This window comes from Streptomyces sp. IMTB 2501, from assembly GCF_001953885.1.
Lineage (GTDB): Bacteria > Actinomycetota > Actinomycetes > Streptomycetales > Streptomycetaceae > Streptomyces.
In genome coordinates, this window is the sequence record NZ_MQUS01000022.1 from 113,796 (window position 1) to 162,810 (window position 49,015).

Here is a 49,015-nt window from a genome sequence, read left to right on the forward strand (position 1 = left end):
GTACTTGGTCGAGCTCAGGTAACAGATCCCGCCGGACCGCCGCGCCGACTCCTGGTCGTACCGTGTGAGGGGTAGCTCTTGCGGGCAGACGCACGGACGTCGTGACGGGTTGGGTGCTGGACCCCGAACGGTGATCAAACCGACCGGGGGCATCGAGGCTTTCTCGGTGAAGATCATTTTGTGCCGTTGAGAACGAGTGTGACGCGGGCTGTGTCGTCGATTCTGCTGGGACAGAGGGTGGCGTGCTTGAGGGTTTTCCGGCGTTCCTTCAGTTCCGCGCGGTCCGCTCGCCGCGTGTCCTTGCGTGTCTGATCTGCGCATTCGTGGCGCGGTTCGTTGGTCCGGGGCGGTCTCGGTGCGGACTTTGGTGCCTTGTTCCTGGACCGGCAGAACCCCTCGGCAAGGTTCGTCGTCCCAGGTTGGGAAGGAACTTTCGGGTTTCCGCCTCGACAACTGCCGCCCAACCGAAACGGCGAGGTCAGAGGTTGGGGTTGATCGGCGTGCTGCTGTCGGAGTGGTGCCAGTCGAACCGCTGGTAGATGCTGGCGCTTGCGCCGGGTGTGGAGCCCATGAGGTGGTATGAGCCGCGAGGTCCCGGCATGCCTGTGGCGAGAAGGCATGCGTTGGCGGAGTTGCAGAGGCTGTGGTCCCAGCCGAGTGTCCAGCGCTGGTTCGGGTCGTTACCGTTGCAGTCGTAGGCGCGGGCGTCGGGTCCGTCGCTGGGCCCATTGGCGACGTGGGCCCACAGGCATCGGCCGTCGTTCGTGCTGTGGATGAGGCCGTCCTGGCCCCAGAACCAGAACTGGTTCCACGTGCCCATGCACGGTTTGATGACGACCGGCCGGCCGTTGCCGTTGATTTGCCGGTACTCGTCCATGCAGAAGTAGGTTCCGTTGTCGGACGGCGGCTTGTAGAGGGCGGCGAGGAACCCGTAGGCGTAGGGCTGCGGGTTGGCCGGGTCCGCGTGTGCGGCGGTGGGCACGGCGAAGCCCAGGCCAAGTGCGAGGGCCAGGGGTACGAGGATCCTTCTGATGCGCTTCACCAGTTCAACTTCCTTTGCAGGATGCATCGTTGAGTCGAGCGAGCGGCTCGAACGGTAGCCGAACAAAGTGGAGGATCACCAGGAACTCTTCACAAATCTCTCGCAGTTCCGGCCAATTGAAGCCAGTTCAGAACGGCAGGAATTCCCGGATCCGGAGGGAGTGACGGTTGAGCTCGTCACCTCTGCGGACCAGGCGGATACCGGTGGCGATCCGTCCCGGATCATGTCCGGTCCCACGAGGCCGCAACGGCCTGAGAGTGGGGGAGTACGCGGCGGTCAGCCCCGTGGCATCGGCAAGATCCGCCACCAACCGAGCCCGGTAGGCCGCGCTGTCCAGGAGCGCATGCTGCACACCCGCCGGTATGCCTCCATGATCACTTTTCGTAGGCGATCCGCCCCGAGCCGATCCCGAAGGGTCTCAACCTGCCTCAGGTCATGGGAGTGTGAGAACAGCTCAGTAATGAGGCCTGGATGGGGGAGCGGCGCGTGGCTGCGGGGAGCGGTGCGATACCCAGCTGATCCGAGCGCATCGGTGCTTGTCGGTGTGGTTGTGTCAGGTGCCTTGATCATCGCCGGTATCGGATTCGCCGCCTCGTATGCGGCGGCCGCGAACTGGCCGTCAAGAAGGGCTTCGGAAACTTCTCCTACGTCTTCCCGGTCGGCATCGACGCCGGCATCTGTGTCCTCCTGGCCTCGGACCCTCTGCTGACACCTGGAGTCGTATCCCTTTCCCGCTGCTTGGAGCGCGGTGAAGATGTCCTCGCCCAGGCGCTCGGCCATGCGCGGGTCCTTGGGCCGCAGGATGGTGATCGGCTGGTGGGGTCCGGCTTTGCGGATCGCCTGGGGCGAGCCGAAGCGTTCGAGCAGCCAGAGCACGGCCGGGTGCTGGACGCGCGGGCCGAGCACCCGCTCCAGCGAGGGATGGATCTGGGTGAGCAGGCCGCGCAGCCGGTTCGCGACCCGGGTGACCTCGCCCGCCAGGTCGTCGTCGAAGCCCTGATCATGTGCAGCTCGGCGGCGCTTACAGGGCCTGGTGCCACAGTGAAAGCGCACCAACCATGTCCTCGCGTGCGTTCGGCTCCCGTACCAGGGAACTGGTCGGGCTGGCCATGCCCAAGGAGATGATCCTGTCCAACCAGCGCAAGCACTACCCCGGCATCGGACTGCTCACCGACGAGGAAAGGGGCGCAGGCGCATGAGCTCCTTGATGAGCGCGGACGAGATCAGCCACGAGACCAGCATCGTCTGGCTGGAGGACATCGACACCCTCGACTACGTCCGCCAGGGCCTGGACCGGCTGCCCACCCGCAGGGGCAAGCCCGCCTACCACCGGGACGGCCCCATGGTCGGTTACGACCTCCTCGGCCCTGGCGCCAGGGACTCCCGGGCCTCCGATACCTTCCGCCGACGCGTCTTCTGGTTCCTGCCCCACGACCGCGACAGCTGGCCCGGCGACCTCTATGCCGAAGGCGCCCCGTCGAGGGGGTCGATCCCCGCACCATCGAGGCCCGTGTCAAGGGCTACAAGACCGGGCGCAACGAAGGCGGCCCGCCCCCACCGCTATGCAGGAACTCGGCATGACGCTCCCGCTGTGACGTGCTCCCTGGGCTCCAGGCCAGGGAGCACGTCAAGTCATTCAGGCACAGCGCGTCAGTCAAGCATCAGCGCGGCGTCCCATGGGCTGGACGGGTTTCGTCCGGTGGCGTAGGTGTGGAGGGCGAGTGCGATGCCGGCGGCGCCTTCCAGGAAGCCAGGGCGGTGCGGTGGTACGGGCTGTCCGGTCATCAGCGCGGGGCGGTCGTGGGAGAACCCGTAGGGCAGGCCGGGGTCATAGGCGTCGATCAGTCGGCGGGCCAGGCCGGGCAGGAGCCTGGCCAGGCCTGCGTCGGCGCTGTCGTCCGCCATCCGCCAGGCGATCTGCAGCAGTCCGGCCCACCCGTGGCAGAGCGAACCGTTCCCGACTTGGTGGGGTGTCAGAGAGAGCAGTGTGCCGGTGAGCGACTGGGTTGCCGTGTCCCGCCATTCGGGTTGGTCGAGGGCGCGGCCGGCCAGGTAGAGGGCTCGGGCCACACCCGGGGTGCCGTAACACCAACCGGCCGCGGTGAGCCGGGCTTCAGAATCGGTCCCCGGGGAACCGGCGACGAAGTCGTCGAACCCGACCACCCGCGGCCAGCGTCCTCCGTCGAGGCGGAGGGACAGGACGTGCTCGACCATCACGTGGATGGCCTCCGACTGGCCCGGCACGCGCACCCCGGACTCGTGGGCGAGCGAGAGCAGGGCCAGTGGGCCGCATATGCCGTGCGCTGCCCCGAGGTTGAGGTGGCCGCGGGGGAAGCGGATGTCGGGCTGGAGGGAGGGGCCTGTGGGCACCCACCAGCCCGGCACATCGAATCCGTGGGCGCGCACCGGGCGGACCAGCCGAACCAGGTAGGACAGGGACTCGGTGAGCGCCTCCGGATCACCGTCCCCGCGCAGCAACAGGTAGCGGCCGATGCCGGTGACGCCGCTGATGGTGTCGTAGGTGCGCATGGCCACGCCGGCGTGCCCGGCGTCAAGGCGTGCCGACTCCGCGTCGAGGATGGTGCGCAGGCCGGCAGTGATCCGTTCGTCAAGCTGGTTCAGGATGGTGGCGTAGTCCTGCGGACGGTGTCGCGTCACGCGGGCCGCGAAGGCCAGAGAGGTCGCTCCGTCGTAGAGGCCCACGCCGGGTTGGGAGCCCAACGTGGACAGGGCGGTGGCCAGGTGGGCGTGGGCGGTGATGCGCAAGGCGGGCGCCGCGTGGGACAGCTCCCCGTAGAGGAGCGCGACCCCGCTGTGTCCCGCTGCCAGGGTTGGACCGGACACGGGTGGCTGCGGTGTTCCCGTGCTCGGCGATTTCGCCGTGTCGACGCCGGTAGTGGCCGTTACGACGGTTTGGTCCTGGCGGTTGAGCCGCTCGGCCAGTTCGGCCACGATCCGCTGGGCTCGGCCCCGCGTCACGGCGTCGCCGGCGACAGCGTCACCGTCCGGCGGTGCGTTGTCGGCCATCGCGCTTCCGCCCGGGACGGCATCACCGCGGGCGGAAGCCCTCCGGGCGGCGGCATCGGACGTGTCAACGGGCGGTGCTCCGTTCGGTATGTGCTGTCCCGTCATGTCCACCCCTGTGTCCGCCGGCCCCAGTGCGCGTGGACGGCGCCTCGCGCGACCGCCAGCGACGCCAGCTCTGTCTCCCGGTCGACGCCGATGAGCCGGTTGTGGTGCATGTGGAGCAGGCTCGACAGCGTCCGCCCGGGCGAGGACCACTCGCGGGTATCCGGTCCCAGCACCGCACGCCGGTAATCGGCCACCGCCCGCGAGCGCTTGTCCCATGCGGCCAGCACCTCCTCGCCGCCCGGGCGGGCGCGCAGCCCGGCCCAATCACCGTAGGGGTCGATGAGTGCGACGGCCTCGGCACGGCGCCGTTGGAACTCCTTGTGCCGCGCGTCCTTCGGATATGCCCGCACGAGCCACTCCGGGCCGCTCGGGTCATCTTCGGTGCTGTCTTGTCCGGACGTCACCGACGTCCCCTGCCAGGCCCGGAGCAGGTGGACGTAGCCAGTTGCCGCGAGGAGCACGGGCTCGACCTCCAGCATCGCGCGCTCACGCAGGCCGAGCGTTTCGACGACTGCCAGGCTGTCGGCGTGGAAGACACGTTCTGCGGCCGCCATCGCTTCCGGGCCGCCGTAGCGCTCGTACTCCGGTGTGTAGGTGTCGAGCGAAAGCCGTTGGATCAGGCCGTGCGCTCGCAGGTCCCTGGCCCACCGGTGGACGTCGAGCAGCACTGCACCGGCGAGCACCTCGGGCGTCCCGTGGAGGCGCAGTCGCACATGGTCGTCGTGGTCGCGGTAGCGGATGAAGAACCAGCGGTCCACCGCCTTCGGCAGGGCGTGGAGCAGGCGAGGAAGATGCCGGCCAAGCAGTTCCTGTTGGCGGTCGGGGGAACAGTGAACCAGGGCGTACAGCCACTCGCCTCCGGGCAGGTGCTCGCCCCACGAGGAACGAGTCCGCGCAGGACGGCAGGTCTCCTGCCGTCCGCGGAAGGCGGCCGGGGTTGTTGCCGTCGGTGGCGGGGTCGACGGCGCCGCTTCGGCCAGTGCGGATCCCGGCGGCGTTTCTCCCGTCCCCACCCGCACCGTCCTGGTCCGCGCGGGACTCGCGGCCCGGGAGAGCAAGGGGAAGACCAACTCGTTGCGATGGGCACCGCCCTCTCCCATCAGCCACCCTGATGCGTCGTCGGTGTCCAGCACCTCGCGGACCACCGCATCCGGGCGGCGCCGCAGCTCGTGACGGAGGACGCGCAGATGTGCCAACTCGCTGAGAAGCAGTTCGATCCGCTGGTCAGCGTAGGTCAGGCAGATACGCTCGGGCACTCGCCAGCGCTCCCGCCACGCGTGCACCCGCTTCACCCACTGGTCGAACGGCGTGTCCTGGTCGCGCACCGCCTCCGACGGCCGCCACCGAGCCAGAGCGAGCACCGCGCGTCCGTACCGCACCCGGGGGGTGTACGGCAGGTCCTCGCCGGAACCCCAGTTCCAAGTTCGACACGGCCGCGGCCCGCTGTGCGGGATGTCACCGAGCAGGCGCGCCACGTTCGGTACGCGGTCGGGGCGGAGCAGGTGATAGGCGGCAGGGACCACCTCCCGGCCGTCGCTGAGCCGCACCACGAACAGCCGGTGGGAGTCGGCCCGCACAGCGAGGTCGTCCAGGCCCAGATCCTGATCCCCCTCGCCCGGGCCGAACGCGCCGACCGGGACATGCGGCCCCAGCAGCCGGGGCGTCCGGGTCACGTTGCCAGACCGGTTGCGTGGCCGGAACGCCACCTGGGCGCGGAGCGCGTCCGCTGCCGCGCCGCCGCCCCGGCTCGCGGCGGCCATCTCCGACAGTGCCGTCCGGTCCTCGTCCCGGAACAGGTGGGCGAACCGGCCGAAGCTGGCCCCGGCCTCCTCGACGGTGGATTCCACCACCAATCGGAACTGCCCGGTGCGCAGCGCGGCGGGTGAGGTGGCCACCAGCCGGGTGAACAGCTCCAGTCCCGAGGGCGGTGTGCCATCGTCCCGGGCGAGTCGGACCACGAGCGGATGGTCGTCGGTGAGGACCACCTCGGCGGCGCCGGTCACCGTCGCCTCCTGGGCGAGGTGGAGCAGCAGCCGGTCGCGTTCGGCGTTCCGGCCGTCCTGGCCCGGCGGCGTTCGGTGGCTCGGCGAGCGCCGGTAGCCGGCGGGCACCCCGAGGCCCATGTCCGGGTCGAGCAGCTCTTTGACCGGCACGGCGCGGTCCTCGCCGTAACGCTCCAGGAAGTCGCGGTGGTACTGGATCAGCGGGGCGGTGGACGGGACGTCGTCGGACAGTCGCCACAACAGGTGTGCGGCCCGTTCCGCCTCGGCTCCGACCGAAGGCGGCAGGCACACCTCCGCGTCCAGCGCCAGATCCACCTGCACCAGGTGTTCCTGCTCGCAGAGCCCACCCATCCGGTGGAGGAGTGACTCCCAGGCCGGCTGCCAGACCTGGTCGCCGGGCCTGGCCGCGGTCCGCTCGGACTGTTCGTTCAACTGTGTTGTGATGGCATGGAGTTCGGTGAGTTCTGGAGCGTTCGACGGCGCCAGGGCTGCCAGCACATGAGCGGCGGGGTCCGCGTGGTGGGTGGGCGGGTGCAGTTCAGTCAGCAGAACCTCGCACTCCACCAGTCCCACCAGCATCTCGACGATGGTCTCGCGCGATGCTTGCGGGAACCGCTCGACCAGCCGTTCCTCCACGTCCACGAAGGGCAAGGGTGCACGGGCCGACTCCACCGCGGCGCGTACGGCCGCGGTGTAGCGCATGCTCACCTCGCGTACCACCCGCCCGTCAGGCCGCTCGTCCGCCGGGTCGTCCGGGCCGGTGGCGACCACGATCCGGTCTCCCCGGACGACACACAGGTTGTTGGCCACGATGCGCAGATGGCGCACCACCTCGGGTCGGCGCTCCCAGTCGGCGGCCAGCTTGGTGAGCCACGCGTGGTCCGGCCGGACCACGCGCCGGTGGGCGGTGCCCAGACGTGCCTCCGACTCCTGCGGCCGGGTGGCGATGCGTGCCACGGCCACCCCGGCCATCAGGCCGAACGGAGTGGCGCGGGTGGCCATGCGCAGTCGATAGGCGGTCAGTGCCCGGACTGCCCGCCGCAGATCCGTGACCTTCTGTTCCGTTCCGGTCAGGGCCGCGTCCCAACGGCGCGTCAGCGCCGCACTCGACACGGCGACCGCCTCCTTGAAGCCCGCGTCGGAGGCTAGCTCGCGCAACTGGCCGGTCAGCCTGACGGCTTCGTCGGCAGCGCCTTCCGGTATGTCGACGACGGCCTCGCGGGCGCGGTGCGCCGGATGTACGGGGGCGCGCAGCAGGGCGAATCCAACACAAGAGAACAACGATTTCCCCACCGCGGTCTTCCTTTGCCGTCCTTTTCAGTGCTCTCGCCGACGCGGTAGGCGCCTTTCCCGGTCCAGGAAAGGCGCCTACCGATGCTGGTTCAGCAGAATATGACCGTGGTTTCACATCGGGTGCCGAGCGTGAAAGCTGCCTCCTGGGCAGTCGGCGCGACGGCCTCGGTCGCCTCGCGAATGTCCAGGTCAAAGACGTCCTCGTGCTCCTTGACGGCAAACTCTACGTTCATTGTTACCACCTTTCTCCACCCGTGCGGGTGGATTTGAGAACACAGCGGAGGGTTTCCGTCGCACCAAATGACGAACCCTCACTTTGAAATCACCCTACGGTATTACCGATATCTGTCAAGCCGTCATTATCGAAGTTCCGGTCGAGTTGGCTCGGCAAGGGCAGACCGGACCGGCAGGCCGCGAAAGACAATTCGTCCAGCGAGAACTGGACTTCTCGACCAGCGGTCCGGGCGCCATGACCGGCGCCCGGCTCAACGCGCAAGAGCGCGAGGCCCCTTCCGTCTTGCGCGGGTGAGGTGACCGGCAGCGTGCTGGAGCGCCGCGCACATCTTGCGCGGCATGCAGGGGATCCACCACGCCGTCTCCCTCGGAACTCGTCAGGAGGACTGCCGGGAAGCCGGCTCCCTCACTGACGTGGTGGTAGGGCGAACAGCGGAGCAGTCAGTCGAATGGTCAAGGGGGCCGACCGTCAGGCCGGACCCCTTGACCTCTTGCGTCTGACGCCGCCTAAGGAAGTCGTCTCATGTGGCGAGTCTTCGGTGGGGGATCAGGAGCCCTCACACCGGGCCGCAGGGGCGGTATGTTCGAGGACGACCATGGGGGATGACTGGCGTTTTCGCGTTGTCGTTCTGCTCTGGCCGGAGCACCTTGCTCCGCTCCGTTCACGCCGTCAGCTCTTCGCAGCACTCCTGGGCCGAGCTCGGGGTGCTGTGGCGCCACGTCAGCTATGAAGCCGATCAGCACTTCCTACGCCAGGTCGCAGGCGCTGCTCGCGTCGTCGCCCTTGACTCCGAGGTCCACCAGCTCCGTACGACATATGCCGAAGCCCACCTCGCCCCCGGGGGACGACCCGACCAGACACGCCTTCCTCACTCCCGAGCCGACGCTGTAGCCCTGCCCGGCCAGGTAATTCGTACAATCTCCTGCCGATGCCGAGGCAGGCGTCGCGAGGGCCACAGGCAGAGCCGTCACGATGAGGGTCAGAGATGCGGCGGCAGCATGACGACGCAGCGCTCCGCCTGGGGTTTTCGTGTGAATCGTGTCGTGCATGGAACTTCCCCCTCTTGTCGCGCATGGAACTTCCCTCAGTTGCTTCTTCCTGGCCCGGTTTCCCCACCGAGTTGGCACTGGTCAGGCGCGCACTCGGCGACGTTGGCTGGATTGGCCCCGGAATCTGAGAGAGCACTTATGGCCCGTGTGGGCGCCCCGATCGGAGTATGAGCCCCAGTTTCCTTCGGCAGAGGGACTACGTCGTTAGCGCAGAGTGCACAAGATGATGCGCATTCAGTCCACCAGAGGCATACTGAGCGTTTGCCAACCTGCCTACTGTGTTGGCCAGTTGGGGTGGTGGACGGGTGAAGCTCCAGGCAGATGGAGCTGGCGTGCCCTGTGGGGCGGGTGAGAAGGATGTCGTTGTGTCGAAGCCGTGTCCGGAGGGCGAGGAGGGTGGCCATGACCGGAACGGGCAGGCACGACGCGGCAGTGCGACGAGCCGACGAGGTCCTGCAGATGTACGCGCTGTCCGTCGAGGGGCGGCGCCGCAGCCCCGGCGAGACTGTGCAGTGCGTCCTCGCCGATCTCTTGCACCGGTGTAACACTCAGCGTGACTTCGACGCCGCGCTCCTGCGAGCCAGCGCCCAGCACGCTGCCGTCCGCGCCGGATCGGAGGATTCCTGAGGGCCTGTTCGAGGTCGTGATCAATCTGGTCTGGTGCGGTCGCCCTGCAGCCCATGTCGGCCTCGGTCAGCAGCCGAGCCCGCTGCTCCTCCAACTGCCACCATCGATCCCGGTGAGCCGCGCCGCCACACGGGCACGAACTGCTCTGGTCGCCGCAGACACACGGGAGTTGGCGGCACGGCCCATCTGTAGGGGACTCATTGCGGACAGAGCTGTGGACTCTGCCAGCGAAACGAGAGGCGTTGACGCCCGACGGCATCCGCCCTCGGTATTTTTTGTGGGCGTGTCTGTTGCGCTTGCACGATGACCATTTCTGATCAGAGAGCAAGGAACGGCGACCCCATGGCAATCGCAGCCATCCGTAGGGCTGCCATCGGCGCCGTTATGGCCGCTGTGGCGTTCGGCGTCGTCGTCGCGACGTCGCCCACCGCCTCGGCCGCTCCGGCTGACGAGATCTGCAGCCAGGCGGAAGGCAACTGGCCCGGCGCCACCTCCACGGATTCCATCCCCCTGCGCAGCGGGCCCGGCGCTGACTTCAGCGTGACGGGGACGTCCACCTGGGACTTCAAGGTGGACTCCTGCGTCGTCAACTCCGCAGGCCACCACTGGTTCCACGGTAAGACGACGGACGGCCGGACGGGCTGGGTCTGGGCCGAGTAATACTGGGGAACGAGTAGCCACAGAGCGACCCGATCGAGGCCGCTGACCAGCTCGGACGCCCCTGTTGGGGCCACCTTTCGAGAGTATCCCGCTGGTGATCGATGAGTGCGGGGCCGGGCGGGTTGGCCCACCAGGTGCGGTGAATTCGCTACGGCGCACGCGTGCAGAGCCATCGCGGACGACACGGCGTAGATCAAGGCGCAGATCAAAACGGTGGGTGGTCAGCACAAAGCCGAGCCGGATCGGCAGGAGGAGCGCGTCCGGCATCTGGAAGGAGAGCCTTGAGCGTCTCCCGGCCGGAGGGTTCGTCGAGCAGTGGATCGGCATCTCGGTGGCCGAGTTCCCCACATGTCCGCCGCGGCAACTGTGTAGCCCCACGGGTCGCCCTCTGATCCATGTACCTCGGTATGCGTTGGTACTACATCAAGTGCTCGACTGACACTGTGCCGGCCGACCACCACCCCACCTCCGCGCGGCGTGTATTTGGCGCATGCGACCTCGATGATCGGCCGGTGGACGCAGTACATGCGGCGCCTCCGCTACTAACGTGTGCGCGAAGCCGAGGAGAGGGGTCGCCACGGTGACGGACAACAGCTTGGCGTGGATCGGCGAGCACTGGTACAGCGGTGCGATCGCCAAGGACGGGATGCTCTCGGACATCAGCCTCACGGCGGTGCGGGGCGTGGACCCGGTGGACTTCGTGGTGCGCCTCGGCGCCGACCGCGGCATGGCCGAACGGCCGCCGCTGTTCAAGGACTTCGACAGGCTGAGCGTGAACCTGGGCGACAGCGTGGCGATGTTCGGCCGCAGCGGCGAGTGGACGTACGTCCTGGAGGCCGAGCGATCCACCTGGCACCTCGTCTTCCTCGACCGGCTGGGTCAGGACACCTTGGTGGAGCAGGGCGACGAACTCGTCTGCCTGGACCGCTTCCTGCACGAGCACCCGTGGGTGTGCTACGTCGACGCAGCCGGCGAAGTGAGTTCCGGCGAGCCCGGTGACAGCCTGCTGGAGACCGCGGTCCGGACCAGGGACCGGCTCGGGAGGTTCGCCGCACTGGACGCGGCCATGCGCCGGGCCGGGGCGGTGCGGGACACCTTCCCCGGCTGCGGGGACCCCGAGGACGAGGACGAGGAGTTGGCGAAGCGGCTGTTCGCGGCGGTGGGCGAGCATCTCGGGCTGTCGCTGCCGCGTCGGGAGATCGAGCTGGGGCTGCTGCCCGCGGTGCACCTGCCCTCGCCGGTGTGAACCGGTAGCAGCGGGGACGCCGTGCCCTCTCGGCGCGGCGCCCCCTGTGAGCGGGGTGGTGCTACTGGTTGTTCGCGGTCATGGTGCACTTCACGGTCGTGCTGTCGGCGGAGCACGCCGCGAGCATGTTCGTGTTCAGCCAGCAAAGGTCACGGTCCAGCAGTCGCTGGTTCGCGTTGAAGGCTGCGAACCCGGCCATCGAACCGCTGTTGTCGTTCCCGGAGATCGCGGACCGTCCGCAGACCTCCTTCCACGTCGGCACGAGGCCGTGGATGTTGAACAGGTGCACGGTGCCGTCCTGCTTGCTCGCAAGGGTCTGCGCACAGGCGTCCCCGCTGCTGACCGGGTTCAGGCCACCCGCGAGCGAGGGCATCCCGCCGCTGTCGTAGGTGGCGTTGAACGCGAACTCGTCGCAGTTCAGCTCCTTGTCCGTCGTGCCGTTGAGGGCGCTGGTGTCGCCGTTGGCCGCCGCCCATCCGGTGGGGCAGGTCACCGTCCGGTTGCGGCTGATGTCACCGTCGGGCAGGAAGTACAGCGGCTTGCTGTCGGCCTTGCTGCCCGGGTGGTTGGCCGGCTCGTGCTGGATCGGCCGGGCGTGCGACGAGGCCTGCGGGTACTTCGCCGCGTTGAAGGTGTGGTCGACACGTAGTTGTGGAACACGCAGCCGATCGTCGGCACCTCGTTGATGATCTTGGTGTTGTCGCATCGGATCTGGTCGGAAGCTCCGCCGTCCTCCAGGTCGCCGCCCGCGACGTCCATGGAGACCGCGGGGATCGTCTGCACCGTCTTGCCCGGGCTCTTCGGGTTGCCCTGCAGTGCGAGCGCGACGCCGAGCTTTATCACCTGCGGCTTGGTGGTGTTCGGTCCGGTCAGGTCCGGCCCCCATAGGCAGGAGGCGTCCGCAGTCACGCTGTGGTGGTCGCCTGGCACCCATGCGGCCGCGCCCGTCCAGCCGCTGACGTTCTGGACGCCGCAGTTGCCGGAGGGCGCGGCCGATCACCTCGTGCGACCAGTCCGCGGCAATGACACGGGGCAGCAGTGGCGCAAACACGGCCAAGTACGGGAGGCTCGCGTACTCGTTGCGCATCAGCTCTCGCTCGCTGCGGAACCGCCTGACCGGCTCGGGGGCGATGCGCAGGATCACTGGTCGCTCCTGCCCGGCCACCGTCAGCCGGTAGGTTTTGTTGTACATGCCCGAGCCCAGTTCGACGGCCGACACCACCTTCGCCGCGGGGCCGAACGCGCGGCGGCCGATCGCCTGGATCTCGCCAGCGGTCACCGACTGCTGGAACGCCTGCGTATCGCGCTCGATCGGTCGGAAATCCGTGCGGCTCCCTGAACGGATGACGGTGAGCCGGGCAGCGCCCGCGACGGGACTGCCCATTGTCCCGGTTGATAGGGGTCGAAAGCCCCGTTTCCCGCGTCCGCGCCCACAGGGGTCAGCGAGGCTGGAGCGGCCATCACTGCCTGCCGGTCCGCAGCCCCGATGATTGACCGGCACCCGCAGAGTCCTCGGGAGTCCTCGGGTCAGATGACCGGGCCGAGGGTGCAGCGCACCGGCACGGGATGGGCCGGGTCGAGTGCGTTGAGGATCATGGCGGCCACGTCCCCGTCGTAGGCGAGGCCGATGTGCCCGACCGGGTCGAAGGGGCAGAGGCTCTGGACGCTCTCGTTGCTGACACCGGGTTCGTTGACGTACTCGGTGCCATAGGGGGTGACCAACTCGTCGCTGGTGGAGGCGATGACGGTGTAGCCGATGCCGGGCTGGGCGATCGGCCCGGTGTTGAGCTTGGCGACCAGGGGCCCGCCGCTGGTGATCTCGGTGCAGGCGACGCAGCCGACGCTGGCCAGGATGGTGTCCACCTGGGGCCTGATGCCCAGGTCGTCCGCGATGGTGATGAGGCCGGCGAAGGTGGTGCCGTGGGTCGGCGGGGCCATGGCCACCACCTTGTCGACCTTCGCTGCATAGCCGGGCAGGAACTTGGGGATGTAGAGCGACTGGAACGCACCCTCGGAGTGCCCGACCAGGTCGAGCTTTGCCGCGCCGGTGGAGGCGAGGATCCGGTCGATGGTGCGGGCTATGTCGTGCGCGGACGTGTCGATGGCGATCAGACCGCCGACCGGGATGCCGGATACCGCCTCGCCGTATGTGGGGGCGTAGACGCAGTAGTCCGCCGCGGCCAGAGCCGGGCCCAGGGTGAGCATGTTGCCGGGCCCGTTGCCGCCCAGGCCGTGCAACAGCAGCACGGGTTCGGGGTGCGCGGCGGAGGGACGGCAGTTCCAGTCGTTGAAGCCGGCGCTCGGCGCGCTCGCGGCATGGCCGGGCGCGGCCCAGGTCGCGACCGTGAGCAGCGCCGTGGACAGGGCGAGCAGTGCTCGTTGGAACCGTCGACGCATCGGAGTCCTCCGATGGTTAGGGGTGAGTACGGCCAGTAGAGCACGGTGGCCAACTAGTAACAAGACATCTTGTTGGAAACAGTTTCAGTGCTCCCGGGGCGGTAGGCTGGGGGAGTGTCAGCGATCAGCGCATCAGGGGACCCCGCAGGGCGGCGTATCCGCGGCCTGGACGCCGAGCAGCGCCGCGACCAGAGACGCCGCCAGCTCCTTGACGCGGCGCTGGAGCTGTTCGCCGCGCAGGGCTACGCCAACACCTCGATCGAGCAGCTGTGCCAGCACGCCTATGTCGGCACCAAGGGCTTCTACGAGATCTTCGACAGCCGCGAGGCCTGCTACGTCGCACTGCTCCAGGACGTGACAGCGCGTCTGGAGACGGTCGTGACCGGACGTCTGCGGGAGGCGCCCACTGAGGCACGGCAGGGGGAGCGGCTGCTCGTGGCCGCGTTCGCTCATGCCCTGGTGGACGACCCCCGGCTAGCACTGGTGACCTTCGGTCAGGCCGGTGCGGTCTCCCCGGCGGTCGAGCGCCAGCGCCGCACCAATCGGCGCTGGGCGGCCGGCTTCGTCGAGCAGGTCTGGCAGCACTACCGGGCCCTGGGCAGCGGCCACCCGATCCGTACCGACCTGGACCCGCACCGCGTGGCGATCGGCTTGGTCGGCGGCATGTTTGACCTGGTCGCCGACTGGCTGCTCGACGCCGACCCGACTGACCAGGACCAGGTCGTCAGCCTGGTCCACGACCTGCAGGACTTCTACGAGGTGGTCCGCACGGGCGTCAGTACGCCGTCGGCCTACTGACGCCGGGGTGCGCACCGGCCGCGTGGGGCTCTCGCCCGCGGCCGGCTTGGACGCCGCGGTGCAGAAGGCGTTCACCCGCCCAGCACCCAAGAGCGCGGGCGCGCAGATGCGATACCTGGTCAAGCAGCTCAGCAGCTCAAGGGAACCAAGCCGGTCGCCCAGATGCCGCGGATCTCCCAGCGCACCGTCGAACGGTAGGTGAAGGACCAGATCAAGAAGCCCCGCCCGGACCTCGCCGCCCGCCCAGAGCTCGGGCACCCGAGCCTCCCTCGCCGATCGGTTGACTGGTCCCTGCAGACGACCACGCCGACGTGTCCTTACGAAGCGATCTCTGTTCGCTCATCCCAATGAGTGGCCGTGTCGTCGCGGGGCACTGGGCGGCCTATCAGTCGAAGCCACACGTACGGCATGAGCGCTTTCAGCCACACCCAGGCCCCTGGGCCTGCCGATCGTACGAAGGACCGGAATCAACCCGCCAACAAGGTAAGGAGCGCTTTCATAGGCCGACTTGAGCCGATGCGCGATAGGTGTCACCAAGGCAGCGTGTTGTCACGACGACCGTCGGACGGTGTACGCCGGTCTGACCGTCGGAGCCGCTGTGCAGCCAGGCGGCCGGTACAGCGCCGGAGCCGGTGACACCCACCGTGCTTCGCGCGCTGCCGGTGACAGGTAGCGCGCCGACCTGGTGACAAGCAGTGTGCTTTGCGCGATCGAGACAACAGGGGGCTGGGCGGTTGCTATGTCTGGTTCGCTGCCTGCTTGACGGTCCTGATCACGGGGGCCGTTTCGATGTGCGTGATGGCTGGGAGTGTGGCGACGCGGGTGGTCAGGTACCGGTACAGCTCCCGTTGGTTCGTGCACACCACACTGGCGTACAGGTTGGTCGGGCCGGTCGTGGCGGCGGCGAACGCGATCTCCGGATGCCCGGCCAGCGCCTGACCGGCCTCCTCCAGGTGTGCGGGGGCGACCGAGAGCCAGAGCAGGGTTCGGGCGTTCACGCCGAACATGCGCCAGTCGACGTCGATGTCGAGATAGAGCAGGCCATGTTCGCGCAGCTCCGTCATCCGGCGCCGGACCGTCGTCGGCGACCAGCCAGTCGCCGCGGCCAACTGCTCGAACCCGGCCCGGCCGTCGGTGGCGAGCAGGGCGAGGAGCTTGCGGTCGCCGTCGTCGAGCCGCACCGGTCCCGGTCGATGCGGCATCGGAGGCGGGCGCAGTCGCTCGATCGCCTCCGCGTCCAGCGACCCGAGTTTTCCGACCAGGTTGTCCGGGCCGCCGTAGAAGGCGTGCAGCACGGAGTGCGCGGTCACGCCCTCCACGCGCGGGGTGCGGGGGAGTTTGGCCAGCAGCAGTGTCTCGCTGTCCGCCTCGCTCTCGGTGCGGACCACGCAGGTGATCTCGGTGCCGCCGGAGCTGAGGCTCACCCAGGACGTGTCGGGGCGTCTGGCCAGCGCCTCGGCGACCGGGAGCGACGTGGCGGGCGCACATCGCACCCGCAGGAACCACAAGATGGCGCCCAGCGCGGTTGGGTCGACCCCGCCCAGCACTCGTACCGCCCCGGCCGACCGCAAACGGGCGTACCGGCGGGCGATGGTGCGATCCGACACGCCGAGAACCTCGGCGATGGTGCTGAACGGGGCGCGGCCGTCGATCTGCAAGGCGTGCACGAGCCGACGATCCAGCTCGTCGTAGTCGGATTCCACCGAGCCGAGGCTAGGCGGTGTCAGATATCAACGCAATCGAGCCGGTTTCTGGGTCGGGCGGCTCGGCCGACGGAGCGTTGCCTCTGTCCTGATCGACACAGACACAGGAGAGTCCATGGACACCGATGTGCTCATCGTCGGCGCCGGCCCGACCGGAATGACGCTGGCCAACGAGCTGCTGCTGGCGGGGGTGTCGACCGTGCTGGTCGACAAGCTGTCGCGGCGCAGCGACCTGTCCAAGGCAGGCGGTGTGCAGTCCCGCACACTGGAGGCGCTCGACCAACGAGGGCTGCTGGAGCCCTTGCTGGCCACCGGAGATCACCCCGTCACCCATGGCCACTTCGCCGGTGTCCCCCTCCCGCTCCACTCCAACCGGCACCGTCTGCCATGGCGGTCCGTGCCGCAGGTGGTGATCGAGGGATTCTTCGAGCAGCACCTCGCCGCGCACGGCCTCCACGCCCGCAGGGACCACGAACTGGTCGGCCTCGCCCAGGACGACAACGGGGTCATCGCGACCTTCGCCAACGGCGCCACCCTCCGCTCCCGTTACCTCGTCGCCGCCGACGGAGCCCACAGCACCGTACGGTCGCTCCTGCGGGCCGAGTTCCCCGGTCAGCCCGGTACGCTGACGATCACCGCCGCCGACGTGCGGCTGAGCGGCGTCGATCCGTCCACGTCGCACACCTGGAACGAGGACGGGCACTGGGCAGCGCTGTTCCCGCTCGGCACCGATCCACAGGGCAGGCAACTGCGCCGACTGGTCCTCGGCGGGCCGGGCCAGTCACTGCCGAGGGAGATCCCGGTCACCGAGGACGAAATCCGCCACGGCCTGAGCACCGTGTTCGGCACACGGGTGCACCTGCTCGAACTGCGCTACGCCCGCCGTATCACCAACGCGTCACGGCAGGTCGAGCAGTACCGGCACGAGCGGGTGTTCCTGGCGGGCGATGCCGCCCATGTCCACCTTCCGATCGGCGCGCAGGGCATGAACACAGGGATGCAGGACGCGCTCAACCTCGGTTGGAAGCTCGGCGCCGCCGTGCACGGCTGGGCACCAAAGAACCTGCTCGACACGTATCACGCGGAACGGCATCCGGCCGGAGCCGCCGTATTGCGCAACGTCCGGGCACAGAGCCTGCTGATGGACTGGGCCGGCACCCGCGATCCGGACGTGCTGGCCGCCCGGGAGATCTTCACAGCCATGGCCCAACTGCCGGACGTCCAGCACTATCTCGCCGACCTGACGTCCGGGATGGCCATCCGCTATCCGATGCAGGGCACCGAAACCCATCCGCTCGTCGGCAGGCCCGCACCGGACCTCGACCTCGGCCCGGCCCGGGTGCACGAACTGCTGCGGTCCGGACATGGCATCCTGCTGGACCCGGCCGACACGTTCGCCAGGGTTGCCGGCCCCTGGTCGGACCGGGTGGACCGGGTGAGCCAGGGCACCGACACCGAACCGATGCTCATCCGGCCGGACGGCTACGTGTGCTGGGCAGGCGCGGAAGACCTGGAACCGGCGCTCGACCGCTGGTTCGGCGAGCCCCGCTGAGCCCACGTTCAGGAAACCGGCCGTCGTGGAGAGGCTGGTGATCATCGGTGGGCGCCGATGGTGACAACTATCGTGCTTCGGCTCATCGCCTGTCGAATTCTCAGTGTGCAGGAATCACTCGCAGTGGACCCGTTCAATCACCGGTAGTGAAATGCGACGTGACGGGACCCGATGCGCGACCGCAGTGCCGGTCCTTGACCCGGTCCCCGTTGATACGGTGCGAAAACAGTCCTCGACTTGGAAGAACGCAGGCACGGGGGCGTCGTGCAGGTCGAGGCGTCTCTCCCAGCGGACGGCCAGGGGCTTGAAGTGGGGCAGGAGCGAGGTCTGCTCCACGACGTAGCGAAGCTTGCTGGGAACCAAGTCCAAGGGCTTCGCGGGTGATCCGGTGTTGCCCGACATGCTGCTTGAGCACATCGGCGTCACTGCCGTGGTGGACGTAAGAGAACGAGAACACCCCTGCGGCCGCAGGCCGCAGGGGTGTTCGGTGTTCATCACGGTGTCGGCTTCGTGTTCACGCTGTCGGCAAGAACAGTGGGGCCTTGGGACTTGGCTCCGTGCAGGGAGCCGGTGTGCGGGCTGCCCGGGACTGCTGGAAGACAGGACGCCTGTGACACATTCTGACCTTGCTCGCCGTATCCATGCTGCCTCTCATCTGACCGGGCATTTCACGCTCCGGTCTGGACGTAGTGCCACGGAGTACTTCGACAAGTACCGGTTCGAAGGCGATCCCGTCCTGCTGGACGAGATTGCCCAGCGGATGGCTCTGCTGGTGCCGTCCGGCACGGAGGTGCTGGCCGGGCTGGAGATGGGCGGCATTCCGGTGGTGACCGCGCTCGGCCGACACACGGGTCTGCCCTGTGCGTTCGTGCGCAAGCAGGCCAAGCCGTATGGCACCTGCCGTCTCGCCGAAGGCGCCGACGTTGAGGGTCGTCGTGTGCTGGTCGTTGAGGATGTGGTCACCAGCGGTGGACAGATCGTGCTGTCGGCCGCGGACTTGCGTGGCCTGGGGGCTCACGTGCATGAGGCTCTGTGCGTGATCGACCGTGAGCAAGGCGGTGCTGATGCCCTCGCGGCCGAGGGCATAAGGCTGTTGTCGTTGCTGATGGCAGCGGATCTGCGAGCCGCTGCCGCCTGACCGGCGGGAACTGAGGGTCGCTCTGTCGCGTGCGCCTCGGTGATGGCAACGCGGGTGGAGGACTCGTCGGCGATGCCCTTCTCCTCGGTGAAGGCGGCGATGAGGGACTGCCAGGCGTTCTTGTTGACCGAACGGGGCGGACCGCGGCTGGTGAGATGGATCAGCTCGACGGCGTCGTCCGAGAACAGCGTGTCCTGCCGTCCGGCGATCGTCAGACGGTGCTTGATACAGCTGGCCGTCTCCTCCTTCGTCATCGTGGGCACCTGATAGCTGAACGCGATCCGCTGGTCCAGCGCCGCCAAGACGCCGTGCTTCATCCGCTTCCGCAGGGTGGGCTGGCCGATCAGCAACACCGCGAACGGCGTTGTGGAGTCCATCTGGTAGTTGGTCAGCATGCGGATCGCGTCCGCGCCGGGCGATCGCCCGGCACCTGGGCTGAGGACTCAACACCGTGCTGCGCTACGCACGTGCCGGCACCTGGCAAGAAACGCTCCGGGAGAACCGGCCGCGGTGCAGTCGCCTGGCTGCCCCCTACAAGCCCTATCTGGAGCGTCGGTTCGCCGAGGGACACTCGAACGTCACTCGCCTGCAACGCGAACTGTTGGCCGAGAACGCCCCCGCCACCTATCAGATGGTCCGCGCCTACATCGCCGCTCTGCATGCCGCACACTGAGCGAGGACGAGCGCGCCGCGCTGAAAGAGGTTCTGGCCCGCGACTTCGGAGAGATCCTCGCCCTCCGCCGCGGCTCTACGCTCCCCACGTGGATCGATGCCGTTGACGCCAGCCAGCTGCCCGGCCTCACCTACTTCGCTCTCCACCTGCTTCGAGACCTCGACGCGGTGACCGCTGGCCTCACCCTGCACTGGAGCACCGGCGGCACAGGAGGTGCCGTGAACCGCATCAAGAAGATCAAAAGGCAGCTTTACGGACGCGCGGGATTCGAACTACTCCGCAAGATGATCCTGCTTCAGTAATCGATCGTGACGGCTCGCCGCATTCAATCGCCTCCACGAAGGGTTTTGCGCAAGCCGCCGTCCGAATGGTGAGGTGGCACGGTGACCAACCATGTTGAGGAGGTTCTCCGACCGCGGACCCTGGCTTGGGTGAGCCAGCACCTGAAGGTTGGCGAACGGGTCGTCAAAACCGAGACGTTGCGCGGCGGCATCACTGCCGAAATGCGGAGGCTGACCGTCGGCACGCGGGACGGAGGCACCCGTGGCCTGGTCCTGCGAAGCTTCGTCGACTCTCGCTACCTGGAGCACGCCGCGGACCGGCTGAGCCGGGAGGCCGACGCTCTCACCCTGCTCACGGGGACCGGTGTGCCGGCTCCTGGACTGGTCGCGGTTGATCCGACCGCAGCGCACTGCGAGTATCCATCGCTCCTGATGACCTGTCTGGCGGGCCGGACGGTCCTCGACAATGAGGGATTGGAGAAGCGCGTTCCCCTGCTGGCCAGGCAACTCGTGACGATCCACGCGGTACGTCCCGTTGAGCCGCTCCGGGAGTATGTGGCGTTGACAACCGCTGACACCGTCGTGGTTCCGAGGGATGCCGACGCGACAGTATGGGCCGCGGCGATGGACGTGATCCGCAGGCCTGCGCCGTCCTATGAAGGGCGATTCCTGCACCGGGACTTCCAGCCCGGCAACGTGCTGCTCGACGAGCGGCCCTCACAGTCGGCCGGTGCCCGGATTACCGGCGTCGTCGACTGGGCAGCGGCTTCCTGGGGCCCGGCGGATCTCGATGTGGCGCACTGCTCGACCAATCTCGCGCTGCTGCACGGCCCGGCGTGGGGTCTGCAGTTCGCCGAGGCGTACAAGGAGGCCGGCGGGGTGCTGGCCGCGGCCGCGAGCGAGCGGCTGTATTGGCAGGTGCGGGACGCGCTGGCGTGCTCAGAAGAAGTGCAGCAAGTGGCGCAGCCGTGGCGGGAGGCAGGGAGAGTGGAGCTGACGACGCGTGTCGTGGAGGAACGGCTAGACGCCTATGTCACCGCCTTGATGGACGCAGTGGGCTGAGCCAAAGCAGCCCGGGGCTCAGGCCCGGCAGCGAGCACCGAGCCCAGCTGGCGTGTCTGGCAGCGGAGCCGATCGCATTCTCTCATTGGGACGCCCCGAATCAAACGGTATGTCACCTTCCGTGACTGGTCCCCAAGGTCTGTGCCAGAGCCCAAAAGTCACTGATATTGATCTTGATACTCGCCACAGAACGACTCCCGCAGAAAGGCTCTGGTCCACTTCGTGTGGGCGTGTACGCAGGGTGACTGTTGATCTTCGTGCGATGGCGTTTGCGTTCGCCCGAAAATCGCCCGGCTGGATGGTGGTGTGGTCGACAGTCCTGCGCCGTGAACGAAGTGTTGCCGGACGCGGTCGTCCGGGTCGGGGCCCGTACGACCGCAGGACGGGCGGCCTGTCTTGGGTGTGGATGCTGGTCGGGGCGAATACACGGCTCCTACCTGCGGTTCCCTCGTGATCTGCCGACAGCGGGCAAGTTCGTCGTTGTGTCGTTGCGGGTGCGGTGCTTCGTCTGCGAGGAAGAATCCTGCGAGCGCAAGGCCTTAGCCGAGCAAGTACCCGGTCTTACCCGCAGGTTCGGGCGACGGACCGAGCGGCTGCGGTCGACGCTGGTGTCGGTCGGTCTCGCGCTCGCGGGCCGGGCCGGCGCCCGGATGACGGCCGCCGTCAAGGTTCCGGTCGGCCGGAACACCCTGCTGAGGCTGACTGCCTCGCTTCCGGATCCCGTCGTCACCACGCCCCGGGTGGTCGGTGCGGACGAGTACGCCCAGCGCAAGGGCCGTGTCTACGGAACCGTGCTCGTCGACGTCGAGACACGTCGCCCGGTCGACCTTCTTCCCGACGGGAGGCGGACACGCTCGCGGCCTGGTTCGCCGAGCGGCCCGGCATCGAGATCGTCTGCCGTGACCGGGCTCCCTCCTTCGCCGAGGGCGCCACCCGCGGAGCCCCGCAGGCTCTCCAGGTCGCTGATCGGTGGCATCTCTGGCACAACCTGGGCGAAGCCGCCGAGAAGTGCGTCTACCGGCACCGCGGCTGCTTACGCCCACGCCGGAGCAGCCGGAGGAACCCCACGAGGAGCCGGAGCCGACTGCGTCATCGCGCTGGCCGACAGGGCACCGGTTCGCCGAGCGCACCCGCGCCAAGCACGCCACCATCCACGCTCTCCTCGCCGCCGGTCACAGCAAGCGGTCCGTCGCCCGGCAACTCGGGATGACCCTCAACACGATCCTGCGCTTCTCCCGCGCCACCACCCCGGAGGAGATGTTCACCGGCAGCGGCAAAACCCTGCGACCAACCTCGATGCCTACAAGCCCTACCTCGATCAGCGCTGGCAGGAAGGCTGCACCAACGCCTGGAAACCATGGGGGGAGATCAAGGCAGGGCTATCCCCGCGGCTACGCCGGCGTCCGCGACTACGTCAGCGGGAACCTTCGCGGCAAGCCCCAGCCGGTCGACCCCGCCCGCCGTCGGCCCGCGCCGTCACGCGCTGGCTCCTCACCCACCCCGATGCCCTGCCCGAAGCCGACCGGCTCCAGCTCAAAGCCGTCCTGGCCAACTGCCCTGAACTGGCGGCACTCTCCGAGCACGTGCGTTCCTTCGGTCACATGGTCGCCCACCTCCGGGGCGACCAGCTGCCGACCTGGATCGAAGCCGCCACCTCCACTACCAACCTGCCCAGCCTCCGGCACTTCGCCCAGCACCTCGAACGCGACCTCGACGCCGTCACCGCCGGCCTTACACTGCCCTGGAACTCCGGCGTCGTCGAAGGCCACGTCAACCGGATCAAGATGCTCAAGCGCCAGATGTTCGGCCGCGCCGGCTTTGCTCTCCTGCGGAAACGGGTCCTCCTCGCTCCGTGACGGCAGCGCACGATCAGACAGTGGCTTTGGCCGTAACCCGAGTGAGCAGCTTGTCGCGCAGAGAGGGCCACTCGTCCGCGAGCACGCTGTAGTACAGCGAATCACGGCGCGTGCCGTCCTGGCGCACCATGTGGCTGCGCAGCCTCCCTTCATAGACGAGACCCAGCCGTGTCAGGGCCTGCTGGGACCGCACGTTGAGGTTGTCGGTGCGCAAGGCAATTCGGGCAAGGCCCAGATCGTCAAAGGCGTACCCGAAAAGCAGCAGCTTCGACTCGGCGTTATAAGGGCCGCCCCAGCAAGAACGATCGAACCAGGTCGCACCAATCTCCGCTCGGCCCTCAGCCAGGTCGAGCTCATACAGACTGGTCGAACCGATCACCGCCTCGTCCGTCAGACGCTGGACCGCGAAGCACCGCCGGGCTCGGTCCGTCAGCATCTGGCTGATCATCGCCTGCATCTCTTCGAGAGAGCCGGGCCGAGGCCGGGGCATCCACTGCCAGACCTCGGGATCCGACGCAGAGGGAAAGAGCGCTTCGGCGTGGTCGACGGACAGTGGGATGAGACGGACGGCGCGGCCGAGGAGGGAGTCATTGCTCACCACTGCACCGTAGCTTCGAGCCCACTGCCTCACGACCGAGATGGAGATCATATTGCCGCCGTCACGCACAGCGACCGCGCCACACGAAGTGGACCAGAGCCCTCAGAAACCGACTACTGTTCGATGAACACCCCAAACGCCGCCTGAAACACACAAGATCGAGCGGGCAGGGGCGAACCAGCGTCCGATGAGCGGATAGGGGCCGATGTCAGCTGGAGCTCTCCCAGGTGACAGCGAAGTCCCCGCCGGAGATGGCGCCTGGCTTCGCCATCACATCACCGCTGCCGTGGTTCTGCATGGTGAGTGGGGTCGGCGACAGGCTCCCGAAGGTGGTGCCGTTGGCCTGGGAGTCGGAGAAGTCCACCGAGCCGAAGTCGGGCAGGCTGGCTATGCTGCCGTTCGCGGTGGTGGCTTCCGCGATGACCTCGGCGGAGCTGTCCTGGTAGCCGGCGGACCCGGCGTGAGTGGTGGTCCTCGTCCAGCCCTGGGTGCTGTCCGAGAGCGTCATGGTGAAGGTGCCGTCGCCGTTGTCCTTGACGGAGGCGGTGAGGTGGTCGCCGGGGGCGACGGTGACCGAGTACGGGCTCTCGGCGGCAGGAATTACCTCCCACCAGGCGCCGTAGTGTGCCTTTCCACCGATGCAGTCGGCTTCGGTTCCGGTTTGTTCCAGTGCTTTGTTCTGGTATCCGTCCAGGCCGACCCAGTAGGACGAGTAGGAGTCGTGGGAGTCGCACTTGACCGCGGGCTGAATCCATGAAGAGGCCACGGACTTGTAGGTGCCGGAGGAGCCGGTGGCTACATAACCGGACCAGTTACCCGAGGTGGCGTTGGTCTTCGTGGGGTCGCTGAGCCCTTGCAGGTCGTGGCTCTGCCGGCTCGCGGCGGTGCCGTTTATCCGGGCCTCCAGCACTCTGTGGGTGGTGGGGGCGGCGGCCAGGGCGGCGGGGGTTGTGAGGGCCGTGACGGCTATGGTCGCGGCGACAGTGAGCAGGCAGGCGGAAGCTCTCTGGGGCATGGTAGGGGGACTCCCTTGATCGTGGGGTTGCCGGTCCGACGGCACAGGGCCGCCCGGCACCGGGTGACGCCGCCACGAGCGGGCCCGCTCTCCTCAGACGGTGCACGCAAGCGTGCTCAACGGGTCATGGCCACGGCAAGACGTTGAGCTGCGTTTAGCCTTATTTGACAAATCCGTTGTCGATCACTGGATGAGCGAAGCGTTGAGCTGGGGATCTAGGGCCCGTGATCCGGTTCGTGTCAACCTGCAGTGTTCTGCCTCGTTGAGCCACGCAGGATCTCTCTCCTGAACAGGCAGTGGAATTGGGGGAGTTGGCAACGTGCCGTCATGCGCCGTCCGATGTGGCGCTTCGGGCCCGCATCGTGTTGCGGGCCGGGGGACGCCGTCGCAAGGACGTCGCCGAACTGGGCGGTACTTGGAGGAGGGCGTCGCGGGCCTGGTCGACTGCGAGGCCGTACAGCAGCCACTGCGCCGTGGCCGTGTGTGAGTTCTCATTCTTAGAAGTGATCTCATTTGGCGAGCCTGCGGTAGCAGATGAGGGTGCCGGCGATGCTGGTGAAGGCGAGGAAGTGCTCGGCTTTGCGCTTGTAGCGGCGGTGCAGTCGGCGGCATCCGGCAAGCCGGGACATCGTGCGTTCGACGGTCCAACGGTGCCGGCCCAGGCGTGTCGATGACTGGATGCCCTTACGTGCGATGCGATGTCGGATGCCCCGACTGCGTAACCATCGCCGCAGGTAGTCGCAGTCGTATCCCTTGTCCGCGTGGAGCTTTCCCGGCCTGCGTCGTCGGCGACCGCGTCGGGAGCGGATCGGCGGTATGCCCCTCACCAACGGGATCAGGGCCTGGCTGTCGTGCAGGTTCGCTCCCGAGATCCCGACGGACAGGGGCAGACCGGTCCGCTCGGTGACCAAGTGGATCTTCGAGCCGTACTTGCCCCTGTCGCCCATTAGGATTCGGGCCTGTCATGTCCCCCTTTTCAGAGCCCGCATGTTCACCGAGTCGATCGCGCAGCGGGACCGGTCCAGCTCACCGCGGGCGCCGAGTTCGTCCAGGACCAGGCGGTGCAGCTTGGCCCAGACCCTGGCCTTGGTCCACTCGGCGAATCGCCGGTGAGCCGTCGCTCCCGACGGCCCGAACGATGCAGACGGCAGCTGCTGCCACGTGCAGCCCGACGTGGCCACGAACACGATCGCAGCGAGCACTTCGCGGTCACCGTGCCCGACGCCGGCCGCCTCCCTGAGGCCGGGTAGGCGCGTCCGGTGCCACCCGGTGAAACAGCTCCCACAACTCGTCCGGCACCAGCCGCTCAACGATTCCCACCCGCCAGCAGGCTACCCAATACGCCAAATGAGATGACCTCTTAGCGCTGGCGGTTCGTACTGGCGCAGGAGTTGGATCGTGAGCACATAGCAGCCCGTTGCTATACCGAAGAGTATGCCGGTGTCAGTCAGCCAATGGCTGAGCGTGTGATGCCATAGGGGATCGGTAGCCGAAGGGGCCGACTTGTCCATCGGTCCGAGGAGTTGTCCGAGATCAAGTGTCACACCTTCCGATGCGATAGCCCAGCGCGACGGCGCCAGCCAAGCCACTTGTTCGACGCCAGGGTTGTTGAAGAGGCGGAAGGTGATGCCTGAGAACAGGTACTGGAAGACAGAGAACAAAACCAACAACGGCATGGTGCTTTCGGTGGTCCTCGCCAGTGACGAGATGACTAGACCGCACATCATCGAGGTGAATCCGAGCGCTGTGATAGCGAAGGTCATCTCGAGGACGGGGGTGTCCTTCACCACTACCCCATCGTTCGGCAATGGGCGTGGTAAGAGACCAAGCAGGCAGAGAATGATTCCTTGGAGGCTGGTGACCAGCCCCAAAACAGTGATCTTCGATATGAGGTAGGCGGATCTGGAGAGACCTGCGGCCCGTTCCCGCTCATAGATCAGCCGTTCCTTGACCAGTTCACGGACGGAGTTCGCAGCCCCCATGAAGCAGGTGCTGACGGCGAGGGACCCAAGGATCGTGCCGGCGTCGAGGTTCGGCATGCCGCCAGGTGCCCTGCGAAGGCCGAAGTCTGCAGGTATGACGGTGCAGGCCAAGCCCAGGACAGTGGGGAGGAATGCCAGCAGGCCGACGAACCTTCGGTCAGAGGCCATCACAGCCAGTTGGCGACGGATCAGCCCGGACAGCTGGGCCGTCCAACGAGGCGGTTTCGGTATGAGGACGGCCTCAGGGAGCATGGGCGCCGCCTGCTTCGAGGCGTCCGCAGAAGCCACCTGCTGCTGGTGCCTACGCCACCTGTGGGACCAGTCGCGGTCGCGGTGCTTCTCGAAGGCAGAGAAGACGTCGGCCCATCTAGTATGCCCGAAGTATTCGAGTGCCTTGGCCGGCGGGCCAAAGTAGGTCAGGGACCCCCCAGGTCCCAAGACCAATACCTGGTCGCACAGCTCTAATTCCCCGACTGAGTGTGTGACCACCAGCACGGTCCGGCCGTCGTCTGCGAGCCCCCTCAGCAACTGCATGACATCGCGGTCCATGCCCGGATCCAGGCCGGAGGTCGGTTCGTCCAGGAACATGAGCGAGGGCTTGGTCAAGAGTTCCAGAGCGACCGAGACGCGCTTGCGCTGACCTCCGGAGAGCGCGGAGATACGTTGGTCGCTGTGAAGACCGAGTCCCAGCTCAGCCAGTACCTCTTCAACTCGACGGTCGCGCTCCGTCGGCCCTGTGTCACGGGGGAAACGCAGTCTGGCGGCATGACGGAGCGCGGACCGCACCGTGAGCTGCGGGTGGAGAATGTCATGTTGAGGAACGATGCCGATATGCAGACGCAGTTCGGCGAATCGCTCACGGAGATTCCAGGTTTCGAAGAGTACTTCGCCTTGGACGTCCCGCTGGAGGCCCGTCAGGGCGCGCAGTAGGGTTGATTTTCCAGAGCCAGACGGACCGACCACCGCGACCAGGGCTTTCGAAGGCACCGTGAAGCTCACCTTGTTCAGCAGGGTTCGGTTGCCCTTGCCGTGCTTGACTCGGACGGTCAGCTGACGGACGGTCAACGACGGCTGCTCCAGGCTCCGGCCCCACTTGGTGCCGTCGGCCGCTGTGGCATCGGTGGCCCCGGGTAGCGGGACGGCGATGGCCGAGCCGTTCCCTCCGGCCTCGACGAGGAAGTCGGGAGCCTGGCTTGAGCGGCGATGACGACCGTTCCTCGAGAACATGCGAGGACCTTTCGTGACGCGGTTCATGGTGGGGCGGTGACGCCACTGCCTATGACCTCGGGCACAACAGCGGCTTGAGAACAGCATCAGGAAGTCTGGTAGCTGTGCAGACCGGGCACCCGCAGGGTGCCGCCGAACTGAGCCGCCTGGGTCACCTTCACCTTGGTGAAGTAGATCACCGGGATGTTCAGCGGTGGTGGGCTGCTCGGGCTGAATGTCACCGGGATCAGGCCGAACAGGTTGCCGGAGATGCTCTCGGTGTAGAGGGTCGTGGCACCGTTGCGGATCGTGGACGTCGAACCGGCGGCCGCCTGTACGTGGTAGGTCTTGCCGGACAGGTGGTCCTTCACGATTTGGTGCAGGTTGCCGATGTCGATACCACCGGATACGACGAACTTGAGCGCCTTCTTCGTCGTCCCGCTGGCCGTCTTCACGTCGACGATGCCCTGGTAGTCCGCACCCTTCAGCAGCAGCGAGCTCGCTTGCAGGTACCAAGGGGCCTGCGCCACGGGCACCTTGTTGCCGACGCCGCTTGCCGCGCTCGTCGCCGTGGGGCAGTTGGCTACGGACGGGTTAGGCGAGGACGTGGCTGTGTTGGCGGCGCTCTTGACGGCCCTTCTTGCATCCTGGGCGGACTTGGACACTGTGTCCATCACGGCTTTGGAGGTGTCTTTGACGGTCTTGGTCGTGTCCTTGATCTCGCCTGACACGCCGGAGGTAGTGGCGGACGGCGTCGTCGTGGACAACGAGCCGGAGCTGGAGCTGCCGCCGCCGAGGATCCTTCTGATCGCATCGCTGATGGTGTCCAGCAGGCCGCCGCCGTGGCTCGCGGACGTCGACGGGGTGGACGTCGAGCTGCTCCCGGACGACGAAGACGACGACGTGGCCGACGGCTCGGGCGTGGCCGCCTTGTCCGCGGACCGGGCGGCGCGGTCCGATGGGGACGGCGAGGCCGAGACACCGGCCCGCTTCAGGGCCGCCACACAGTTCTTGTATTCGTCGGCCGTGAGGCTCTTCGACGACGGAGACGACGAGTTGCTGTCGGCGGAGGCCAGCGAGGGCATGAAGCTCATCCCCATGATGACGGCAGTCGGCATAGCCACCAGGGCTGTAGTCTTGCCGGCAGACATCTGGAACCTGTTGAACAGAGGCTTTCTGCGGGCCGCATGGCGTGGCCTGGATTTCACACGGGACTCGTCCCTGTCAATGGGTGCGGCCTCGAGGGCACCGCCCTCGCCCGGTCCGGCCTTGGCCGGCGGCTCCGGCTGCGGTGGCGCGTCCGGCGCCCAGGCCACGGCCATCGCTCCGCCGATGAGGGCGAGGAGGAAGCCCATGACGAAGCCGCCGAAGTTGGACACGGGGAGGGACACCAGCGCCAGCAGGATGGCGGCGACGCCCGCGAAGGTCCGTACGTGCTTCTGGAACCAGAGGCTGATGCCCAGAACGACGAGCAGCACCCCGATGATCAGGGAGCCGGCCCCGGCCGTAGTCGCCATCGCCAGCGTCAGATGACCGAGCTGGAGGTGGAAGTACGGGAAGTACATGATCGGAAGACCGCTGAGCAGGACGTACAGACCGGACCAGAACGGACGGGTGCCCCGCCAGGCGCGGAACTGCAGCCTCCGGCGGGTGAACTGGCCGGATGCGGCAGGAGTCTCAGCGCTCATGGAAAACAGCTCCCTGGTGCGGCGTTGCTGTGGTGATGATGTGTTCGGCACGTGAAGACGTGGCCGGAGTGTGGACGGGTGGGGGCGCCACCGGCTCTCTCGCTCATCCTCCAGTTCGAGCATGACGGTGTTGCTGATCTGCGCACGCCCTCCGGGCAGAGGCACCTCGCTGTCACCCTGAAGTGGGAGCGGCTGATCCGGGAATAGGCCCGGAATCCCGCCCGGGTACGGCCTGTTGGTCCGTATCCACACCGAGGAGGAAGAGGTCGAAGCGGACCGAGCACGTCTGGCCCCGGAGGGTCAGGTGCCCCTCGATGGTGTGCCGACCGTCCTTTGTGCGGATTCGAGAGGACTGGAACGATGCCGTGGGGTGAGAGCCGCAGTCGAGGAAGTCAGCGTCACGGATGTGCCTGTCTCGCTCGTCGTTGCGGGTGTCGACTGAGGTGGTGTGGATCTCTGCCCGCACGCTGGACTGTGCGGGCTCGTTCCCAACGGTGAGGGTTCCGGAGGGTAGTGTGCAGCTGCCTCGCATTGGATCATGAGGTGACGCACGGTGAAGCCGACCTGGGCGTGGACGAGGTCGATCTACCCACGCCGGTGAACTGGTCAAAGTCGACGGGGGCGGCGAGCATGATGATCTCCATCGGTATCTGGGTCGAGGTGCGTTGCAACAGTCGTGGTTATGTACGTCGTTGATGACGGCGAATGTTCAGATCTCCGCGAGGCATCTGTGCGGAAGCGAAGTCGGTGCCCGGAAGGAGGAGAGGCTCCCCCCCCGCCTGCCCGCTTCATTGCCGACCGGGAGCGGGGCTTTTTCGACAGCTGACGGATGCAATCGGACCAGGGGGATGGCCGGGATGGCTTTGTCAAGTCGCTGCTGCGGAGGGTGGGCTGAGGCGTGTCAGCGCTGCTGATTGTGTCTGGTTAGGCGGTCGCTGTCGTGAGGGTGACGCCGGTGATCTGCTTCCAGACGGCGTGGCGTTCGTTCATCTCTTCTCGGTAGTCGGGGCCGCCCCGGCCCGCCTCACCCGAGACCTGGTCCGCCAGCTCAAGGCCCTCGGCCACGACGTCACCCTCACACCTGTGGTCGGCCAGCCGGGGTCCAGCAATGGGCCCCGGCTACCCGACCGCAGCGACCGCCGTCAGCGGAGACGGAACGCACCGCCTGGGCCGTCAACCCACACTGAAACACCTCACAAATGAGTGACGCATGAGAAAATCCGTGTGATCTAGCCTTGGTAAATGAGTGAAGAGTGATACGGGGGTGGTGCGTTGACAGTCCGGGAGGGTGAGTGAGTCAGAGTCGGGAGCTGTCGGCTGAGGCCGCGATGAACGCGACCGAAGCCCGTACGGAGCTCTTCGCCCTGGTGAAGAGTGCCGACAATGACGGGGTTACGACGCTGATCCACAAGCGGGAGGACCGTGCTCTGCTGGCACCGCTGGACCGGTTTCCGGCAGCCCGGAAGGTCGACGCGTTTCCTTCTCATGCGCTCAGTGCGGCACAGAAGGACTTCGGTGACCTGGTCTCGCGGGCGGCTCAGGGCCAACCGCAGGTGCTCCGGCGGAGCCGCACGCCGGTCACGGTACTGTTGCCCGCCGACGCCGCCTCCGGTTCCTAATCATCTGATCCGGCCGCGGCCATGGGCGCGGCATCCGCAGGAGGTGCGGTGAACAGCCAGGGCACTCAGGACTGCGGCAGCGCGCCGCGCAGGCTCGCCTCGCTGGGTGACGCCATCGGTGCCGTGCTCGCCTCCGGCCCGACCGGCGGCCCCACGTTCGGGCTGCCCGGGCTGGACGCGGCGACAGGTGGTCTGCAGTCCGGCCGGCTGACGCTGGTGGCTGCCGCCCCTAATGTGGGCGGAAGTCTGCTGGGGCTGGCTGCCGCGCGGCAGACTGCGCTCGTCGACAACCACAAGGTGCTGTACGCGGCGTCGGGGCCGAATCAGGCCGACATCATGCGCCGGATCATCTCTGCGGAGACCGGGGGCGATTACCCGCGTCTGAAGCAGGGCCGCCTCAATCCGCACGAGCAGCAGGTCGCTCAGCAGTTGGTCCAGGCGCCGCTGCTGATCGACGACGGCAGTGATCTGACCGCTGAGGCGATCGCGGAGACCGCCCCGTACGTCCAGGACCTGGCCCTGGTGGTCGTGGACCGCCTGCAGACCACCGACAACGCCCGGCTTCCCCTGTCGGGTACCCGGCTCCCGAGCGCCTCCCAGGTCCTGGCCTCCCTCGCGCGCACCTTGCACGTGCCGGTGCTCGCCGTCGTGGACAGCGCCGATCCCACTCTCCTGGGTCTCCTGGACGCCGACGTGCTGGTGACGCTCGCCCCGACCGGGGACCCTGCCAAGGTCCAGGTGACGGTCGCGGAGCGGGACTTCGGCGCGATCGGTTCGGCATACCTGCGGCCCGATCTGGTGCACGCCCGCTTCCTCGACGCCGGAGTCGCCCTGGTCGGCCGGACAGGCGGCGAAGGACCCGCGCCGTCACTGGGCAGCGCGGTGGAGCGGGAGATGGCCGAAGCTGCGCTCCCGTACACATCCGGTGCTCAGCAGGGGCTGCCCGCCTCCGTCACCCACGTGTTGGCGGCACTGCGCACCGCACTGACCAACGGCGACCCGGAAGCCCTTGCGGATCTCGGGCCATCCCTCGACGAGGCGGCTGCGGTACCGCGGCAGCTGCCGGACACCCCTGAAGGACGCCGCCTCGCCGCCGCGTTGCAGGCGTACAGCACCGCCGCGTCCGCCGGCGCCACCGAGCAGCCCATCGTTGCCGCGGTCCAAACGACCGCTGACAGCGCGCAAGTCCCCGACGCCGTCGACGTAGAAGACGAAGGGGACGGCTTGGTAGCGGGGGATGAGGAGGACGAGCCCGAGGGCCACGTCTTCCCTGCCCTGAAGGTCCTCAAGGACGCGGTCGCCCGGTCGAAGATGCACCCGATCCCGGTCATCCGCACCGAGGAACGAGACAGTGGCCCGTGGCCGCTGATCAGTGAGCATATGGACAGCGAACCGCGCTGGGTCCACCCGGATGTCACCAGCACGCGCGTGCCGTACATCCGGGAGAACGGCAAGCGTGTCCGGCGCGACCAGCTGGACGTGCCCGCGTCCTTCGGCGCGGGCGTGTTGTGCCTGATCGACCGCAACGGCAGCTACCCGTCCGCGTGTTCGGCCGTTCCCCTCGCCCCGAACAAGCTGCTGCACACCGGCCCCCTCGACGCGTTCGACAAAGCCCGGGCCGGCATCTACCTCATCGACATCCCGGAGTGGACCCGCACCGACATGCCGCACCCCCTGGGGCGGATCATCGAGCGGCCCGACGACCAAGGCCGCGTGTGGGTCACCACCCCCCACCTCAAGCAGCTCGACAAGCTCGTCCGCGAGGGACACCTCGGCGCCGCGCCGGCCATCCACGACTCCTGGACCGGTAAGGCCAACGAGTCGCTCTTCAAGCCTTTCTATGAGGCCACCCGGAAGGCTCGGACCGAGCTCGTCCAGGCCGGCGGTGAGCCGTACAAGGCGTACAAGACCCGGCTGTCCATCGCGCTGCGCCTGCTGTGGCCCAAGCGCAAGGAACAGCGGTCCCCGTTCTGGCGGCCCGACTGGCGCATGAGCATGGTCGCCCAGGCCTCCGTACGGCACTGGAGCGTCGCCTGGCGCGCCGTCCAGGAACTGACGGACGATGCTGAGCGGTGCACCGCCGCACGATCCGGCGAAGTAGGAGCGGGACCAGAAGACGGAGCCCANNCCGTCTCGAAGCTGCCGCACACTTCCCGCATGATCTCCTCGCATGGCTTCAGCATTGCTGGGGAAGTACGCATGCCGTGCTTCGACAAGCCGGCGCGTGGAACCCCGTAAGGGGCGCGTGCCGTGTGCTACGCGGCACGCCCGGCGACACTCGCGCAAAGCTAGAGCCTGTGCGCCGGATCGCGTAACGGGCCTGGGAGCGGACCGTCTTGGCGCCTGAGGGCATGCCGCGCAGCACGCCGGGTCAGTGTGGAGCCTCGGCGCCACCACCGCGACGGACACGCTCCAGCGCGTCCCGATGGAGAGTGTTCAACCCACCGGGCGGGACAGGAGCGGGACTGCTGGTGAGGGGCACCCGCACAGCCCCGAGGGTCGGCAAGAACCGCACGAGGCATCCAGCCCAGCGTCCTGACGGAACGCTACGAGCGGCCAACCTGACCGCGCTCCGCTACGGCCAATACAAGTCGGGAACCTCAGTATGGTTATCGGTCAGGTTCTTGGTTGGCTGGATTAACGGGCAACCCTCTGCACGGTGCTCGACCCGCCTTCAGCAATGCTGGTAGATCGATCCCTGCCTGTATGCGGTCAACCTCGGGCAACCGCCCCATCGGAAGAAGGGGAACATTCATGCTCAGACGCGCAAAGGCCGCTGTCGCCCTCACGGCTGCCGGCCTGGTCCTCGGCCTGACCGGCACCCTCACCGGTGCAACCACAGCCACCGCCGCATCCGCCCATCAGGTACCCACCCAGACCGTCACCATCCAGGCCGTCAACAACCTCGGCCTCACCACCACCGAAGCCCAGAGCGTACAGTGCTACGTCCGCGACGCCCGATTCAACCCTGGCACGATCGACGGCCAGCTCGGCTCCAACAGCTGGGCGGCCTGGCAGCGTTTCCTCAACGACCGCGGATTCAACGCCGGAACCGTCGACGGCGAGGTCGGCCCCAACACCATCCGCGGCCTCCAGCGCTTCCTCAACGCCCTCGGCTACGACACTGGCGGTGTCGACGGCGTCGCCGGAACCAAAACCAAGGCCGCCTGGAAGGCGTTCTCCCACCTCGGCGACGGCACCGACGGAAGCTGGTGCTGACCACGCTGGGAATACGGCCGGGACATGGCCGCTGGCGCCTCGGTGACCGGGACCCGCGGCACCGCGCGCAAGGCCATCGCCCGGCCCTGCTTCCCGGCCTCCTCGGCCCGTCCCTGCCGCCGCCACTGCCCGAGCGGTCCGTTCACTCAATGAGCATGACCCACGCCGGGCCGTGCTCACCAGGCACCCACTTCTTCACCGGCTTGCCATCACGACGGCGCAGCGAACGCAGGTATTCGACAACTGCTCGAAGACGCCTACCGAGCCGGATCCATACAGTCCGGGCGACCGGCATGGTGTCGGCACCCGGCGGATGCCCCCTAGATCGCCAAGAAGCAGATGCCACGTGCAGATGTCGACTGGTTCGCCAAGAAGGTGATGTACACATGAAGAAGTCGGCCAAGCTCCTGCGTCTAGGCATATTCTTCGTTGCCGCAGGCACGGTGGCGGGCTTGACCCCCGAGGTCGTATCGAGCGGCCACGCCGGCCACGATCGCGCCACGGTCCAGGACAAGGACAAGGCTGCGGGCGAATCCGAAGGAGAGGAAGAGCAAGAAGCCCCCGTCGACTACCTTTCCGTGAAGGCCAGTTCCGGCCAGCCGGTGTCAGCAGGGCAGGTGATGCTGGCACGGAGACAGGCGGCACGCATCCCGACCGGCTACGCCAGCCAGCCATGGAAGTCCGTCGGCCCCACCAACGTCGGGGGTCGCATCGTCGACCTGGCCGTCGACCCCACGACCTCGCCGAGCACTGTCTACGCCGCGGTGTCCAGCGGCGGGATCATGAAGAGCACGGACGGCGGCGTCACCTGGAAGCCAGCCTACCCGACCGACACCCAGCAGGCAATGGGCGCACTCGCCCGAGGCTCGGACGGCACCCTGTGGGCCGGCACCGGTGAGGCGAACCCTTCCGGTGGCGGCACCACGTTCTTCGGCGACGGCATCTACAAGTCATCGGATGGCGGCTCCAGTTGGCAGAAGTCGGGTCTTCCGGACAGCGGCGCCTTCGGCCGCATCGCGGTCAACCCGAAGAACGCGAGCGACGTTTGGGCGGCCGCGACGGGATCACTGTCCTGGTCGTCCGGCCAGCGCGGTCTCTACCACCTCACCAATGGCGGTAAGGACTGGAAGCTTGCTCTCGCGCCCACGAACAAGACCACGGGCGTGATCGACGTGGCCATCGACCCGGCCCACCCGAAGATCATGCTGGCCTCGCTGTGGGACCGTTCCCGCAACGACGGCGCGTTCCAGTACGGCGGCACCGGCTCTGGCCTGTACCGCTCCACCGACGGCGGCGCCACCTGGACCCGGCAGGACAACTCGAGCATCAACGGTCAGGTCTGCTCGTGGGACCAGACCAAGAGCGGGCTGAACACCGACGCGGACCTCGGCCGCATCGGCATCGCGTTCGCCCCCAGTAACCCGAACCGCGTCTACATCCAGTTCGCCGGCGCGAACGGCCCGGACAAGGGCTTCTACGTCTCCAACGACGCCGGTAAGACCTGGACCTGTGGCGGCAGCGAACCCGGATCCGTCACCGGCGGGTACGAGTGGGTCTTCGGGCGGTTGTGGGTCGACCCGGCCGACGAGAACCATATGTTCTCCGCGGACGTGAGCCTGAATGAGTCGACCGACGGCGGCAACACGTGGAGCAACTCGAGCGGCGGGCACTCCGACCACCACGCCATGGCGTGGGACCCGAAAGATCCCGGCCGGGTCTACGACGGTGACGACGGCGGTGTCTACTACTCCACCCAGAACGGCGCCACCCGCACGTGGACGCACGCCAAGGTCGAACCGTGGAATCAGTTGTACCACTTGGCGGTCTCGCAACAGGACCCGACCCGCATGGCCACCGGACTGCAGGACCAGGGCAGCATCCGCACCTGGACGCCGGGCGTCGAGCCGACCGACCTGACGCAGTGGAACTCATACGGCGGCGGTGACGGACACTGGGTGCAGATCAACCCGAAGGACCAGCTCGTCTACTACGCGTGCTCGCAGCCGGTCCCGCCGCGGATCAGCTGCCAGCGCACGACGGATGACGCCGCGGCCGGCGCGACGACCAGCACCCGCACGAGCCTCTCCACCCCCGCGTGGCCGTCCGGCACCCGGATCACGACCGACATGCCGATCGTGACGGACCCAGCCGACCCGGACTACCTGTACGTTGCGGGCACCGCGATTGCGCGCTCCGGCAAGGGCGTGGTGTCCGGTACCGACGCCTGGAAGCTCATCAGCCCGGCCACGCCCGATAGCCCGGAGAGCCTGCCCGGCAAGGTCCCGGCGAAAGAGATCAACCCCGACCTCTACTACGCCAACGAGTACGGCGCGGTCACCCAGATCGCCCCGGCTAAGACCACCGGCACGTCGACGTCACCGTCCAGCACCATCTACGCGGGCACCGACACCGGCAAGGTCTGGAAGACCACCAACGCCAACTCCGACAACCCGACCTGGACTCAGCTCGGCAAGGGTGTGCTCCCGCAGCGGTGGGTCACCTCGCTCGTCGCCGACCCCACTGACGCCAACCACGTCTACGCCTCCTTTTCCTCCTACCGGGAGGGCGACCTGGCCGCGAACGTGTGGGAGTCGACCGACGGCGGCGCCACCTGGACCAACATCAGCGGCAACCTGCCCAACGCCCCGGTCTGGAAGGTCACTTACGACCAGCCCCACAGTCAGCTCTACGTCGCCACCGACTACGGCGTCTTCAACCTCAAGAACGGCAAGAAGAACTGGGCTCGGCTCGGTTCGCAGCTGCCGAACTGCCCGGTCATGGATGTCCAGCTCAGCGCCGACGGCGGCACCGTGATCGCAGCCACCTTCGGCCGAGGCGTCTACCAGCTCCACGTAAAGGAGTAACGATCGCTTGTCCGAGGTACGCGGATCGAGCGCGCTCGTGATCACCACGCGGCGCGCTCGACCACTGCGGTGGCCGCTGACTTCGTCCGTGGCGAGTTGCGTGGCTTGGCCGTCTGCGTCAGCCAGAGCACAAGGTCGTCACCCAGGACTCCATGTGCCGGGCCATCAAAGGCACCTGGTACAAGCCCCCACGACGGCAAGACACTTGACTCCGCCTCCAAGACCGACGTCGACCATCTCGTCCCCATCTCCAACGCTTGGAAGATGGGCGCATACCTCCGGACCACAGAGAGGCGGAAGAAGTTCGCCAACGATCTCGATCACTCGAAGCTGATCGCCGTCTCCGCCAGCTCCAACCGATCCAAAGGCGAACAGTCCCCGGGCACCACCGAACAAGGACTACTGGTGCACCTACGGGCGTGCCTGGACCGACATCAAGTATGTGTTCGGGCTGAGAATCACGGAACCGGAGAAGAGGACGCTCGAAACGATGCTTAACACCTGCGGCTGAGCGCGCTCGTCGGCAAGCCAGCCGACATCCTGAACCCGGCGGGGGCGTCGGGGACCGGTACGGCGGTGAGGTCCTCGCGCAGGCCGGTGCGGCCCGACTCCGGCACGACCGCGCAGGCGCGGCCGAGGGCGATGAGCTGGGTGAGTTGCGTGTGGTCGCGCACCTGCGGTCCGGGGCCGTCCGGGAAGGTGCCGTCGGGGCGAGGCCAGCGGGGCAGGGGCAGGTCGGGAAGGTCGGTGACCTCGGCGAGCCGCACGTGGGGGCGGGCGCTGAGAGGGTGGCCCGCCGGGAGGATCGCGACCTGACCCTCGGAGTGCAGGTCCTCGGTGTCGAAGCCGGCCGTGTCGTCGAATGGCCGATGCAGCAGGGCTATGTCGGCCCGGCCGTCGTGCAGCAACCGTGTCTGCTCGCCCGGTCCGCACAGCACGACGTCCACGGCGACGGCGCCGGGCTCGGCGGCGTAGGCGCCGAGGAGTTTCGCCAGCAGTTCACCGGAGGCGCCCGCCTTCGCGGCCAGGACCACGGCGGGGCGGCCGGTCGCCGCGAGGGCGGCCCGGCGGGTGCGCCGTTCGGCGGCCTCGACGGCGTCCAGCGCCGCCCGCGCCTCCCGCAGCAGCACCGCCCCTGCCCCGGTCAGGGTGACACCCCGGCTGCCGCGCTCCAGCAGGAGGGTGCCCAGGCGCCGTTCGAGCCCGCCGATCGCCCGCGACAGCGGGGGTTGGGCGATCCCGAGCCGCTGCGCGGCCCGGCCGAAGTGCAGCTCTTCGGCAACCGCGACGAAGTACCGCAGCTCACGTGTCTCCACCCCGCCAGCCTAACCGGGACGGCCAGGAGCGATACCCGGGCGGTATCGCCGTCCACCCAGTCGGTCTTGGACGCCCTGCCCGGCGGGGGAGAAGTGTCGATGTCATGAGTGAGACGAACACCGTGAACCACCACAAGGTCGCGCTGGTGACCGGGGCCAACAAGGGCATCGGGTACGAGATCGCCGCCGGGCTCGGCGCCCTCGGCTGGTCCGTCGCAATCGGCGCGCGGAACGGGGAGCGGCGCGAGGCCGCTGTGGATAAGCTGCGCGCGGCCGGAGCCGACGCGTTCGGCGTGCCGCTGGATGTGACCGACGACGCCAGCGTGACAGCGGCGGCTCGGCTGATGGAGGAGCGGGCCGGGCGGCTCGACGCGCTCGTCAACAATGCGGGGATCACCGGCGGCGGACCGCAGGAGCCCACCACGGTCGACGTGAACCGCGTACGGGCGGCCGTGGAGACCAACGTGATCGGCGTCATCCGCGTCACCAACGCCCTGCTCCCTCTGCTGCGCCGCTCACCGTCGCCGCGGATCGTGAACGTCTCCAGCAGCGTCGGCTCCCTCACACTCCAGACCACGCCTGACGCCGAGACGGGCCCCATATCCGTCGCCTACGCTCCGTCGAAGACGTTCCTCAACGCCGTCACCGTGCAGTACGCCAAAGAAGTGGCCGACACCCACATCCTGATCAACGCCGTCTGCCCCGGCTTCACGGCGACCGACCTCAACGGCTTCCGGGGAGTGCGCACCCCCCAGCAGGGCGCAGCCGCCGCGATCCGGCTGGCCACCGTATCGGCCGACGGGCCGACGGGCCGCTTCTTCGACGACGAGGGAGAGGTGCCCTGGTGACGCGGTTCCGGTTCGCGCCACCCCGGGGGGACGGCGCATGCGCGTCCTCGTGACCGGCGCCCTCACGCTGTGTCGGTACGGCCGTCGAGCCCGAGCCGCCGGCGGGCCACGAGGTGAGGGATCGAAAGGCACCGAGAGTCTGTGACAAGTAGCCTGCCTTCCAGGTGACAACCAGGCTGCTTCGGCCCGGCCCTTCTGCCAGCCTTTTCGGCTCCGCCGGTGACAACTATCGAGCCTGGGCACAACCGAGCGCTTCAGCTGGCGAGTGAGCGCGAGACTTGGCGGGGCTGAGCATCAGCCGGGACTCGACCTGACGCAGTGGAACGTTGGCGACGAGCCCGCCGCGATGTTTCGACCACATGGGGCAGGGGCGCGGGATGGCTCCCCGGGCATCGGCTTCACCTGGCGGACTCACGGTTTCCCCGAACTGCCCCGCCATCAACCATGGTTGGTAGCCTCCCGGGATGACTGCGACATTCGATGCAGCCGTCCGAGCCCGGCTGCACGCCCCCAACATCTGGTACGTCGGTACCGTGTTCGCCGACGGTGCTCCGCAGGTCAACCCGATGTGGGTGGATCTGGAGGGGGAGGCGGAGCTGACGTTCAACACCTCGGTGGGTCGCGTGAAGGAAGAAAACCTGCGCCGTGACCCCCGTGTCTATCTCTCACATGCGGATGCCACCAACCCGTTCGATCGAGTGCAGATCAGTGGTGTGGTGGCCCGCTTCATCGAGGGGCAGGAGGCACACGACCGGATGGACCGGCTGGCCCGCAAGTATCTGGGCAGCGACTTTGAGTGGATCATGCCTGGGGAGCAGCGGGTGGCGGTGATCGTGCGCCCGGTCAAGGTGCGGCACATCGTCGGGGTAGAGCGGTTCCGTCCCGGCGGCCCCGTCTCCGCTCCCTGACCGGCACACCCGTCGAGCTGGAGGGCCAGTCGGGTGCGCCGCGGACGGTGATGGCGCTCGTTGCACTCGTCACCCTCTGCTCCGGGTGGCTCGAACCTGGTCAGTCAGTCTCCGCCGGCCGATGCCGCCAACGGCACGCCCACGATTTCTCGTATGGTCTCCCGGATGCCTCACTTCTGGGTGCCGTCGCTGGCGCGGTCCGCCATGTCACGGGTAGTGGAGTAGATGCGGCGCAGCCGTCCGTCCGGAGCCAACTTCCCGAACAGGTAGATCTCGTTGCTCAAGCGACGCCCTTTTCGCATGGTGGAGTGCAGGGTGTAGCGGGCGGCGACGCGGTCGCCGGCCACCAGGGCGTCATGGACTTCCACGTCGAGGGCGATCGCGTTCTTCCGTGCAGGGCGGGCGTGGGCGATCAGCCTGTCCCGGTCCAGTCGTATCCCGTCGTTGTGCCACTCGATGTCCGGGGTGTGGTAGCGGTCGATGACCACGCCGGGGTCCTCGTTGCCCAGGCCCATCTCCTGGATGTACGACCTCAGGTACCCGGCGAGCTCCTGGGCAGGGGTAGGCCGGTGATTCTCACTCATGACGCTCCTTCGGGACGGGATCCTGACGGCAGTGGTGTTCGGGTGCCAGTTCGAGCAGTTCGTCGACCGACCACTGGTCGTAGGCGTGTTCGCCGTACTTGGCGGCGAGGATGCGGCCGTCGGGCGCGATCAGGAAGTCGGCGGGAAGGCCGAGCCGTCCGCCATGCGGCCTGCGGGCCGGAGCACGCTCCCGTCCGCGGGCAATCGTCCACGCGCTGCGCAGGATGGCCCGGGCGGTCGGTCCCCAGGCGCGCGGGCTCAGCAGCGCGCGAGGCGCCGACTCGACGCCGAACTCGGTGTACAGCCGCTTGGCGGGGTCGGCTATGACCGCGAAGGGAAGGTCGGATATGTGGTCCCGCAGTTCTTCGGCGGGGGAGTGGAAGATCACGACCTCGCGGATTCCGGCTTGAGTGATCTCCGCGTGTCGCCGCACCACCGATCGGAGGTGCAGGTTGCAGATCGGGCAGCCGGCGAACCGTCGGAACTGCACATGGGTCAGCCGGTCGCGGTCGGGCACAGCGACCGGGGCGCCCGATACGGCCGTGAGCCCATGAGCGCCGACCGTGGCACCAGGTCCTAAGGTCCCTCGCCGCGTGCGCCTTCGAGACGTGCGCATGATCTCCCCCTGCCTTTAGGCGTACACCATACGCTTACCAGCGTAGGCATATGCCGTACGCTGTCAACCGCCATGCCTCGCCCCCGTTCACTCACCCCGGATCAGCTCACCTCGGCCGCCCTCACCGTCCTTGATCGCGACGGGCTCGGCGGCCTGTCGATGCGCGCGGTCGCCAAGGAACTGCGGATGAGCACGATGGCGCTCTACCGCTACGTGCGCGACCGCGAGGAACTTGAACGGCTGGTCGTCGAATCCGTGCTCGGAACCGTCGACACAGAGCCGGCGCCTTCGGACATGCCCTGGGAGCAGCGGATCGAGGTCCTGGTGCGGAGCCTGCGCGACAACGTCAGCGCCCACCCCGCGGTCGTGCCGCTGACGGTCACCCACCGGCACCAGTCCCGCGGGGTGTTGTACTGGTCGGAAGCAGTACTCACTGTTCTCACCGAGGCGGGCTTCGACGGCGCACGACGCGTCATCGCACTGCGGGCCCTGCTGAGCTACATCATCGGGTCCATCCAACTGGAGCACCTGGGGCCCCTGGCGGGCGAGGGCACGGTCGCCATCTCCGCGCTGCCGCCCACCGAGTTCCCGCACCTGGCCGAGACCGCGCAGCGCGCGCGTGACGTGGGTGCCGACCAAGAGTTCCTCGGCGGACTCGCCGCGCTGATGCGCGGCCTGCGCACGTAACGCCACGCCTCCAGCTGGCGGTCACAGCGGCCTGCCCTCCGACCTGCGGACAAGCGCTGTCGCCGAAACCGTCCCCGCCTCGTTCAACCCAGAACGACCTGGGGAGACAGAGCAGCCCCGGCCGATGAAATTCGGGAACCCCATCAACGGTGACAACAACTGTGCTGCTCGAGCCGACCGTGACAAGCAGCATGCCGATCTGGTGACAACTACCGTGCCTCGCCGCGGTGGAATCGCAGGTCAGCTGCTCTCGATGGTGACCCCTATCGTGCTTCGGCACACGCCCATCGACCGCGCCAAGAGCCCGCTGTTCGACGCCGACCACGACCCGGTCCGCGTCACCGACGCGCTGCGCCGCAGCCCGCACTTCGCCGCCACGGACGCCGACTCCGGCGGCGACACGGTGTGGTTCACCACCGAGGCTGGCATCAACTACACGCTGACCTTCAAGGACCCAGAGCCCACCGACGACGACCTGCTGCCCGAGCCGGTGCTCACCGAGGCCATCGCCGCGGCGATCCTCAACCACCCCGGCTTCGTCACCGCAGATGCGGACTCGCCGCGCGAGGACACCATCACCATCCAGTCCCGCAACCAGGTGCGCCACCTCCTGGTCCTGGACGTCGACCGCGGCAACGCCCGCGCCCCGGAAGACCTGTCCACCCCGGCCGTCGACGTCGCCCTCGCGGCCGACAAGCTGCTCGCCAGCGACCCGAGCGACTCGGAGCGCGCTACGGCCGAACTTCTCAACTACGTGGCCGCCACCTGGGACAAGCAGGACCTGCCGCTGCGTGAGCACGCCCAGGCCGTCGCCCGCACCCTGCGCACCCAGTAGGGGGATCTGGCTCATGTCCGCATCCACGGCCACCCGGCGCGCGTACCGTGAGGTGACGACCCGCCGGGAGGACCAGATGAGCGCGCAGCCCGACCACGCCCCCGTCACCCCCTACGCCCCCGCGCCCGGGGCGCCGGCCGAACTCCTTGCGCAGCTGCGCGCCGACCGGCGCGCCGACACCTGGGTGCCGGCCTTCGAGCGGGAGTGGGCGGCGGCCCTCGAGGAATCCCGCGCCACGTTCTCCCTTGCGCCGCTGTACGAGGTCATCCAGGACTGGCAGGGCCGCCTCGCTCACGCCCCGGCGGTCGACGCGTTCGTCGCCTCCGGCTACGACGACGCCGAGTTCATCGACACGGCGGAGCTGCGGGGAAGGAGAAGGCGCCGGTGACCGGACAGCCACACGCAGTCCGCTTCTCCACGCAGGCCGCGAAGGTCCTCGACACCCTGCCCGAGCACGTCGAAGACACCGTGTGGGGTGTCCTGGACGCCGCCGCCGACGACCCGTGGGGCTTCGGCCAGTGGAACGCCGACGACCCCGAGGGCGAGGACGTCCGCTACGCGTCCGTCGGCCAGCTCTCCCTCACCTACTGGGTGAACCGGCCCCTGCGCTGACTGACCGTCCTGAACATCGTCTGGCTCGGACAGCCACTCGTGACAACGCCCCCGGCCCCGGCATTGCAGCTGCCGGGGCCGGGGGCGTTTCGCATCGTATCCACGGCCGTCTCCACCGGTAGCCGCCCGGGCGGCAACGCGTATCCGCTCGCAGTTGTCACCCGTTGCCGAAGTGCCGGGTAGCGTGCCGGGGGACTGATCCGGACCCGGGGTGGGGAGTGGCGATGCGGTTTCCACGGTTCGATGAGCGCGGCCCGCTGACGACGATCGAGTTGGGAGCGCTGCGGTCGTTGAACGCGGCCCTCTGGCCTCGCTGTACGGTCACCCCCTGGTCGAGAGCGGCCCGCTCGGTGGGCTCCAGCTCGGTGGTGCGGAGGAGGTCGGCGACCTTGCCGGGCACGGAGTGTGTCCCGCGGTGTGCACTCGCGGCCCTGCTCCGCCGCGACGGTGCCTGGTAAGCGTGGCCACGGGCATCCGCGTGGCGCGGGTGCCGCGGAGAAAGGAAGGGCTTGTGCACGAGCGCACGAAGAACCCGCGGAACGACACGACGTCGCGCACGGCGCCCGACCGCCGGACCGCTGCCCGGCCGTCCGCCACGGATCAGAAGGTCCGGGCGGACGCACCGATGACTCCGGAGACGGCTCTGTTCCTCCAGACCACCGTCGGCAACGCAGCGGTCACCCGGATGATCCAGCAACAGCGGCACGCCCACCGCCCCCCTGGCGGCGGACGGGATGCCGCGACCGGCACGGAGGCCGGGGCCGCACCGGTGCAGCGCTCCGCCGTGCACGACGTCCTGCGCTCCCCGGGCCGGCCGCTGGCCGAACCGGTGCGCACCGAGATGGAATCGCGCCTGGGGGAGGACTTCCGTGCCGTGCGCGTCCACGATGACGCCCGGGCCGCCCGGTCTGCGGCCGAGATCGGCGCCCGCGCCTACACCTCGGGCGACCACGTTGTGCTCGGCCGCGGCGGCTCGGACGACCACACCCTCGCTCACGAACTGACTCACGTGATCCAGCAGCGGCAGGGCCCGGTGGCCGGCACCGAGATCGGATCGGGACTGCGGGTGTCGAGCCCCTCCGACCGCTTCGAGCGCGCGGCCGAGGCGAACGCCACCGAGGCCCTGCGCCGCCCGCTGCCCGCGCCGGTGGCCCGGCCCTTCCCGGGGTCCGGCCCGGTGCCGCTCGGGGGTTCGCGGACGGAGGACCACTCGCGGGCGCCGATTCAGCGTGCTCCCGCGGCGACCACCACTGCTGCACCGGTCGCGACGCAGGCCGCCTTCACGCACCTTGCGGGGGACGATCTGGAAGGCGAGTGCGGCGGTTTCGAACGCAGGCGGGCGTTGAGCGTCAACCCGCCTCAGCAGGGGGTGATCATCCAGGAGATCAACCGGGTCTTCGCCGTGGAACAGTGGGACGGGGCGGCATGGACCGCCCTGCCGAGCACGGCCATCGACGCCTACGTCACGGCGAGGAACTCCACCGTGCACGCCACTGTCGGCCGCTATTGGGAGTTGTGGGAGGTAGACGCGCAGGGCAACGTCTCCGACGGCGCGGAGGACACCTTCGGCCTGCCCTCCATCATCCCGGGAAGGAAACGCAAGGACACCACGCGGGGGACCTACACGATCACGGGGGACGCCGTGTTCTACCCCACTACTGCGGCGCCGGGCACTCTGGGATTCACCCGGGGCGGGGCCGCGCCCGCGGGGGGCCTGTACAGCACCCTGTCCGACCCGTCGGGGGCCATCGCGGCCAACGGACTCACCGCCACCGGCCAGCCGGTGCGCTGCCGGGTCCACGTCTCGTGGGACAGCTCCGCGAACGACAGGTACTCGGTGGTCACCATGACTTGAGCCGAGCGGGCGCTGGGCGATCGCCGACCGGAGCGGGGTCGTGTGAGCCATCGCCCCCGGAGGGGAGGGTGGCGCGCCGGGCGGGACGTGTGGCATCCCCAGCCGGCGGAGATCGGCCTCAGACACGGTCCGCGTCTGCTGGCGCTGCCCTGTGCTGGGCATGCGCACTGAACTGGATGACCCGAGCCCTCGTCCCAGCTGTGCCAGGACGCCAGTTCACGTGGGTCAACGACTTGATCACCGATCTGCGCACTGCGTGGCGTCGGGGCCGGGCGCGGTCGGTACTGCCCGCAAACGTGGGGGTGGGTTCTGTCGTTGGTGCGTTCGGGGCAGGGGCGGTCAGAAGAAGCCCCCTGCTCCGGGGGCGACAGTACGTGCGACCAAAGGATTTCCACACCGCGTGAAGATTCCGGAACGGCCCTGGATCGTGCTGGCGGCTCAACGCCTCATCGAGTTGGAGTGGGCGCACCGCCGGGCGCTTGAAATCGGCCGACACTCGGCGAACGGGAGCGATGAACATGTTGCCTACGCCCATGCCCTGTGCGGAGCGTTCGCCTCCGAGGGCTTGAGCCTGCACGAGTTTGACGCCGGTGGGCAACCGATCACGCAGGACACGCACGTGTTCCTCAAGGAGTACGGCACCGAACCACAGCGCGATGCGGTCACGTGCCGGATTCTGGCGACCGCTGTCCATCTGCTGCTTGATCAGCTCGACACGGCGGAAGGGGAGGTGCCCGGAGCATGACGGCGAAGCCGAGCGCGTGGTGTCCTCGGTCTGCGCCTGGCCGCCCCGTGGTCGGCCGGGGGCGAGGCGACCCGCCTTCCGCGTCTGGGAGCGGGCCCCGGCTCGGGGTGAGCTGGGGCCCGACGGTCTGGGTGCTGCAGCGTGTCGAGACGCGGTGTGCCCGTGTGGCTGCGGCTGGTGTCCGCGCCGGAGGACAAGGCGTCGGGGAAGTTGTGGGACGGCGCCCTCGACGCACGGCACGCCTTCGGCGACCTCAACGGGCACCGCACGCACTCCTGGCCGAACGCGTCACGTGAGGGGTGGCTGGGTCGCGGTGAGTATGTCGAGGCCGAGGGGGGTGCACCAGTGCCAGACCGTTTTGCCCTCCCGATGGGTGGTGATCAGTCTGGCTTCACGCAGGGTCCTGGTCTGCATGGAGGCGGCAGGTGCGGTGATGTCAAGTGCCTGGGCCAGGCCGGTGGTTGTGTGTTCCCGGGTGAGGAGGCGGAGCATCAGGGCGCGGGTGGTTCCCAGCAGTGCGGTGAGCGGGTCGGCGGTGGTAGGGGCGTCCTGGAGCGGCAGTGGGGTGACGGCCGGGTAGACCAGCAGTGCCGGACCATCGCGTTGGACGGCGACCAGAGGAGGGGCGGTCCACAGCAGTGAGGGCAGTAGCACCGCCCCGACTCCGCCCAGCGCTATCTCGCGGTTGTGCGAGTGGGGGATTTCAAGGGTCATGCCGTTCCACCGGATGCCGGGGGACAGGCTGGTCAAGGTGGCCAGCAGCCCGTGTTGGGCCATGAAGCGGGTGCGCAAGGCGACTTCGGCGTGGAACCCGCCTAGGATCCGGGGCCAGGCGTCGGCGAGGACATGGTGGTAGGCCGCGGTGATCGACTCTTCGAGGCTCTGCCAGGCCTGCTGGTCGTGGCTGGCGAGTCGGCGGATCCATTCGGTTCTCGCCACGCCCGCCCCGCAGACTCTCTGAAACTCCGCCAGGGCGAAGGCAGGTGAGGTGGAGCGGACCTTGTTCAGGCCGTCGGCGAGGCCCGTACTGACAGGGTCCAGGAAGAGCGGGCCGACGCCGGTGGGGGAGACCAGTTGCAGCATCGGCCGGGCCTGCGCCGGAAGGGTCTGCCGCAGACGGTGCCGCCATCGGCCGAACACGGCGTCGGCATCGCGGCGCTTGAGCGTCATCAGGGCCAGTGACAGCTCCATCAACGGTGCCGGATGCGTGGCGACACGGACGCGTAAGAGGTCTTCTGCCGTGAAGCGCACCCTCAGCACGCGCTCCTCCGTATCCGTTCCCAGACTTCAGCCACAGCTGAATGCATCGCATGTCCCCCCGGTCGGCTTGGACGATGTGAGGCGCACCAATCAGTATCCGCCGCGGCGGATCGGGGAGGCAGGGCTGGATCAGCCACTCGCCGACCAGGGTCGCCGCGGTTGGATCGGTCGCCGGGCACACGACACCGGGGGTGCCCGGCGACCGCGCGGTCCACACCATCCCGGGACCAGTTCGGCGGACCCTCCGCTGGAACGGGACGACACACAAGGCGGAACATTGAGAAAGCAGATGCTCAGCAAGGCGAAGGCCGGGCTGGCCGCGGTCATGGCCGGCGGGCTGCTCACGCTCGGGGCCGGCATGGGAACGGCTCACGCCACTCCCACCGGTGAGGCCTTCACGCAGCAGGCCAGAGCCGCACACCTGACGCAGGCTCAGACCAAGTCGCTGAGGTCGGAAGTCGACCGCTATCTGAAGGCGACGGGCGGAAGACAGGTCGCCCTCAACGAGATCGACCTGGGCGGCAAGGGGAAGGTGCTTGTCGCCATCCCCGGAGAAGCCCACCCACGGGACTTCGCCTCCGGCGCTGGCATGCGCCCCGCCTACGACCCCTGCCTCCAAGGGAGCCTTTACAACGGGTACTTCTGTGCTTACAGCCAGGCCGACTACCAGGGCTCCGAGCAGCAGATGTACTACTGCCAGAGCTACGCCATGAACTTCGGCCGGGGCGGGTCATGGATCAACAACCAGACCCAGGGCCGCCAGGCACGTATGTACGGCAAGTACGGCGACCTGCTCTACACCACCCCGGGCGCCTACAGCTCGGACTCCAACGGGGACTGGTACTACGTGTGGTCCGTCAGGCCCTGTTAGGACCGGCGGTGACCGCCGCCTCACCGCGGGCGGCGGTCACCGGTCACTTCACGCTCGTAGGAGGTGAGCTTGGCGGCGAGGCGTTCGGGGTCCATGGTGGCCCGGTCGACTTCCAAGAATGCCCGCAGCATTGACCCGTTGTCGCCGTCGGCGGGACCGCGCAGGTAGTACAGGAGGGCGTCGGGGATGACGGCTTCGCCGTTCCCGAGCGGGTGGTGGACCTCGGGGATCCAGTCCAGCGGCCGGACAGCTTGCCTCGGCGGCGGGCGTCCTCGACAGCTCGCACCAGGGCGAGCGGTCCGGATCGTGGCAGAAGAACCACACCTTGGGTTGCGAGGCTGACCGTATGGACAGCGACGATGAGCAGCTGCTGCGCGGCCGGGTCCACGGCCACTATGCCGACGACCCTCACCCGGGCCCGCGCCCCGGCCGTGCCTACGCCGAACTGGTCGGCGGGCCGCTGGAGGGGCTGCTGCTCGACATCACCGGCTGGACGCCGGACGCGAACACGGGCGTCTCCCTCCAGACCGAGGTCGGGTAGTTCGGACCCGGCGGGCGGGCGCTGTACGACCCGCGTCCGGGTAACCCGGCCTGCTGGGACTGGGGTGGCGACAGCCCCTGCGCGAAGGCAGGGCTGACTCCGTAGAGGGGCGGGGAGCGGCGAGAGGGGGCCCTGCCCAGTAGTCGAGGCGCGTCGACAGGGTGAACGTCGCCGCCGTGGAACGCGCAGGTGTCCGAGTCCAGGCCGACGGTCGGCCGGCCCTCGCGGACGGCGGTGACGGTCGTCGTACGGGCCTCGGAGGACGCCAGTTCGCCGGGCCGGGCTCGGCACGTCAGCGCTGCAGGGTAAGGACGCCCGGCCGCCAGGGCAGTTGGTCGTAGGGGCCGCTTGCGGTGGGGGACTTGCCCTGGTAGAGGAACTGCAGGTGGCAGGGGTCGA

General features: G+C 68.2%; 43 protein-coding genes and 8 pseudogenes (1 of these 51 running past the window's edge). 28 read left to right on the forward strand and 23 right to left on the reverse strand.

Translation table 11 applies throughout. The features are described from left to right. Positions 1–22: the 3' portion of a hypothetical protein gene (locus AV521_RS31585; protein WP_256725737.1), read on the forward strand. The gene continues 296 nt to the left of window position 1, outside the view; only the last 22 of its 318 coding nucleotides appear in the window; the start codon falls outside the window, past its left edge; it ends in the stop codon at positions 20–22. A gap of 456 nt (positions 23–478) precedes the next feature. Here AV521_RS31585 and AV521_RS31590 read toward each other — a convergent pair whose 3' ends face one another. Then, positions 479–1,042 carry an RICIN domain-containing protein gene (locus tag AV521_RS31590; protein ID WP_076093185.1) on the reverse strand — a complete coding sequence of 188 codons (564 nt, stop codon included), beginning with the start codon at positions 1,040–1,042 and terminating at the stop codon, positions 479–481. Between the two features lie 532 nt (positions 1,043–1,574). On the opposite strand from AV521_RS31590, the pseudogene AV521_RS51280 reads away from it, so the two are divergent. Further along, positions 1,575–1,782, forward strand: a pseudogene (locus AV521_RS51280) (DUF2637 domain-containing protein); the annotation flags it as partial. 1 nt (position 1,783) lies between these two features. Here AV521_RS51280 and AV521_RS31605 read toward each other — a convergent pair. Then, positions 1,784–2,038 (reverse strand): annotated as a pseudogene (locus tag AV521_RS31605) (IS110 family transposase); the annotation flags it as partial. A 62-nt stretch (positions 2,039–2,100) separates the two neighbouring features. Between AV521_RS31605 and AV521_RS31610 the strand changes: the two are divergent. Both AV521_RS31610 and AV521_RS51285 read left to right on the forward strand, forming a co-directional pair. Beyond that, positions 2,101–2,241: a hypothetical protein gene (locus AV521_RS31610; RefSeq protein WP_305965197.1), complete on the forward strand. Its 141-nt coding sequence runs from the start codon at positions 2,101–2,103 to the stop codon at positions 2,239–2,241. Continuing rightward, a pseudogene (locus AV521_RS51285) lies at positions 2,238–2,637 on the forward strand (DUF6009 family protein). Before AV521_RS31610 ends, AV521_RS51285 begins: the two are co-directional and overlap by 4 nt. Before the next feature lie 55 nt (positions 2,638–2,692). On the opposite strand, the gene AV521_RS31620 reads toward AV521_RS51285, so the two are convergent. The 4 genes from AV521_RS31620 to AV521_RS48780 all read right to left on the reverse strand — a co-directional run bounded on the left by AV521_RS31620 (position 2,693) and on the right by AV521_RS48780 (position 8,676). Then, positions 2,693–4,069, reverse strand: a complete 1,377-nt coding sequence (locus tag AV521_RS31620) for a lanthionine synthetase C family protein (RefSeq protein ID WP_179023515.1) — start codon at positions 4,067–4,069, stop codon at positions 2,693–2,695. Positions 4,070–4,170: 101 nt separating this feature from the next. Then, a complete protein-coding gene (locus tag AV521_RS31625; protein ID WP_076093189.1) occupies positions 4,171–7,458 on the reverse strand; it encodes a lantibiotic dehydratase in 3,288 nt (1,095 codons plus the stop codon). A 101-nt stretch (positions 7,459–7,559) separates the two neighbouring features. Next, entirely contained in the window at positions 7,560–7,703 is a 144-nt protein-coding gene (locus tag AV521_RS49545; protein WP_179023517.1) for a hypothetical protein, read from the reverse strand. A gap of 748 nt (positions 7,704–8,451) precedes the next feature. Next, the gene (locus AV521_RS48780; protein ID WP_143658683.1) at positions 8,452–8,676 is read right to left on the reverse strand and encodes a hypothetical protein; all 225 of its coding nucleotides are present in this window, start codon (positions 8,674–8,676) and stop codon (positions 8,452–8,454) included. Positions 8,677–9,156: 480 nt separating this feature from the next. Here AV521_RS48780 and AV521_RS31630 point away from each other — a divergent pair, with 480 nt between their 5' ends. The 3 genes from AV521_RS31630 to AV521_RS31640 all read left to right on the forward strand — a co-directional run bounded on the left by AV521_RS31630 (position 9,157) and on the right by AV521_RS31640 (position 11,287). Continuing rightward, on the forward strand, positions 9,157–9,381 hold the full coding sequence (locus AV521_RS31630) for a hypothetical protein (protein WP_076093191.1): 225 nt from the start codon (positions 9,157–9,159) through the stop codon (positions 9,379–9,381). A gap of 342 nt (positions 9,382–9,723) precedes the next feature. After that, positions 9,724–10,041 (forward strand): SH3 domain-containing protein, encoded by a 318-nt coding sequence (locus AV521_RS31635; RefSeq protein ID WP_076093193.1) that lies wholly within the window; start codon positions 9,724–9,726, stop codon positions 10,039–10,041. Between the two features lie 580 nt (positions 10,042–10,621). Then, the gene (locus AV521_RS31640) at positions 10,622–11,287 is read left to right on the forward strand and encodes a hypothetical protein (RefSeq protein WP_076093195.1); all 666 of its coding nucleotides are present in this window, start codon (positions 10,622–10,624) and stop codon (positions 11,285–11,287) included. A gap of 61 nt (positions 11,288–11,348) precedes the next feature. Here the strand turns inward: AV521_RS31640 and AV521_RS49550 are convergent, their stop codons facing one another. Both AV521_RS49550 and AV521_RS31650 read right to left on the reverse strand, forming a co-directional pair. Then, positions 11,349–12,671, reverse strand: a complete 1,323-nt coding sequence (locus AV521_RS49550) for a hypothetical protein (RefSeq protein ID WP_179023519.1) — start codon at positions 12,669–12,671, stop codon at positions 11,349–11,351. Positions 12,672–12,814: 143 nt separating this feature from the next. Continuing rightward, positions 12,815–13,684 (reverse strand): triacylglycerol lipase, encoded by an 870-nt coding sequence (locus AV521_RS31650; RefSeq protein WP_076093198.1) that lies wholly within the window; start codon positions 13,682–13,684, stop codon positions 12,815–12,817. A 114-nt stretch (positions 13,685–13,798) separates the two neighbouring features. On the opposite strand from AV521_RS31650, the gene AV521_RS31655 reads away from it, so the two are divergent. Continuing rightward, positions 13,799–14,482: a TetR/AcrR family transcriptional regulator gene (locus tag AV521_RS31655; RefSeq protein ID WP_218639381.1), complete on the forward strand. Its 684-nt coding sequence runs from the start codon at positions 13,799–13,801 to the stop codon at positions 14,480–14,482. A 737-nt stretch (positions 14,483–15,219) separates the two neighbouring features. Here the strand turns inward: AV521_RS31655 and AV521_RS31660 are convergent. Further along, positions 15,220–16,185, reverse strand: a complete 966-nt coding sequence (locus AV521_RS31660; RefSeq protein ID WP_076093201.1) for an Lrp/AsnC family transcriptional regulator — start codon at positions 16,183–16,185, stop codon at positions 15,220–15,222. Between the two features lie 115 nt (positions 16,186–16,300). Here AV521_RS31660 and AV521_RS31665 point away from each other — a divergent pair, with 115 nt between their 5' ends. The 6 genes from AV521_RS31665 to AV521_RS51300 all read left to right on the forward strand — a co-directional run bounded on the left by AV521_RS31665 (position 16,301) and on the right by AV521_RS51300 (position 22,747). After that, positions 16,301–17,737, forward strand: a complete 1,437-nt coding sequence (locus AV521_RS31665; RefSeq protein ID WP_076093203.1) for an FAD-dependent monooxygenase — start codon at positions 16,301–16,303, stop codon at positions 17,735–17,737. Positions 17,738–18,086: 349 nt separating this feature from the next. Continuing rightward, complete coding sequence (locus AV521_RS31675; RefSeq protein ID WP_256725738.1) at positions 18,087–18,875, forward strand: orotate phosphoribosyltransferase; 789 nt, start codon at positions 18,087–18,089, stop codon at positions 18,873–18,875. Between the two features lie 451 nt (positions 18,876–19,326). Next, a complete protein-coding gene (locus AV521_RS51290) occupies positions 19,327–19,548 on the forward strand; it encodes a hypothetical protein (protein ID WP_256725739.1) in 222 nt (73 codons plus the stop codon). Between the two features lie 431 nt (positions 19,549–19,979). After that, complete coding sequence (locus tag AV521_RS31690; RefSeq protein WP_256725740.1) at positions 19,980–20,891, forward strand: phosphotransferase family protein; 912 nt, start codon at positions 19,980–19,982, stop codon at positions 20,889–20,891. 499 nt (positions 20,892–21,390) lie between these two features. Then, positions 21,391–22,101: a transposase gene (locus AV521_RS51295; protein WP_256725745.1), complete on the forward strand. Its 711-nt coding sequence runs from the start codon at positions 21,391–21,393 to the stop codon at positions 22,099–22,101. 157 nt (positions 22,102–22,258) lie between these two features. Next, positions 22,259–22,747 carry a transposase gene (locus AV521_RS51300; protein ID WP_305965198.1) on the forward strand — a complete coding sequence of 163 codons (489 nt, stop codon included), beginning with the start codon at positions 22,259–22,261 and terminating at the stop codon, positions 22,745–22,747. 13 nt (positions 22,748–22,760) lie between these two features. Here the strand turns inward: AV521_RS51300 and AV521_RS31700 are convergent, their stop codons facing one another. The 7 genes and pseudogenes from AV521_RS31700 to AV521_RS49555 form a co-directional block, all read right to left on the reverse strand. After that, on the reverse strand, positions 22,761–23,345 hold the full coding sequence (locus tag AV521_RS31700) for a GNAT family N-acetyltransferase (protein ID WP_179023521.1): 585 nt from the start codon (positions 23,343–23,345) through the stop codon (positions 22,761–22,763). A gap of 208 nt (positions 23,346–23,553) precedes the next feature. Beyond that, the gene (locus AV521_RS31705; protein WP_076093211.1) at positions 23,554–24,360 is read right to left on the reverse strand and encodes a G1 family glutamic endopeptidase; all 807 of its coding nucleotides are present in this window, start codon (positions 24,358–24,360) and stop codon (positions 23,554–23,556) included. A gap of 509 nt (positions 24,361–24,869) precedes the next feature. Continuing rightward, positions 24,870–25,674 (reverse strand): annotated as a pseudogene (locus tag AV521_RS47990) (IS5 family transposase). A gap of 17 nt (positions 25,675–25,691) precedes the next feature. Continuing rightward, a complete protein-coding gene (locus AV521_RS31720; RefSeq protein WP_076093213.1) occupies positions 25,692–27,569 on the reverse strand; it encodes an ABC transporter ATP-binding protein/permease in 1,878 nt (625 codons plus the stop codon). A gap of 1,214 nt (positions 27,570–28,783) precedes the next feature. Next, positions 28,784–29,236: pseudogene (locus AV521_RS46860) on the reverse strand (DUF6114 domain-containing protein); the annotation flags it as partial. A 172-nt stretch (positions 29,237–29,408) separates the two neighbouring features. After that, positions 29,409–29,768, reverse strand: a complete 360-nt coding sequence (locus AV521_RS52845) for a YceI family protein (protein ID WP_076093215.1) — start codon at positions 29,766–29,768, stop codon at positions 29,409–29,411. Between the two features lie 392 nt (positions 29,769–30,160). After that, complete coding sequence (locus tag AV521_RS49555) at positions 30,161–30,301, reverse strand: hypothetical protein (protein WP_179023523.1); 141 nt, start codon at positions 30,299–30,301, stop codon at positions 30,161–30,163. A 263-nt stretch (positions 30,302–30,564) separates the two neighbouring features. Between AV521_RS49555 and AV521_RS51305 the strand changes: the two genes are divergently transcribed. Continuing rightward, positions 30,565–30,855 carry a hypothetical protein gene (locus tag AV521_RS51305; protein WP_256725741.1) on the forward strand — a complete coding sequence of 97 codons (291 nt, stop codon included), beginning with the start codon at positions 30,565–30,567 and terminating at the stop codon, positions 30,853–30,855. 21 nt (positions 30,856–30,876) lie between these two features. Next, positions 30,877–31,443: pseudogene (locus tag AV521_RS52850) on the forward strand (DnaB-like helicase C-terminal domain-containing protein); the annotation flags it as partial. Positions 31,444–32,886: 1,443 nt separating this feature from the next. Here AV521_RS52850 and AV521_RS52855 read toward each other — a convergent pair. After that, positions 32,887–32,994 (reverse strand): annotated as a pseudogene (locus tag AV521_RS52855) (IS200/IS605 family transposase); the annotation flags it as partial. 615 nt (positions 32,995–33,609) lie between these two features. Between AV521_RS52855 and AV521_RS31740 the strand changes: the two are divergent. Together AV521_RS31740 and AV521_RS31745 are read left to right on the forward strand one after the other, a co-directional pair. Continuing rightward, positions 33,610–34,074: a peptidoglycan-binding protein gene (locus tag AV521_RS31740; RefSeq protein WP_076093217.1), complete on the forward strand. Its 465-nt coding sequence runs from the start codon at positions 33,610–33,612 to the stop codon at positions 34,072–34,074. A 386-nt stretch (positions 34,075–34,460) separates the two neighbouring features. Beyond that, positions 34,461–36,938, forward strand: a complete 2,478-nt coding sequence (locus AV521_RS31745) for a sialidase family protein (RefSeq protein ID WP_076093219.1) — start codon at positions 34,461–34,463, stop codon at positions 36,936–36,938. Positions 36,939–37,432: 494 nt separating this feature from the next. On the opposite strand, the gene AV521_RS31750 is transcribed toward AV521_RS31745, so the two are convergent. Continuing rightward, complete coding sequence (locus AV521_RS31750) at positions 37,433–38,254, reverse strand: LysR family transcriptional regulator (protein ID WP_076093221.1); 822 nt, start codon at positions 38,252–38,254, stop codon at positions 37,433–37,435. A 104-nt stretch (positions 38,255–38,358) separates the two neighbouring features. Between AV521_RS31750 and AV521_RS31755 the strand changes: the two genes are divergently transcribed. Together AV521_RS31755 and AV521_RS31760 are read left to right on the forward strand one after the other, a co-directional pair. After that, entirely contained in the window at positions 38,359–39,102 is a 744-nt protein-coding gene (locus tag AV521_RS31755; RefSeq protein WP_076093223.1) for an SDR family oxidoreductase, read from the forward strand. Positions 39,103–39,566: 464 nt separating this feature from the next. Beyond that, on the forward strand, positions 39,567–40,010 hold the full coding sequence (locus AV521_RS31760; protein ID WP_076093225.1) for a TIGR03618 family F420-dependent PPOX class oxidoreductase: 444 nt from the start codon (positions 39,567–39,569) through the stop codon (positions 40,008–40,010). A 170-nt stretch (positions 40,011–40,180) separates the two neighbouring features. Here the strand turns inward: AV521_RS31760 and AV521_RS31765 are convergent, their stop codons facing one another. Both AV521_RS31765 and AV521_RS31770 read right to left on the reverse strand, forming a co-directional pair. Continuing rightward, complete coding sequence (locus AV521_RS31765) at positions 40,181–40,594, reverse strand: nuclear transport factor 2 family protein (RefSeq protein ID WP_076093227.1); 414 nt, start codon at positions 40,592–40,594, stop codon at positions 40,181–40,183. Next, entirely contained in the window at positions 40,587–41,111 is a 525-nt protein-coding gene (locus tag AV521_RS31770) for a peroxiredoxin-like family protein (protein ID WP_076093229.1), read from the reverse strand. Before AV521_RS31770 ends, AV521_RS31765 begins: the two co-directional genes overlap by 8 nt. 171 nt (positions 41,112–41,282) lie before the next feature. Between AV521_RS31770 and AV521_RS31775 the strand changes: the two genes are divergently transcribed. The 4 genes from AV521_RS31775 to AV521_RS31790 all read left to right on the forward strand — a co-directional run bounded on the left by AV521_RS31775 (position 41,283) and on the right by AV521_RS31790 (position 43,344). Continuing rightward, positions 41,283–41,897 (forward strand): TetR/AcrR family transcriptional regulator, encoded by a 615-nt coding sequence (locus AV521_RS31775; RefSeq protein WP_076093231.1) that lies wholly within the window; start codon positions 41,283–41,285, stop codon positions 41,895–41,897. Between the two features lie 268 nt (positions 41,898–42,165). Next, entirely contained in the window at positions 42,166–42,732 is a 567-nt protein-coding gene (locus AV521_RS31780; protein ID WP_143658684.1) for a hypothetical protein, read from the forward strand. Between the two features lie 76 nt (positions 42,733–42,808). Continuing rightward, complete coding sequence (locus AV521_RS31785; RefSeq protein ID WP_076093271.1) at positions 42,809–43,120, forward strand: DUF6247 family protein; 312 nt, start codon at positions 42,809–42,811, stop codon at positions 43,118–43,120. Next, entirely contained in the window at positions 43,117–43,344 is a 228-nt protein-coding gene (locus AV521_RS31790) for a hypothetical protein (protein WP_076093235.1), read from the forward strand. The genes AV521_RS31785 and AV521_RS31790 overlap by 4 nt, the downstream gene beginning before the upstream one ends. Positions 43,345–43,501: 157 nt before the next feature. Here the strand turns inward: AV521_RS31790 and AV521_RS47995 are convergent, their stop codons facing one another. Further along, positions 43,502–43,744, reverse strand: coding sequence for a hypothetical protein (locus AV521_RS47995; protein WP_107481082.1), 243 nt, complete (start codon positions 43,742–43,744; stop codon positions 43,502–43,504). Between the two features lie 111 nt (positions 43,745–43,855). Here AV521_RS47995 and AV521_RS31800 point away from each other — a divergent pair, with 111 nt between their 5' ends. Both AV521_RS31800 and AV521_RS31805 read left to right on the forward strand, forming a co-directional pair. Continuing rightward, positions 43,856–45,199, forward strand: a complete 1,344-nt coding sequence (locus AV521_RS31800; protein WP_076093237.1) for a DUF4157 domain-containing protein — start codon at positions 43,856–43,858, stop codon at positions 45,197–45,199. 400 nt (positions 45,200–45,599) lie between these two features. Next, positions 45,600–45,944, forward strand: coding sequence for a hypothetical protein (locus AV521_RS31805; protein ID WP_076093239.1), 345 nt, complete (start codon positions 45,600–45,602; stop codon positions 45,942–45,944). A 288-nt stretch (positions 45,945–46,232) separates the two neighbouring features. Here AV521_RS31805 and AV521_RS49560 read toward each other — a convergent pair whose 3' ends face one another. Beyond that, a complete protein-coding gene (locus AV521_RS49560) occupies positions 46,233–47,135 on the reverse strand; it encodes a helix-turn-helix transcriptional regulator (protein WP_179023525.1) in 903 nt (300 codons plus the stop codon). Positions 47,136–47,493: 358 nt separating this feature from the next. Here AV521_RS49560 and AV521_RS31815 point away from each other — a divergent pair, with 358 nt between their 5' ends. Beyond that, positions 47,494–48,075, forward strand: coding sequence for a peptidase inhibitor family I36 protein (locus tag AV521_RS31815; protein WP_076093243.1), 582 nt, complete (start codon positions 47,494–47,496; stop codon positions 48,073–48,075). Positions 48,076–48,095: 20 nt separating this feature from the next. On the opposite strand, the gene AV521_RS31820 is transcribed toward AV521_RS31815, so the two are convergent. Continuing rightward, entirely contained in the window at positions 48,096–48,380 is a 285-nt protein-coding gene (locus AV521_RS31820; RefSeq protein WP_305965199.1) for a replication-relaxation family protein, read from the reverse strand. 41 nt (positions 48,381–48,421) lie between these two features. On the opposite strand from AV521_RS31820, the pseudogene AV521_RS31825 reads away from it, so the two are divergent. Then, positions 48,422–48,721, forward strand: a pseudogene (locus AV521_RS31825) (hypothetical protein). The last annotated feature ends 294 nt before the right edge of the window (positions 48,722–49,015 follow it).

Coding starts and splice junctions, on each gene's coding strand:
- AV521_RS31745 (WP_076093219.1), top strand. CDS start 34,461: ATGAAGAAGTCGGCCAAGCTCCTGCGTCTAGGCATATTCTTCGTTGCC.
- AV521_RS49560 (WP_179023525.1), bottom strand. CDS start 47,135: ATGGAGCTGTCACTGGCCCTGATGACGCTCAAGCGCCGCGATGCCGAC.
- AV521_RS49545 (WP_179023517.1), bottom strand. CDS start 7,703: ATGAACGTAGAGTTTGCCGTCAAGGAGCACGAGGACGTCTTTGACCTG.
- AV521_RS31630 (WP_076093191.1), top strand. CDS start 9,157: ATGACCGGAACGGGCAGGCACGACGCGGCAGTGCGACGAGCCGACGAG.
- AV521_RS49550 (WP_179023519.1), bottom strand. CDS start 12,671: ATGGGCAGTCCCGTCGCGGGCGCTGCCCGGCTCACCGTCATCCGTTCA.
- AV521_RS31635 (WP_076093193.1), top strand. CDS start 9,724: ATGGCAATCGCAGCCATCCGTAGGGCTGCCATCGGCGCCGTTATGGCC.
- AV521_RS31665 (WP_076093203.1), top strand. CDS start 16,301: ATGGACACCGATGTGCTCATCGTCGGCGCCGGCCCGACCGGAATGACG.
- AV521_RS31650 (WP_076093198.1), bottom strand. CDS start 13,684: ATGCGTCGACGGTTCCAACGAGCACTGCTCGCCCTGTCCACGGCGCTG.
- AV521_RS31755 (WP_076093223.1), top strand. CDS start 38,359: ATGAGTGAGACGAACACCGTGAACCACCACAAGGTCGCGCTGGTGACC.
- AV521_RS31610 (WP_305965197.1), top strand. CDS start 2,101: ATGTCCTCGCGTGCGTTCGGCTCCCGTACCAGGGAACTGGTCGGGCTG.
- AV521_RS52845 (WP_076093215.1), bottom strand. CDS start 29,768: ATGCGAGGCAGCTGCACACTACCCTCCGGAACCCTCACCGTTGGGAAC.
- AV521_RS31785 (WP_076093271.1), top strand. CDS start 42,809: ATGAGCGCGCAGCCCGACCACGCCCCCGTCACCCCCTACGCCCCCGCG.
- AV521_RS31705 (WP_076093211.1), bottom strand. CDS start 24,360: ATGCCCCAGAGAGCTTCCGCCTGCCTGCTCACTGTCGCCGCGACCATA.
- AV521_RS51305 (WP_256725741.1), top strand. CDS start 30,565: ATGAACGCGACCGAAGCCCGTACGGAGCTCTTCGCCCTGGTGAAGAGT.
- AV521_RS31760 (WP_076093225.1), top strand. CDS start 39,567: ATGACTGCGACATTCGATGCAGCCGTCCGAGCCCGGCTGCACGCCCCC.
- AV521_RS31720 (WP_076093213.1), bottom strand. CDS start 27,569: ATGTTCTCGAGGAACGGTCGTCATCGCCGCTCAAGCCAGGCTCCCGAC.
- AV521_RS31765 (WP_076093227.1), bottom strand. CDS start 40,594: ATGAGTGAGAATCACCGGCCTACCCCTGCCCAGGAGCTCGCCGGGTAC.
- AV521_RS31815 (WP_076093243.1), top strand. CDS start 47,494: ATGCTCAGCAAGGCGAAGGCCGGGCTGGCCGCGGTCATGGCCGGCGGG.
- AV521_RS31740 (WP_076093217.1), top strand. CDS start 33,610: ATGCTCAGACGCGCAAAGGCCGCTGTCGCCCTCACGGCTGCCGGCCTG.
- AV521_RS31620 (WP_179023515.1), bottom strand. CDS start 4,069: ATGGCCGACAACGCACCGCCGGACGGTGACGCTGTCGCCGGCGACGCC.
- AV521_RS31775 (WP_076093231.1), top strand. CDS start 41,283: ATGCCTCGCCCCCGTTCACTCACCCCGGATCAGCTCACCTCGGCCGCC.